A 55447-nucleotide genomic window follows, 5' to 3' on the forward strand; every position below is an offset into this window, starting at 1 on the left:
AGATGTGTATAAGAGACAGCCCCACAGCAGGAGCGGGAGCCCGGCCGCGAGCTGGACGGCGGCGACGGCACGGGCGCGGGGGCCGCGCACCCACGGGCCGATCCTGCTGCTCTCGACCGCGTCCAGTTCCACGCGTACGGCATCGCGCCAGCCGGCCCACTCGACGCGTTCCACCCCACGCTGTACCGCCGCGACGCTCCGCAGCCGGTCCGCGCTCTCGCCCGGTGAGAGCCCGGCGGGCAGGGTCAGTCCGGTGCGGGTGAGAACGGCGAGCAGTCCGCGCAGCCGGGTGTCCGCGTCCCCGTCCGGATCGGGGCGGGTCAGCTCCTCCAGCGCCTGTACGTCCAGCACCGGGTCGAGGCCGAGCCGGAGCGCGAAGGTGCGCAGAGCCTCGCCCTCGCCCACCGGGGTGCCGTCGGTCAGCCAGACGTAGCCCACGGGCCGGCGGAATCCGGCGGCGAGGGTGAACCCGGCCCGGTCGGCGTCCCACCACAGGGCGAGCACCGGCCAGGTGGAGCCGACGGCGAGCGCGGTGGCCCAGCCGCCGAGGACCCGGTCCACCGGCTCGGCCTCCTGCTCCGGGCCCCTCCCCTCACCCCCGCTCCGCCAGGGCTTCCCCTCCGGGACGAGCACGCTCCACTCCTCGCCCGCCCGGGCCAGCAGCATCTGCTCGCGCAGCAGGTGGGCGAGCGGCCGTACGGTCTCGGGGTCGGCCCGGCACAGCAGGAGGGCCCCGGTGGATGTCGCGTTCATGGCTCACACGCTAGGGCAATATGCCCCTTTTTGACGTTGCTGCGTGCAATTTACCCCCTGCCAGCACCACCTGACCTCGCCCGACCTCACCCACCACCCTCCTCCGACTCCCCTTGACTTCACCCATCCGCGATATATCGTGTTCTGGACGAGACGCGATATGTTGCGTTGCCACGCTTTCCGGGAGGTCACATCCATGCCTGTGTCGACATGGACCATCGCCGAGCCGCGGAAGCTCGCCTTCGGGGATCCGGTGGCGGCGCTCCACGTGCGCATCGTCGACGGCACGGTCAACGTGGTCGGGACCGACGAGCCGGACGCCCGGCTGGAGATCTCCGCGATCGAGGGCCCGCCGCTGATCGTGACCCAGGAGGACGGCCGGCTCACCGTGGCCTACGAGGACCTGCCCTGGCAGGACTTGCTGCGCTGGTTCGACCCCAAGGGCCGCCGCCGCAGCGCCGTGGTCACGCTCGTCGTGCCGGCCGCTTCCTCGGTCGAGGTCGGCGTGATCGGCGCCGGGGCCGTCGTCTCCGGTATCAGCGGCCGCACCGAGGTCCGCGGCATCACCGGGGACTCCACGCTCGTCGGGCTGACCGGCGCGGTGCGCGGGGAGTCCGTGTCGGGCAGCCTGGAGGCCCAGAGCGTCACGGGGGACCTGCGCTTCCACTCCGTGTCCGGCGATCTGACGGTGGTCGACGGCGCGGGGACCTCGGTCCGGGCCGAGTCGGTCAGCGGCGCCATGGTGGTGGACGTCGACCCGTCCGGGAAGCCCACGGACATCCGGCTGACCACCGTGTCCGGCGAGATCGCGATCCGGCTGCCGCACCCGGCCGACGCCAGGGTCGAGGCGAACACCGCGAGCGGGGCCGTCTCCAACGCCTTCGAGGACCTGCGGGTCGGCGGGCAGTGGGGGGCGAAGAAGATCACCGGCACGCTGGGCGCCGGGACGGGGACCCTGCGGGCGACGACCGTGTCCGGTTCGATCGCCCTGTTGCGCAGGCCGCCCGCCGAGGACGACGCGTACGCCACCGAGCCGACCGGAAAGGTTCTCTGACATGCCTCCCGTATTCGCCCACGGCCGTCTGCGGCTGTACCTCCTCAAGCTCCTGGACGAGGCTCCCCGCCACGGCTACGAGGTCATTCGCCTGTTGGAGGAGCGCTTCCAGGGCCTGTACGCCCCGTCCGCCGGCACGGTCTACCCGCGGCTGGCCAAACTGGAGGCCGAGGGCCTGGTCACCCACGCCACCGAGGGCGGCCGCAAGGTCTACTCGATCACCGACGCTGGGCGCGAGGAGCTGGCGGGCCGCGGCGGCGAACTGGCCGACCTGGAGCTGGAGATCCGCGACTCGGTCTCCGAGCTGGCCGCCGAGATACGCGACGACGTGAGGGGCGCGGCGGGCCGGCTCCGCAGCGACATGCGGGCGGCGGCGTCGGAGTCCCGGCACGGCACGAAGGCGGGGGCCGGAAGCGGCAAGGACAGGGGAAAGGGCGAACCTTCCTCCCCCTTCGGTGACTTCCGTGACTTCCGCGACTTCGGCGGCCTGGGCGACCTCGGCGACAGCGAGGCGTGGCGCACGGCCAAGGAGGAGCTGCGCCGGGCCGGTCAGGAGTGGAAGGAGCAGGCACGCCGGGCGAAGGACGAGTCCCGGCGCGCCCGCGAGGACGCCCAGCAGGCCCGCCGTCAGGCCAAGGAGGCCCAGGAGAAGGCGCGCGAGCAGATGCAGACCGCCGCCCGCCAGGTCCAGGAGCACTTCGCGCGGGGCGACTGGCCCTCCGGCGTACGGGAAGGCCTCGCGGAGATCACCGGCCAGCTCGGCGGCTTCGCGCGCTCCGGTGCCTGGCCCCCGTTCGGCAAGCCCGAGCCGGACGCCGCCCCGGCCGCCCCGGTTCCCGACGACGGCTTCGACTGGGGCGCGGACGCGCCGGCCACGGGCGACCCGGTACGTGACCTGGACCGCCTGCTGGACCATTTCCGCGACGGCATCCGGGACGCGGCCCGCGATCACGGAGTGACGGAGACCCAGCTCGCGGAGGCCCGCCGCCACCTGGGCGCGGCGACGGCGCGGATCGAGGCGCTGCTGACGACGGAGGCCGAGGGGAAGGCCTGAGCCGGGGCCCGACGGAGAGGCGGACGTCCGGAACCGGGCGCCCGCCTCTCCGTGCGTACGCTCACCCGGCCTTGGCCTGTCCCTGGCCCCCGTCGGCGCCGGGGCCGTACAGCGCGCGCTGCACGGTCGCGTAGGTCGCACCGTGCTCGGCGAGGACGTCGGCGACGACTCCGGGCATCGCGGTGAGGGCCAGGAGCAGGTGCTCCTCGCCGATGAACCGGTCGCCGCGCCCCAGGGCGACCCGTAGCGACTTCTCCAGGACGGTCTTCGCGCCCGGGGTGAAGGGGCGGTGCCCGGACCACCACCACCGGTGTCCGCCCCGGCCGGTCGCCAGGGCTCCTTCGCCGTGGGCCCCTTCGACCCGGGAGACGATCGCGCCGATATCGATCCCGATGCCGGCGAGGGCGTCGGTGTCGGCCTTGGTCAGGCCGCCACGGCGGCGGGCCCCGGCGAAGGAAGCCTCCAGGGAGGCCCGGCGGTCCCGGAGGCCGAGGGCGGTGACGGCGAACGAGGCCCGGCCGCCCTCCTGTTCCAGCAGGGCGAGCAGCAGGTGTTCCTCGGTGACCGAGTCGGCCCCGCCGCGCTCGGCCTGTCCCACCGCGCCCTTCACGGTGGCGCGGGCCCCTCGGGTGAATCGCTCGAACATCAACGCCTCCCGTACTTCTTGTGCACGGCCTGCCGGCTGACGCCCAGCTCGGCGGCGATCTCCTGCCACGACCAGCCCTGGACGCGGGCACTTCTGACTTGTACGGCTTCGAGCTGCTCCAGCAGCCGCCGCAGCGCGGCCACCGCCCGCAGCCCGACGCGCGGATCGCGGTCACCGGCGCGTGCGGCCAGGTCCGTTGCTTCGGTCATGGATGTCAACCTACATTGACATCACTCCACCGTCAATCAAAGTTGACATCGCCGTCGGCCGGGCGCGCATCCGGACCGGGTCGCGCCCCTTCAGGGGTGGTCAGTTCGTCCCTACGGGGCCGCCTTCCCGCACGGTCACCACCACCTCGGCCCCGGGCCACGCCCGTACGACTGGCCACCTCCCGCGCGACGGCTCGCCGGGACCGCCGACAACGCGCCCCTGGCCGGTGACGGAGACGCGCCAGCCCCGGGGCGAGGGCGGGAGGGACAGCTCCGTCGCTCCGGGGCGGGCGGCGGCACGGTAGGCGAGGCGGTAGGAGCGGGTGTCCGCGTCGTACGTCTCCGAGCGGACGGTCCCCGCGACGGCCGGGGCGTACGGGGTGGCGGTCCGCTCCTTGTTCGTACGGAAGCGGCCGTGCTCGTCGACCGCGCAGTAGCCGCCGCCGTAGCACCAGACGTACCCCGCCCAGCCGGAGCTGTAGCGGTTCAGGGAGTCGACGGCCTCGCGGTAGAAGCGGCCCATGTGGGGGAGGGCGTTGTTCAGGGGCCCCCATTCGCCGACGACCACGGGCATCCGGTGGCGGGCCGGGTACGTGGTGACGGCGGCCTCGTACGCCTCGATCCAGCCGGCCGAGGGATCGTAGTCCGCACCCGCCTCCATGGCGGTGTTGTAGAAGTGCGGGGCGTACACGGTCCGGCGGTCCTCGATCCGGCCGAGCCCGGTGGGGACGCCCTCGCCGACGATGGGGGTCGGCTCGACGAAGAGCCAGGTGTCGCGGTCCTTCGCCCGGACGGCGCGGGCGAGCCGGTTGTACATCGGGGTGAGGTACTGGGCCTCGATCCGGCGGGCGGCGGTGGGCAGGTCCTCGCCCTCACGCAGCTCCCCCATCGGCTCGTTGATCAGGTCGTAGCCGATGACGGCCGGATGGTCGCGGAACCGTGTCGCGAGGACCTGCCACACGGCGGCCTGGGCGCGCTGGAGGTCGGGGTCCTCGTAGAGGTGGGTGAAGGCCCGCTGGACGGCGGGCTGGAAATACTCGGAGAACCAGTCGTCGGGGTTCGGGGTGAACGGCAGCCCGTCGGTCCTGGTGGCCCAGGCGGGGATGCCCCGGTGCCCGAACGCGGGCCCGAAGACGTCCTGGTGGGCGTCGATGAGGACGTGGACGCGATGCTTGCGCGCCCAGTCCAGGACGCGTTCGATGCGCCGGAGGTAGCGCTCGCTGTACTGGCCGCGCCGGGGCTCCAGATCGTCCCAGAAGACCAGCAGCCGGGCGAAGTTGAAGCCGTTCGCGCGCAGGTCGCGGAAGTGCCGTTCGGTGATGGCGGTGAGGGCGGCCTCGCCGCGGTTCGCCTTGTCCTCGACGTTCCAGCCGCGCAGGGTGAGGGTGCGCCCCTGACCGTCGGTCAGCGGCGGGATGCCGTGCCCGGAGGCCTGTACGGGTGCGGGTGCGGGGCGCGCCGAGGCGGCGGGGGCGAGGGCCCCCGCCGCGAGCACGGACGCGACGACAACTGCCATGAGTGCTCTGCCCATTCGCATGGGCCGATCCCATCAGCAGAACTGACGAACCATCAAGAGCGCGGCGTCGAACGCTTTCAGCTGGTGGGGTTCAGCACGATCTTCCCGAAGAGGTCGCCCGACTCCAGCCGCCGGAACCCCTCCCGGGCCCGGTCCAGCGGCAGCACCTCGTCGATGACCGGGCGGACCCCGGTGGTCGCGCAGAACGCGAGCAGGTCCTCCAGCTCGTCCTTGGACCCCATGGTGGAGCCGACGACCTTCAGCTCCAGGAAGAAGATCCGGGTCAGCTCGGCGTGGGCGGGCCGGTCGCCGCTGGTGGCCCCGGAGATGACGAGGGTGCCGCCGGGGCGCAGCGACTTCACGGAGTGGGACCAGGTGGCGGCCCCCACGGTCTCGATGACGGCGTCCACCCGCTGGGGCAGCCGGGCGCCGGGCTCGTACGCCTCCAGCGCGCCGAGTTCGACCGCCCGCTCACGCTTGGCCTTGTCCCGGCTGGTGGCGAAGACCCGCAGCCCGGCGGCCTTCCCGAGCGCGATCGCGGCGGTGGCGACCCCGCCGCCGGCGCCCTGGACGAGCACGGAGTCGCCGGGCCGGACCCCGGCGTTGGTGAACAGCATCCGGTACGCGGTGAGCCAGGCGGTCGGCAGGCAGGCCGCCTCCTCGAAGCTGAGCTCCTTCGGCTTGGGCAGGACGTTCCAGGTGGGGACGGTGACCTGCTCGGCGAAGGTGCCCTGATAACGCTCGGTGAGGATGGAGCGCGGCTCCTTCGGCCCGACGCCGTGCCCCGACTGCCCGATGACGGAGTGCAGGACGACCTCGTTGCCGTCCTGGTCGACGCCGGCCGCGTCGCAGCCCAGGATCATCGGCAGCCGGTCCTGCGGGAGGCCCACGCCCCGCAGGGACCAGAGGTCGTGGTGGTTGAGGGAGGCTGCCCGGACGGTGACGGTGGTCCACCCGGGACGCGCCTCGGGGGCCGGGCGGTCACCCAGCTCCAGGCCGTCGAGGGGATGGTCGGGATCGATGCGGGCTGCGTAGGCGGCGAACATGGCTCGACGATAGGCGGGGCGGGGCGACCGCGTAACCGCCTGCGTGTGTGACGCGCACCAAGCGGGGTGGGCCCGCACCACCAGCCTCTCCGGCGATTGAGGAGCGGGGTCCGGGGCAGCGCCCCGGGGGGCTCCGCCCCCGGACCCCCGCTGCTCAATCGCCGCAGGGGCTTGATATGCGGGCCTCCGCTGCTCAGCCGCCGCAAGGCCTTGAGGTGCGGGCACCCGCTGCCCGGCCACCACATCGGCCGGCGGTGCGAGCCCCGCAGGCAGAGAGCGGGCGGGGCCCGTACCGGTACAGGCCCCGCCCACCCCCAACCGCTCGACGCGGCATCAGCGCCGGGCCACACCCTCCGCACGGGCCGCCGCCGCCACCGCCGCGGTGACCGCCGGGGCGACCCGCTCGTCGAACGGCGACGGGATCACGTAGTCCGCCGCCAGCTCGTCGCCGACCACGTCGGCCAACGCGTTCGCCGCGGCGATCTTCATGCCCTCGGTGATCCGGGAGGCCCGGACCTGGAGCGCGCCCGCGAAGATGCCCGGGAACGCCAGCACGTTGTTGATCTGGTTCGGGAAGTCGGACCGCCCGGTCGCCACGACCGCCGCGTACTTGTGCGCGACCTCCGGGTGGACCTCCGGGTTCGGGTTGGCCATCGCGAAGACGTACGCGCCGGGGGCCATCGAGGCCACCGCCGCCTCCGGGACCGTACCGCCGGAGACGCCGATGAAGACGTCCGCGCCGGCGAGCGCCTGCTCCAGCGAACCGGAGAGGCCGGCCCGGTTGGTCAGCTCGGCCAGCTCGCGCTTGACCTCGGTGAGGTCGTCGCGGTCGCGGCTGACGACGCCCTTGCGGTCGGCCACGGCGACGTCGCCGATCCCGGCCTCCAGCAGGAACTTGGCGATGGCCACGCCCGCCGCGCCGGCGCCGGAGATGACGCCGCGCAGATCGCCCAGCGTCCGCCCGGAGAGCTTCGCGGCGTTGCGCAGGGCGGCGAGGGTGACGACCGCGGTGCCGTGCTGGTCGTCGTGGAAGACCGGGATGTCCAGGCGCTCCTGGAGCTTGCGCTCGATCTCGAAGCACCGGGGCGCCGAGATGTCCTCCAGGTTCACCCCGCCGAACGAGGGGGCGAGCCGGACGACGGTGTCGACGATCTCGTCGGCGTCGGTGGTCGCGAGAGCGATCGGCACCGCGTCGACGCCGCCGAACTGCTTGAAGAGGATGGCCTTGCCCTCCATGACGGGGAGGGACGCCTCGGGCCCGATGTCGCCGAGACCGAGCACGGCGGTGCCGTCCGTCACGACGGCCACGACCTGCGACTTCCAGGTGTAGTCGTGGACGAGCTCGGGGTTGTCGGCGATGGCGCTGCACACTTTCGCCACGCCGGGCGTGTACGCCAGGGAAAGGTCGTCCTTGTCCCGGATCGGGACGGTGGACTGCACGGCCATCTTCCCGCCCCGGTGGAGGGCGAAGGCCGCGTCGAAGGGCTCGTCGGCCCCGGTGTCCGCTGCGCTCGTGCGCTGGATGCCGCTGTCGGTGGTGCTGTCGCTGCGAGGATTGACGATCTCCGCTGCCATGGTGTTGACCCCTTAAGTCTTCATCGTTTGAGGGTGGCCACTCCTGGTTGAGGAGAGGTGGGCGGGCACCGCGTACGCGCCCCGCACCGGGCGGTCGGCCCGTCCCGGCAGGGATTGGTGGTACATACGCGCGGGCGCGCCGCACACGCGCCCTGAGCCCCGGATGAGGGGTGTAAACGTCTTTCTTACCGGACGAACGGTGTTACGGACGAGTCCATAACAACGCGGTGACGTGACTCATAGTCGAATATCTGGACAAGTCGGCAAACCGGCATAAATGCCGTCCACTGGTCGAGGCATGCCGAAGATTCTCCGGCAGAGGGAATGAATGCCCACAGATGGTCCGGTCCTCGCGGACCGGCCGTTGATGTTCGGGGGTCGCCCGTTATCCGATTTTGACATGGCGGGACCCCTGAATGGGCCAGTCCAAATGGCAGGATGCCGTCATCACACAAGGTGGCGACACTCGAAGGTGCGTGCCAAGCCGCCCACCAGCACCTCACCCTCACCTGCCGGAGGATCCCGACATGACCGCAAGCACCACGCGTCGTACGACCGCGAAGTCCCGGATTGCGGCGATCGGCGCCATCGCGGTCGCCGGCTCCCTGCTGCTCACCGCCTGTGGCGACCAGACCGACAGCTCCTCCCAGGAGGGAGGCAGCGGCAAGGAGACCAAGAGCGGCGCGCCGCTCTTCTCGAAGCTGCCGGAGAAGTACCAGAAGTCCGGTGTGATCAAGGTCGGCACGAATGCCGAATACGCCCCGATGGAGTCCGTCGAGAACGGAAAGATCGTGGGCGTCGACCCCGATCTGGCCGCAGCCCTCGGCAAGCAGCTCGGGGTGGAGTTCAGGTTCACCTCCGGTTCCTTCGACGGTCTGATCACCGCCCTGAACAGCGGACGCCACGACATCGCGATGTCGTCGATCACGGACAACAAGCAGCGCCAGGAGGGCCTGGACGAGTCGGGCAAGAAGCTGGGCGAGGGCGTCGACTTCGTCGACTACTTCCTCGCCGGTACCGCCGTGTACACGAAGAAGGGCAACCCGCAGAACATCAAGTCCATCGAGGACCTCTGCGGGAAGGCCGCGGCCGTGCAGCGCGGCACCACGTACGAGAAGGCCCTCAAGACGCAGTCGAAGGCCTGTACGGAGAGTGGCGAGAAGGCCATCAAGATCGAGTCGTTCGAGAACGACACCGAGGCGCAGACCCGGGTCAAGTCCGGCGGTGCGGTCGCCGGCGTCAACGACTACCCGGTCGCGGTCGACCTGGCCCGCAAGGCCGACGGCGGCAAGGCGTTCGAGGTCGTGGGCGAGCAGATCGACGCCGGCCCGTTCGGCATCGCCGTCAAGAAGGACAACACCGGGCTGCGCGACGCCCTGAAGGAGGCCGTCGACGCGATCATCGCCGACGGTTCCTACCAGAAGGTGCTCGACAAGTGGGGCGCCGGCACCGGAGCGATCGACAAGGCCGCCATCAACGGCGGCAAGTGACCGGACGCTCCACTGAAGGGCAGTCACCATGACTGACAAGTTCGACAAGACACCCGCCGGTTCACCGGCCGGCCCGGTGTCCGTCTCCAAGGGCGCCACCCCGGCCCCGGAGAACATCAAGGCCATCCCGGTCCGCCACGTCGGCCGCTGGATCAGCGGCGTCGTGGTCATCGGCCTCCTCGTCGCCCTCGGGTACGCCTTCTCGCAGGGCAACATCCAGTGGCACGCCGTGGGCGACAAGCTGTTCGACAGCACGGTCGTCGCCGGTGCGGGCCGCACCCTGCTGATCAGCGTCCTCGCGATGGTGCTCGGCGTGATCCTCGGCGTCGTGCTGGCCGTGATGCGGCTGTCGAAGAACCCGGTCACCAGCTGGGTGGCCTGGCTGTACATCTGGTTCTTCCGGGGCACCCCGGTCTACGTACAGCTGCTGCTCTGGTTCAACCTGGCGCTGATCTTCCCGGTCCTGAACATCCCGTTCATCTACAAGGACGAGATGACGGACGTCATGACCCCGTTCATGTGCGCCCTGCTGGGGCTCGCGCTGAACGAGGCCGCCTACATGGCGGAGATCTGCCGGGCCGGCATCCAGTCGGTCGACGAGGGCCAGACCGAGGCCTCGCACGCGCTGGGCATGACCCAGGCGAAGACCATGCGCCGCGTGGTCCTCCCGCAGGCGCTGCGAGTGATCATCCCGCCGACCGGCAACGAGTTCATCAACATGCTGAAGACCTCGTCGCTGGTGTACGCGGTCACGTACAACGAACTGCTCCGCTCCACCTCGCAGATCGGCTCCACGTCGTACGCGGTGATGGAGATGCTGTTCGTCGCGTCCATCTGGTACATCGTGATGACCAGCGTGTTCAGCGTCGGCCAGTACTACCTGGAGCGCCGCTTCGCCCGCGGCTCGCTGCGCTCGCTGCCGCTGACGCCGCTGCAGCGCGTCAAGACCAACCTCGCCGCGTTCAGCAACCGGCCCTCCGGAGGTGTCTCCGCATGACCACCCCCATGGTGAAGGCCGAGGGCGTCCACAAGTCCTTCGGCGCGGCCCACATCCTCAAGGGCATCGACCTGGAGGTCGCCCCGCGTGAGGTGTTCTGCCTGATCGGCCCGTCCGGCTCCGGCAAGTCGACCTTCCTGCGGTGCATCAACCACCTGGAGAAGGTCAACGCCGGCCGGCTCTCGGTCGACGGCGAGCTGGTCGGCTACCGGCAGAAGGGCGACAAGCTCTACGAGCTGAAGGACAGCGAGGTCGCCCTCCAGCGGCGCGACATCGGCATGGTCTTCCAGCGCTTCAACCTGTTCCCGCACATGACGGCCATCGAGAACGTCATGGAGGCCCCGGTCCAGGTCAAGGGCGAGTCCAAGGCCGTGGCCCGGGCCCGCGCCGAGAAGCTGCTGGACCGGGTGGGCCTCTCCGACAAGGCGGGGAACTACCCCACCCAGCTGTCCGGCGGGCAGCAGCAGCGCGTGGCCATCGCCCGCGCGCTGGCGATGGAGCCGAAGCTGATGCTCTTCGACGAGCCGACGTCCGCACTCGACCCGGAGCTGGTCGGCGACGTCCTGGACGTCATGCGCGGCCTGGCCGAGGACGGCATGACGATGATCGTCGTCACCCACGAGATGGGCTTCGCCCGCGAGGTGGGAGACGCGCTGGTCTTCATGGACGACGGCGTGGTGGTCGAGTCGGGCCACCCGCGTGACGTGCTGACCGACCCGCAGCACGACCGGACGAAGTCGTTCCTGTCCAAGGTGCTGTAGGCCCGCGTACGGGAGGGCGGTGCGGACCGTGGTCCGTACCGCCCTCCCGCGCGTCCGGGCGCCCGCCGGGCTCCCCCGCGTGCGCGCCGCGCCCTCAGCCCTTCGGCAGCACCTCGGTGCCGGTGAGCAGCTCCTTCATCTGCTGCCGGGAGAGCGGAGGCTCCGACAGCAGCGGCCCCTGGGTGCCGGAACCCTCGAAGCCGGTGCTGGAGCGTACGAGGAACTGCGAGCCGTCCCGCTGGATGAGCCGGCCGACCAGCTCGGGCCCCCAGTCCACGCTGTCCTCGCCCTCGACGTCCATCGTGTCGTGCCACGTCGTCAGGGCCCGGCCGTCGGGGAGCACCTCCCGCTCACAGTCCGAACGGGACGGCTGCTGGCCCACCAGGACGCAGAGGTCCTCGTCCGGATCGGCCGGGCGGCCCGTCTTCTTCTCCACCGCCGCCCGGTCCTCCAGGGCGAGCACCAGGTAGCCCACACCGCCGTCCCGGCGGAACGCGTAGTGCCCGTCCAGCGGGCCGAGGTAGGTGGTCCGCGCCTGTTCGGGCGTCGCCTTCTTGATGAGCACGGCGAGCGAGACCTCTTCGATCTCCCCCACATCCGCGGGCAGGAGCGCGGCCAGCCGTTCGGCCCTGGCCGACGCGGGAGCCGAAGCCGAAGCCGATGCCGACGACGTCGGGGAGGCGGACGGCCCGGCCGACGCCACCGAGGTGCGCGCGGGGTCCTCGTCGCCGCCCGTCCGGGGCAGGGCGAACGCCCCGGCGGCGACCACCGCGAGGACGGCGGCGGAAGCGGCGGCGCGGCGGCGCCTGCGGATCCGGGCGGCCTTCGCGTACACGGCCCCCGCGGAGAACGCGGGCTTCCCCGCTCCCTCGGCGGCGCGGACGAGCAGTTCACGCACGTCGTTCATACCAATTCCTCCGCCATCCCGGCGCGCAGCGCCGCCAGGCCCCGAGCCGTGAGGCTCTTGACCGTGTTCGTCCGCATCCCGAGTGCCTCGGCCGTGGCCTCCACGCTCAGGTCCTCCCAGTAGCGGAGCACCAGCACCGCCCGCTGTCTGGCCGTGAGCCGGGCGAGCGCCTCTCTGACGACCAGGCCGGTGTCCGTGTCGGCCGCGTTCCCCGGGCGGTCGGGCAGTTCGCCGTACGCCCGCTCCCGCCGCCAGAACCGCCGGCGGCTCGCGATGAACGTGTTGACCAGCGTCTTACGGGCGTACGCCTCGATGTTGTCGAGCCGTCCGTGCCGCCGGCCGCCGAGGACGACCTTGACCAGGGTGCTCTGGACGAGGTCCTCGGCCTCGTGCCGGTCGCCGCAGAGCAGATAGGCGCTGCGGAACAGCGCGGTGCGTCTGCCCTCCACGAAGTCGTGCAGTGCCGCGTCGTCATAGGCCCGCATCTGGGCCCCTCTCCGGAATCCGCATTCCCGCCCCCTTCTCTCCCCGCTCCCGGCCCGCGGAGGCGGACCGTCTCACCCTTCCAGTGCGCCGGGGGCAGGCGGAGGTTGCGGGTGGCGACAGGAAAAGGGGGCGGTACGGGCCCGACGCCCGTACCGCCCCTCCTCTCGCCTCTGTACGCTGCCGCCGTTCGCGGGCGCCTACTTCACGGCGAGGACCAGGGTGTCCGAGGGGGACGCCCAGACCGCGCGGGCCTCACCGAAGCCGGAGGCCAGCAGGGTGCGGGCGTGCCAGTCGGCGGAGGGCATGTCGCCGTCCGCGTGCTCGCCGTAGATCGCGAACCGCTCGGCGGTGGGCGCGGCCAGGACGGGGTCCTTCGCGGCGACGGCCCACCAGTCGGCCCAGTCCAGCGCCCCGGCGGCCTTGGCCCGGTCCATCGCGGCGTGCCGGTGGGCGCGTTCGGCGGCGTTGATGCGGGGCGTGGCCGGGTCGATCATGTGGTCGGCGTTCATGAACACCCCGCCGTCCCGGACGAGGCCACCGATCTGCCCGTACAGCGTGGCGAGCGGATCGGTGTGCAGCCAGTGCAGGGCGGTGGCGGTGAGGACGGCGTCGTACGAGGTGTGGGGCAGGCGGGCCGTCCAGTCGGGGTCCTTGAGGTCGGCGGTGACGAAAGCGACCCGGTCGTCGCCGTCGAAGGTGCCGCGGGCGATGGCCAGGAGCGCGGGGTCGAGATCGACTCCGGTGCTCGTGGCGTTCGGGAACCGCTTGAGGAGCCGGTCCGTAATACTTCCCGTACCGCACGCGAGGTCGAGCACCCGCGGTTCCGGTCCGACGACCGCCTCGACCATGTCCAGCATCACCCGGAACCGCTCCTCGCGGTCGGGCATGTACCACTCCTGTTGCCGGTCCCAGCTCTCCTGCCAGGACTGCCAGTCGGTGCCCGTAGCCGTCTCCGTCACGTCAACCTCCACGTAATACCTGTTCACGTCGATCGACCATTACACTGGCCGATGTCCCGACTTTAGACCGACACCGTAAGGACTACAAGTGGAACTGGCCTATTACTCGGACTATGCCGTGCGCCTGGTCAACACCGAGGAGCCGGCCCGTAACAAGGACGCCCTCACCTCCGTCGAGGCGGTCCGGGAGCTGTTCGGAGCGAATCAACAGGCGGCACGGCGGACGACGGACGCCGACGTGACCCGGTTCCGTTCCGTACGGGCGCGGCTGCGCGCGGTCTTCGACGCGGCGGACGGCGGCGACGAGACGCTCGCGGTCGACCTGCTGAACTCGCTGCTGCTGGAGTTCCCGGTGAGCCCGCAGATCTCCGGGCACGACGTACGCGACCAGGACGGCAGGCCGGACTGGCACATGCACCTGGCCGACCACCCGTCGAACGCGACCGCCGGCTACGCGGCCATCGCGGCGATGGGCCTGGCCTTCCACCTCACCGAGCACGGTGTGGACCGCCTCGGCCTGTGCGAGGCGGCGCCGTGCCGCAACGCCTACCTGGACACCTCCACCAACCGCTCCAGGCGCTACTGCTCGGACCGGTGCGCGACCCGCGCGAACGTGGCCGCCTACCGGGCCCGCAAGCGCGAGGAGGCCGAGCGCACCGGCCGCAGCGCGGAGACCGCCCAGCCCAGCACCGCCGTCACCGACCGCTGACCCTTCGCCAGGGGCCGGTAGCGGGCCCGCACCCGGGCCAGCACCAGCTCCTCCGGCACGGTCCCGTAGTCGGTGCTGTCCCCGCCCGCGAAGGTGTTGTCGCCCCGCACCCACCAGCCGCCGGGCCGCCGCTCGGTGGCCCGTTTGACCACCAGCAGGTCCTGCTGGAAGGGGTGCCGCAGGATCACCACGTCACCGGGGCTCACGGGCGCCCCGTACTGCACGAGCAGCAGGTCGCCGTGGTAGAGCGTGGGCACCATCGAGGGGCCCGTCACCTCCACCACCCGCAGCGGACGCCGCGTCACCCGCCCACCTCCGGACACCTGTCGCCTCTCCGGCATCTCCGGCACCTCCCGGTTCCTCCTCCAGCACATCGTCAGCACATCGCCCCGCACACGGCTCCGTACATTCGGCCGACGGCCCGATTCTCACACCGGACTTTTGACCTAAGCCCCTGGGGCAGCCGCGGAAACCGGCGCTCCACGGAGTAATGTCCCACCTGAGAAGACGATCACGAGGAGGACAGCTCCATGCTTTCCCGCCTGTTTGCCCCCAAGGTGAAGGTCAGCGCCCACTGCGACCTGCCCTGCGGCGTGTACGACCCGGCCCAGGCCCGCATCGAGGCCGAGTCGGTCAAGGCCGTCCAGGAGAAGTACCAGGCCAACGAGGACGCGGACTTCCGCACCCGCGCCGTCCTGATCAAGGAGCAGCGCGCCGAGCTCGCGAAGCACCACATCTCGGTGCTCTGGAGCGACTACTTCAAGCCCCCGCACTTCGAGAAGTACCCGGAGCTGCACCAGCTGGTCAACGACACCCTGAAGGCGCTCTCCGCGGCCAAGGGCTCGAACGACCCGAAGACGGGCCAGAAGGCCCTGGACCTCATCGCCGAGGTCGACCGGATCTTCTGGGAGACCAAGAAGGCCTGATCTCCGGATCAACGCTTCGGCGGCCCCGGCCCGCGCGTCATCGCGTGCGGACCGGGGCCGTTCTCGTACCCACTGGCCCAGCGCCCGGCGATGCGTTACATTCCAAGCGAGACGGACCGTATCGTCTCAGCCTGCCGACTCACCAGGACAGCGAGGTCCACCATGGAACGCTTCGTCGAAGTCGCCCCCGGCGTACGCCTCTGGGCGGAGGAACACGGCGCTCCCGACGCCCCCGCCCTGCTGCTGGTCATGGGCGCGCAGGCGTCCGGGCTCGGCTGGCCCGACGAGCTGGTGGTGCTGCTCGCCGCCCGGCATCGTGTGATCCGTTACGACCACCGGGACACCGGCCGGTCCACCTGGGCCTTCGACGAGCGGCCCTACCCGCTCACCGCGCTGGCCGAGGACGCCGTGGCCGTGCTCGACGCGTTCGGCGTGGAGCGCGCGCACGTCGTGGGGATGTCGCTGGGCGGCATGCTCACCCAGCTGCTGATCGCCGACCACCCCGAGCGGCTCCTGAGCGCGACGGTGTTCGGGACCAGAGCGCTCAGCTCCGTCCCGTACACCGCCCCGGACGGCGCCCGCGTCCCGCCCGAGCAGCTCCCCGGCGTCGCGCCCGCACTGCTGGAGCTGTGGTCCCGGCCGGTCGAGGAGCTGGGCCCCGAGGCCGAGTTGGAGCGGCGCGTAGAGCACTGGCGGGCGCTCGGGGGCGGCATGATCCCCTTCGACGCCGACCGCGCCCGGGCCCTGGAGCGCCGGATCATCGAGCACACCGGGCACCACCGTGCCGGCTCCGCGCACGCCCGCGCCGACTACTCCGGAATGGACCGCACCGAGCAGCTCGCCCGGACCCGCGTGCCCGCCCTGGTCGTCTCGGCCCTTGCCGAACCCGTCTTCCCGCCCCCGCACTCCGAACACCTCGCCCAGGCGATCCGCGGCGCGCGGCTCGTCGAGATCCCGGGCATGGGCCACGCGCTCCCCCGCGAGGTTCTCGCCCCGCTCGCCGCCGCCGTCCTGGAGCACACCGGCCGCGCCTGACGCCGCGCCGGCCGAGACCCACCTCACGGGGCGAGGCCGACACCGCACCTCGCCTCGCCTCACCGGCCGGAGCCGTGCGCCGTGCGCCGTGCGCCGACCGGAGCCGGCCACCTGCCACGTCCCCCACGTCATACCTGAGAGCCACCCCGCAGGTGCCCTCTCCGGCGGGACGCCGACTACCGCCCCCCGTCCATAACTTCTGTACCGGAAGCACACGATGCCCCTGGTACGGAAGGACCCCACCCCATGCCCGACCGCCCGCGCGGAACCCGCCCGCTCCGCGCCCTGCTCGCCGCCCTCGTCACCTTCGGGGTGGCCGTGCCGGTGTCCGGAGCGGCCCGGCCCGCCGCCGTGCCCGCCCCCCGCGCCGACCGCTCACGGGCCGCTGCGGGACGCGGGGCAGGCGGCGCTCGCCCGGCGGTACGCGGTGAGCCGGCAGGACATCCGGGCGGCCGAGCGGGCGGCGCGGGGGCACGGGGATCTCAGGCGGGCGGCCTCGCTGCGGGAGATGGCCGCGCCGGGGAGGCAGTTCCTCGCCTTCGACGGGCGGGACGGCGGCCGGACCACGGAGGTCGTCGGGGAGTTGTCCGCGGCCCGGCGGATCGCGGTGCTGGTGCCCGGTGCGGGCGTCGGGCTGGACGCGTACTGGCGGCTGCGGCGTGATGCCAGGGCTCTGCACCGGGAGTTGGGCGGGGGCGCGGCCGTCGTCGTCTGGCTCGGCTACCGCACGCCCGCCACCGTGAGTCCGGCCGCGCTGACCACGGGGCGGGCCGACGGGGCCGCGCCGGGGCTGCGCACGCTGGTGGACGGGCTGCGCGCGGTGCGGCCCGCCGCCCGGATCAGCCTGCTCTGCCACTCCTACGGTTCGGTGATCTGCGCCCGGTCCGCGCCGGGGACGGCGGCCGACGCCCTCGTCCTCTACGGCAGCCCCGGGGTCGGAGCCCGGGACGCCTCCTCGCTGCGCACCGGGGCGCAGGTGTGGGCGGGCCGGAGCGGCGGGGACTGGATCGCCCGGGTGCCCCATGTCCGGGTGCGGGTGCCGTTCGTCGCGACGCTCGGCTTCGGGACCGATCCGGTGGCGGACCGCTTCGGGGCCGAGGTGTTCGACGCGGGCGACGGCGGCCACAGCGACTACCTGCTGCCCGGTTCGCGCTCCTTGACCAACCTGGCCCGGATCGCGGCGGGCGTCGAACCGCTGGGAGCCTCCCGATGACCGGTCTCGTCGCACGGATCGAGGCCGCCACCCCGCCCGGCCGCGACCGGGCCGTCGACACCCTGCGGGCCCTGGCGATCCTCGGTGTGGTGGGCGGGCACTGGCTGGTGACCGCGCTGGTCACCGACAGCGGCACGGTGCGCGGGGCCAGCCCGCTGACGTATCTGCCTGAACTCCACCCGGTCTCCTGGGTGTTCCAGACCCTCGCGGTGTTCTTCCTGGTGGGCGGGCAGGTGGCGGCGGGGAGTTGGGCCTCGGCCCGGCAGCGCGGCGTGCCGTACGGGCAGTGGGTGGGCGGCCGGCTGGGGCGCCTGTTCCGGCCGGTGTCGGCGGTGCTCGTGGTGTGGGCGCTCGCGGCGGCCGCGATGCTGGTGGCCGGGGTGGGTGATGCGACGGTCCGCGCGCTGGTCAAGCTGGTCTGGTCCCCGCTGTGGTTCCTGCTGGTCTTCGCCGCGCTGACCGCGCTGACTCCCCTGGTGGCGCGGCTGCACCCGCTGTGGCCGCTCGTGGTGGTGCTGCACGTCGACCTCGTACGCCTGGGTCTCGGCGGTCCTCGTGAACTGGAGTGGATCAACGTGGTCGCGGGCTGGCTGGTGCCGTACTGCCTGGGGGCGCTGGTGGCCCGGGGCGGGATGCGCGGCCGGGCGGGCCGCTGGGCGCTGCTGCTCGGCGGCGCGGCGGCGGCCGTCGCGCTCGTTGGGTGGGCCGGGTATCCGGCCGCCATGGTCGGCGTTCCGGGCGGCCGGATGTCCAATCTGGATCCGCCGAGCCTGGCCGCCGTGGCGTTCGGCCTGGCGCAGTGCGGGGCGGCGCTGCTGCTGCTCGGTCCCCTGCGCCGGGCGCTGCGGAGGCCCGCGGTCTGGGCGGTGGTGGCGGTGGTGAACCTGTCGGCGATGACCGTCTTCCTGTGGCACCAGACCGCGATGATCATCGTCACGACGGGTGCGTCGCTGATCGCGGACGGCCCGCTGGCGGGGCTGCACACCGTGCCCGACGGCGCCGGCTGGGTGCTCGCCCGCGTGCTGTGGCTGCCGGTGTTCGCGCTGGCCCTGCTGGTGTGCTGGGCCGCGTTCCGGGGTTACGAGCACGGCGGGCGGCGCCCTGGCGGGGGCTCCCTCGTCGTACGGGAGTCCTCCCCCGAGCGGAAGGGACACGCACGTCGTGCCTAGTCTGAGCAAGAGCGGAGCCAAGGGGGCGGTGGGGGCGGTGACGTCATCGAGGGCGCTACGTCTACGGGCGGCGGTGCGCCGTGTGCCGCGTGCCCTGCACGAGGAGTTGTGGGCCGCGCCGGTCGACCGGGTGCCCCGCATGGGAGAGCCGAACGCGCCGGTGTGGCGTCCGGTGTTCCTGGTGCTGCTGGTGATCACCGCGGTAGCCGTCGTGGTGATCCGTACCGTCGAACTCACCCCGTACGGCGCCTCGGTCAGCGGCTTGGCGGTGCTGATGGCCGTTGCCCAGTCCACGGCGCTGGTGGCCGGAATGATCCGTCCGGTGGGCGCCTGGTGGGCGGCGACCGCACTGTCGGTCGTGGCGGTGCTGGTCACCGTGGCCGCCGCTCCCGCGGACCCGCCCTACCCGTGGGTCAACGGTCTCCCTCGAACCGACGAGTTCCTGTATCCCACCCCCTTCGCGGGAGCGGCGTTGCAGGGCGGCGCCCTGTTCCTGCTGGCGTTGCGGGTCCGGCCCCGCCGCGCGGTGGCCGCGCTGGTTCTCTCCCTGGCGCCGGCGCTGTACGTCGCCCTGCACACGCCGCCGCTGCCGCATGTGAGCTATGCCGTGACCTCGCTCGTGCTCGTCACCGCGCTGGCCCTCGGTACCGCACTGCGCAGCCTTCGCCTGGCCCGTAAGGACCTCGTCGTCCAGGCCGAACTGACCGCCGAGGAGCGGGCCCGGCGCACCCTGCTGGAGGAGCGCGGCCGGATCGCCCGAGAGCTGCACGACGTGGTCGCCCACCACATGTCGGTGATCTCCATCCAGGCGCAGGTCGCCCCGCACCTGGTGGAGCACCCCACCGAGGAGCTGCGGGAGAATCTGACCGGCATCCGTGAGAACGCCCTGGAAGCCCTCACCGAGCTGCGCAGGGTGCTGGGCGTCCTGCGCTCGGAGGACGCCCCGTCGCAGAGTGCGCGGCACGCCCCGCAGCCGGGCCTCGGCGGCCTCGACGGCCTGCTCGCCACGGTGCGCTCGGCCGGTCTCGCCGTCACCCGGTCCACGACCGGCGATCCCCGCCCCCTTCCGCCGGGCGTCGAGCTGTCCGCGTACCGCATCGTGCAGGAGGCCCTGAGCAACGTGATGCGCCACGCACCCAGCGCGAGCGCCGAGGTGGTGATCGGCCACCGGCCCGCCGGACTGACCGTCCGGGTCGTCAACTCGCCGCCGGACCGCCCGGCGGCCCCCTCCCCGGGCGTACGCCACGGCCTGCTCGGGATGCGCGAACGCGCGGCGATGCTCGGCGGCGAGCTGGCCACCGGCCCCACGCCCGAAGGCGGCTGGGAAGTCACCGCGATCCTTCCCACCAGCACCGAGACGACCGAGGACGCCCCATGACACCGCCCATCCGCGCCGTGATCGCCGACGACCAGATGATGGTCCGCCAGGGCTTCACGGTCCTGCTGAACGCCGAGCCGGACATCGAGGTCGTCGGTCAGGCCGTCAACGGGCTCGACGCGGTCGACATGGTCGCCGAACTCGCCCCGGACGTCGTCCTGATGGACATCCGGATGCCGGAGCTGGGCGGTATCGAGGCCACCCGGCGGATCACCTCCCCGGAGGACTCGGCGGTGAAGGTGCTCGTGCTGACCACCTTCGATCTCGACGAGTACGTCTACGAGGCGCTGCGCGCGGGCGCTTCGGGCTTCCTGCTGAAGGACGCGTCGGCCGACGAACTCGCGCACGCGGTACGGGTGGTGGCGGCGGGCGACGCACTGCTCTCGCCGAACATCACCAAGCGGCTCATCGTGGAGTTCTCCCGGACGGCCGGGGCCCCGCGTTCGCCGCTCAAGGCACGGGTCGGGGATCTGACGGAGCGCGAGACGGAGGTGCTGACGCTGATCGCGGGCGGCCTGTCGAACGCGGAGATCGCCCGGCAGCTCATCGTGGCGGAGCAGACGGTGAAGACCCATGTGGGCCGGATCCTGGTCAAGTTGGGCGTCCGCGACCGGACCCAGGCGGCGGTTTTCGCGTACGAGTCGGGGCTGGTGCGCCCGGCCGGGCTCTGACCGCCGACGAAACCCCGTCCGCGGGGCCCGTCTCCGGACCCCCGGGGCCTCCCCCGGCACACCTGCGGGCCCCGTTCCGTAGGATCTCACCGTGACAACGGGGAACGGGGCAGAAACAGAGAGCGGCCGAGCGGTGGCCGCCGCGCACGGAGGGTACGGGCCGGATCCGTCGCCGTACGCGCGACCAGCGCCACACCCACCGGCCCACCCGCCGCCCACGCCGCCCACGGAGATCGAGCGCGCGCTGTCCGCGGCCGTCGCGGGCGGCGGCGCCGACGCGGTCGTGGAGCTGCTCGCGCGGACCCGGCTGTACGTGCTGGTCGCCCGGCTGCACGCGGACATCCCCGGCTGGACGGCCCCCCTGCGCGCGATCCGCGACGAGGCCTCCGGGCGGACCTGCGTCCCGGTCCTGACCCAGGGGATGCTGCCGCCCTGGCACCCGGAGTGGGTCTTCCGCGAGGTGAGCATCGGCGAGCTGGCCCGGATCTGGCCGTACGACGTGCGCCGCCTCGCGGTGAACCACGGCACCCCGTACGCGGCGATGGTCGACGCCCGGCCCAAGCGCCTGAAGGCCTGGGTGAAGGCCGACGAGCACTCCGGCGGGGCCCAGCGGGGCGTCCTGCTCACCGACGGCGGTGGGCCGCTGCACGGGCCGCTCGCCCACGGGCTGGCGCTCGGCGCCCATCTGTCCGTCACCAACGGCCTGATCTGGAACCGGCTCGGCGCCGCTTACGAGAACTACGCGACCGACCGGGCCCGGCTGCGCAGCCCGTGGGGCATCCCGCACCGCGCCGAGTACCGTGACCGCCTAGCGTCGCTGATGAAGAACCAGCTGGTCGGGCGCGTCCAGGAAGCCGTCCTGCGCACCCGGCACACCCTGGCGCACCGGCTGGGACGCACGCCGACGCGCGAGGAGTGGTCCGACGCGGTGGCCCGTGCCTTCGCCGCGCGCGACGCCGACGACCGGGCGGTGGCGGACCGGGCGCTGCGTCACGTCGCCCTGTACGAGGAGAAGTTCCGGGCCGACGGCGTACTCGCCCCGGACGGCCGTGTCGACACCCTGGCCGCCTTCGACCTCGGCCGGGCGGTCAACGTCGTACGGCTCGCGCTCGGCGCCCGGTACGGCGATCCGCACGAGGCCGAGCAGGACGTCCTGCGGATCGGCGAACTCGCCCGGGCGGCCTACTCCTCGTGGGCGGACTTCTCCCTCGGCTACCTCATGGCCCGGGTGGTCCACGGGGCCGAGGACGACGGCCCGGAGGCCGCCGAGCCCACGTACCTGCAGTCGCTCGCCGAGCACCGCATGCTGACCGAGGACCCCACCAGCCCCTACCGGAACATCCCCTGGTCATGAACCCGAACCCTCCCACCGCGCCCCCGGCCCCCTGGCCGCCCGCCCCCTGGACCCCGCCGTCCGAGACCGAGCAGCTCCTCCACGAGGCGGCACTGCGCGGCGACGCCCGGGCCCAACTGGCGGCACTCGCCGGGGCCCAGCTGTATATCCCGGCCCCGCGCGCCGAGGCGGACGCGAAGCCGGACACCATCACCTGGCGCGCGCACCACGACCCGGCCGGCTTCGTCTGCCGCCCGGTGCTCACCCGGGGCATGCTGCCCGCCTGGCATCCGGACTGGGTCTTCCACGGGGTCTCGCTGCGGTGGGCCGCCGAGTTCGGCTGGTCCGACCCGCGCGTGTTCCTCGGGGTGAACGTGGGGACGCCCGGCCAGCTGCTGTTGCCGACGGGCCCGACGGACCTGGCGCTGTGGCAGCGCGCGTACGCGGAGAACGACCGTCTCCCGGAGAACCGGCTGCTCGCGCTGCGCCACGGTGCGCTGCACGGGCCGCTGGCGTACGGGCTGGCCTGCGGAGCGCATCTGGCGATCGGGAACGCGGTGCCGTGGAACGAGGTCGGCACGGTCTACCGCGAATACACCACCGAGCGCGATCTGCTCCGTACGTCCTGGGGCATCACCGGGCACGCGGAGTGGCGCAAGCAGCTGGACACCCTGCTGGAGGCCCGTAACAGCCCGCCGGAACCGGACTTCGTGCTGCGTACCCGCGACCAGCTGGCGTCCGCGCTGGGCGAGTTGCCCTCGGCCGACCTGTGGCGGGAGACCGCGGCCGGCCACGCCCAGGACCTGGGGGCGGACTCCGGCACGGTCAAGGGCATCGAGGAGCTGGTGCGGCGGATCATGCGCTACGAGGCCCGGTTCCGCGCGGACGGGCTGCTGCCGCCGGACGGCCGGGTCCGCACGACGGTCGCCTACGACTACGGGCGGGCGGTGAACCTGGCGCGCTGGGGGCTGTCGGCACGCTACTGCGCCCCCGCCGACGCGGAGCAGGCGATCGTCTACGCCGGGGCGCTGAGCAAGTCGGCCCACCGCTCCTGGGAGGAGTTCTCGGCGGGCTACTCGCTGGGGCGGGTGCTGCGGTTCGACGAGGAGCAGTACGGGCCTTTCTACGAGAAGAACGTCCTCGCCCACCGCCTGCTGGCGGAGAGCGAGGGCAGCCCGTGGCGGCACATCCCGTGGCGCTGAACCGGGGCCTCCCGGTCAGCCGCCGGGCAGCAGGTGACGGTAGCTGTCCGGATTCTCCACCAGGAACCGGGCGAAGCTTCGCGCCGGGTGGCCGGTGAGCCTGGGCACCTCGTCGGAGACGGCGGCCAGCTCCCCCTCGGCGATGGCCTCGTACGAGGTGACCCAGCCGGCCACCTCCCAGTCCTCCGCCCCGTAGCCGGCCCGGGAGGCGTAGGCCTCCTCGCGCGTCTCGGGGACGTAGACGACGGGGCGCCCGGTGACCCGGCTCAGCTCCTCGGCCGCCTCGGCGAGGGTGAGCGCCTCGGGCCCGGTGAGGTCGTAGACCCGGTCGTCGTGGTCCGTGCCCTCGTCGAGGAGCACGGCCGCCGCCGCGTCGGCGATGTCCTCGTGGGCGACGGCCGCCACCCGCCCGTCGCCCGCCGGCCCGCGCAGCACGCCGTCGGTGCCGGCCATCGCGGGCAGCCCCGCCAGATACCAGTTGTCGCGCAGGAAGGTGTGGCGGATCTCGGCCGTACGGATGTGGGCCTCGGTGTCCCAGTGGTCGCGGGCGAAGGTGAACGTGGCGTCGGGCGCGGCCCCCTGGAAGGACACGTACACGATCCGCTCCACGCCCACCGCCACGGCGGCGTCGATCGCCGTGGTGTGCTCGCGGACCCGGTAGGGGCTTTCGTGGGCGGAGACCAGGAACAGAGTGTGAGCCCCGTCGAGGGCCCGGCGCATGGCCTCCGCGTCGCCGTAGCGGGCGGCGGGCGCGTGGTCGGCGCCGGGCAGGTCGGGCAGCCGGGCGGGGTCGCGGCCGAGGAGCCGTACGGGTACGCCGGTCCGGGCCAGCCGTCGGGCGACCCGGCCGCCGACCGCTCCGGTCGCTCCGGTCACCGCGATAAGGGGGCCGATCACTGGGTTCGTCTTCCTCTCGTCTCGTCGTTCACCGTGCCAGATGTTCTCCGTGCCCGGCCCTGCCGCCGGGCTTCATCGCCTCGTACCGGACGGGGGCGACGAGGCGGGCGGGGGCGACGACCGGGACCTCGTGGTCCCGGTCGTCGCCCCGGACACGCCTCGGGCGCAACGGTGGTTCGGTCATCGAACCACGCCGGCGGGCGGTGCTTCGTGCCTGCTAGAAGGTGCGGCGACGAGCCCTGCGCGTGGCCACGAGAACCGTGCCGCCCGCGGCGACCAGCGCGGCCGCGATGGACCCGATGATCCACTCGCCGCCCCGCGAGCCGGTGTCGGGCAGCTCACCCGGATGGCTCGGCGAGTGCGTGGGATGCGGCGTGTGGCCGGTGGGGGTGGAGGTGGGAGTGGGGTGTGTCGGGGTCGGCGTGGGGTCGGTGGGGGTCGGCGTGGGATCCGTGGGGGTCGGCGTCGGATCCGTCGGCGTGGGAGTCGGTGTGGGATCCGTGGGAGTCGGTGTGGGATCCGTGGGAGTCGGCGTCGGATCCGTCGGCGTCGGTGTGGGATCCGTCGGCGTCGGCGTCGGATCCGTCGGCGTCGGCGTCGGATCCGTCGGCGTCGGTGTGGGATCCGTCGGCGTCGGCGTCGGGTCGGGCGAGCAGGTCGGCAGGTCGCCGTCGAAGGGGTACGCGTGGATCTCCTGGCCGCCCGACGCGCCCGCCGAGGTGTGGGTGAGCGAACCCGCCGTGTAGAAGCGGCCGTTGGTGCCGCTCATGCTGAGCACGGTGGTGCTCGTCGGCTGGCCCACCAGCACACTGCCCTCGAACTGGGCCGGGCCGGTCAAGGAGAGGTCGGTGGCGTCCGGGAAGTTCCACAGCAGGTTCTCGCGGAGGCCCTCGTTGGGGAACGAGCCCATGAACGTGGCGACGCTGCGGGTGCCGCCGTAGACGTTGACGAGGACGGTCGCGCCCTCGGGGATGCCGTTGAACACGAACCCCGTGTTGCCGCCGGCCTCCGACTCCAGGTCCGCGTCCACGTCGAAGATCTGGATCGCGGACGAGCCGTCACCGGTGAACGTCATGATGTCACCGGTCTTCACCCAGGTGCCCGTCGCCTCCCGGTGCTCGTCGCCGTCGTACGCGTAGCAGCGGCTGGCCTCGGTGAGCTGCGGGCGCAGCTCCGTGTACGGGGCGGCCGCGTCCGCGTCGAAGCGTGGGGCGGTGGTGGGGTTCACCGTGCCCGTGAGCTCACCCGCGTACGCGACGCGGCCCGAGTGCGTACCCTCCTCGGCGAGCAGGCGCTCGCCGGCGGCGATGGTCACGTCGCCGCCCGCCGTGAGGTAGTCGGAGCCGTCCGGCGGCGGCACCCGCGAACCGACGCCCGCGATGCCGACGTTGTAGATCTGCGAGACCCCGTCCCGCTTGTCCATGTCGAACTGTCCGAGGGTGACGACCTTCCCCTCCGCCTCGGCCGCCGCCTCCCGGACCAGGAAGTTCCCGCCGACGTAGACGTTGATGTTGCTGTCGAAGTTGGTGACCGGGCCGTTGTTCGGGTCGTTCCAACTGGGCGGGCAGGCGCTGCCGAGGCAGGGTCCCAGTCCGCCCGGCAGCGGATCGGCACCCGCGGCCGGGGCCAGCACGCCCACCATCGCCGCGGCCGTGGCCACTGTCACTGCTGCCCGGATTGCGTTGCCGCGCCTGCGCGCCTTCTGTTCCATGCCGCGCAATATGCATGGTTAACACTTAGTCATTTTGTATGACACGCCGCTGTTGCCCCTTTACGTAGGCCTATAGGAGGCTTCTTCGGCGCGACACGCACACGAAGCGGTACGTCACAGAGCCAGCAGCTTCGCCTCCAGCCGGGGGTCGAGGCCGACGGCCGGACGGTCGGGGCGCCGGGGCGCCGTCCCGCCGAGGGCGCGCAGCCAGGCCCAGGTGTCCGCGACGGTCTCCCCGGCCGGGCGGCAGCGCAGCCCCGCGGCGTACGCCCTGGTGGGGTCGCCCCGGTGCAGCGTGTCGTACAGCTCGCCCGGCGGGAGCCAGATCGGCAGGTCGCTCCAGGGCTCGGCCCCGGCGGCCAGCAGGACCTCCGGAGCGGTCCAGCGCAGCTCGGCGTCGGAACCGGTGACGCGTACGCAGGCCTCCAGCAGCTCCCCCATGGTCGTGTGGCCGGGGCGGCTGACGGTGTTGTACGCACCGTGCAGCCCGCCCGCCGCCGCGTCCAGGATCCACTCCGCCAGGTCCCGGGCGTCGATGTACTGGAGCTCCACCTCGGGCCCGCCGGGGGCGATCACCGGTCCGCCCCGGGCGATCCGCGACAGCCACCAGGGCAGCCGGCCGATGTTCTCCCCGGGGCCGATGATCAGCCCGGCCCTCGCCAGCAGGGCCCGGTCCCCGAAGGCGTCGACGGCGGCCAGCTCACCGCCGCGCTTGGCCCGGTCGTACGGGACGTCCCCGCCGTCGTCGGGCGAGGCGTCGGCCACCAGCGGGCCGTCCTCGTCGAGCCCCGGGGCGGCCGGGTATGCGTACACGGAGCGGCTGGAGACGTAACTGAAGTGCCCCGCCCGGCCGGACAGCAGACGGGCGGCGTCCCGGACGGCGGCGGGCGCACCGCTCCAGGTGTCGACGACCAGGTCCCCTTCCCACCCGCTGTCCGCCAGCGCCGCGAGTCCGCGCTCACCCGCGGTCCGGTCCCCGGTCAGCGCGCTCACGCCGGGTGGGGGCGCGTGGCGGCCCCGGTGGAACACCGTGACGTCCCAGCCGCGCTCCAGCGCGGCGTCGGTGACGGCCCGTCCGACGAACTCCGTACCGCCCAGCATCAGAAGCCTCATGGGACGACTCTGCCCACCGGAAGACGGCGAGGGAACACGAGCACGCTGTCAGCAGAACGGGGAACTCACCGTCGCGGGGCCGGGGCGCGGGCCGGGCGGGCTCACCGGCGCGAGGGGACCGGCCGGGGATCAGGGTGTGCGGGCCAGCGGGGAGCGGTGGCGCAGCAGCCACTCGTGGTAGCCGCTCGCCCGTCGCGCCGCGTCCCGGTAGGCGGCCTCCAACTGCGCGTACACCACCGCGATGTCCGTCCCGGGCCGGGAGACCAGGAACAGCCGCACCGCGAGCGGGTCGCCCAGCAGCGGGCGGATCACCATGTCGTCGCGCGGGCCCGACGTCGGCTGGCAGGGCGCGACGGCCTCGCCGAGCACGACGAGGGAGGCGGCGGTGAGGTAGTCGCCGTGCAGGACCGGCGGGTTCAGGCCGGCGGCGCCGAGCACCCGGCGCACCCCGTCCCACTCGCCGTCCACCGTCGGATCGACCATCCACGGGTCGCCCGCCAGGTCCCCGAGCTCCACCACGCGGCGGCGGGCGGCGGGGTGGTCCCGGGAGAGCGAGATGAACTGCGGCTCCCGGTCCACGAGTACGCGCCGCTCCAGGCCCTCCGGCACGGCGAGCGGGGAGCCCTCCACCTCGTGCACGAAGGCGACGTCCAGGCGGCCCGCCTCGACCGAGCGCAGCAGCGCGTGGGCGGAGACGTCGACCCGCAGCGAGATGTCGGTGCCGGGCAGGGCGCCCCGCAGCCCGCGCAGCCAGCCGCCGATCACCCGGCTCGCGGTGGAGCCGATGCGCAGGCGGGATCCGCGCGGCCGGGCGGCCTCGGCCTCCGCCAGCGCCTCGGCGACCAGGTCGCTCATGCCGTCCACGAGGGGTTGGGCCCGGCGCAGGACGGCCCGCCCCAGGGAGGTCGGCCGGCAGCCGGTCCGTTCGCGGCGGAACAGTTCGGCGCCGAGCACGTTCTCGATCCGCCGGAGCTGGGTGGTCAGGGAGGGCTGGCTCACGCCGAGGCGCCGGGCCGCCTGGTGCAGGCTGCCCGCGTCGGCGATGGCGCACAGCGCCCTGAGGTGTCTCACCTCCAGCTCCATGCAGCGGAGACTACGACCGCCGCACGCCACGGCACCAGATGGCGCTACCCCACCAAACGCTCTCATTTTGGCGAGAGTTGGCCAGCCGGACGTGCGTCGTGCACTCCGGAGGACAGGGATAGGGCAGCCCTATCCCCGTTTGGCATCATCCCCGGCGGGTGTCGGCTCCCTCACACTCTCCCCGTACCGCCCCCGCGCCGGCCCCTGCATCGGGCACCCCCACGGCGTGGGTTCATCGGACAGGTAGGAGACCCCCCATGAGACACCTCAGGACCACCTTCGCCTCCGCCCTCGCCGGGCTCGGCCTCGTCGCCGCGCTGGGCGCCGCACCCTCAGCCGCCGCCGCGCCGGCCCCCGCCGCTCCCTCCGCTTCCACCTCCGCCACCATCGCCGCGTACACCGGGTCGGGCGAGAACGCCGCGGCCACCCGGGCCTTCCACGCCGCGGTCATGAAGTCGGTCGCCGAGAAGCGGGCCGCCAACCCGGGCACGCTGGCGGTCACGGTCACCTACAACGCGTCCAGCGCTCCGAGCTTCCGCAGCCAGATAGCCCGCAGTACCCAGATCTGGAACAGCTCGGTCTCCAACGTCCGCCTCCAGGAGGGCTCCAACGCCGACTTCCGGTACTACGAGGGCAACGACTCCCGGGGCTCCTACGCGAGCACCGACGGGCACGGTCGCGGCTACATCTTCCTGGACTACCGGCAGAACCAGCAGTACAACTCGACCCGCGTCACCACGCACGAGACCGGGCACGTGCTCGGCCTGCCGGACAACTACCGTGGCCCGTGCAGCGAGTTGATGTCCGGTGGCGGCCCCGGCCCCTCCTGCACCAACGCCAACCCGGACGCCAACGAGCGGGCCCGGGTGAACCAGCTGTGGCAGAACGGCCTGGCCGCGCTCGCCCGCTCCGCCTCCTGACGCCGGGACGCACCGGGACGCACCGACGGTCCGGCAGTTCGGCAGTCCTGCGGAGGACGGCCGGTCCCGTGCCCCGGGGCCGGCCGGCACCCCCCACACACGGAGGAGGACCGTTTTCCGCACGCGGAACGGTCCTCCTCGCGGTGCGCGCCCGTACGCCGGTCAGGCGTCGAGCTCACTGCGGACGAGGGCCAGCAGCTCGTCCTCGGTCATGCCGAGGTCCCGGGCGTCCGCGACGGCTTCGCGGACGCGCTCCAGCAGCCGGGCACGTTGTGGCGAGGCGCCGGCGGTGATCGCCGCACCCCGGCCGCGGCGCAGCTCGATGAGCCCTTCCTCGCGCAGCCGCTGGTAGCCGCGCAGCACCGTGTGGACGTTCACGCCGAGGGATTCGGCGAGCACCCGAGCGGCGGGCAGCCGCTCGCCCGGGGCCACCGTGCCCTCGGCGACCGCGCGCCGGACCGAGGCGGCGACCTGGTCGCCGAGGGGGACGGTGGAGGTCGGATCGACCCGGAAGAGCATGGTCAGCGCCCCGTCCGCCGCCGGTCGAGCAGCGTGTTGAGCAGGGCCGCGCCGGTCGCCGAGTCGTCGACGGTGACGGCGAACTCGCGGCCGCTCGTCAGACTGACGACGATGGCCTCGCCGGAGCGGGTGATGACACCGCTGCGCTCGGGGCGGATGCGGTAGCCCCACCCGCCGTACTCCGCGAGCGCGTTGACGCGGCGGCTGTCCGCCCCCTCCATCCGCTCCAGCGGCACCCGCACCCGGGGCCGGGGCAGCAGGCCGGAGACGGTGAGACCCCGGCGGTCCACGGTGACGTGAGGGCGGCAGAAGGTGGCCGTCACCAGGGCGAGGAGAAGCAGCGGCGCCCCGATGAACCAGCTCTGCTCCAGGCCGACGGTGACACCTGCCGCCAGGAACACCAGCACGGCGATCGGCGCCCACCACGCGCCGATCCCGCGCGCCCAGCCGGCCACCTCGCCGTCGGCGAGCGCGATCCGTTCCCGGCTCGCCGGATCCCCGTCCCGGGGGCCGTCCGGTACGGGGACGAGCCGGGACGCCAGCAGGCCGAGCGCCCCGGCGAGGACGGCCACCCCCAGGGCCACGGCGATGTGCCGGAGCGGGAAGCCGCCCGCCGGGCCGTTCTCGGGAGCGTCCACGTTGACGAACAGGACGGCGATCAGCAGGTATCCGAGGAACGCGGCGACGGCGAAGCCTCCGCCGATGAACCACCGGTGGGCACGTCCGTGGAGCTTGCCGTTGACCGCGATGAAGGCCCACGCCGCGCCGAGCACGGACAGCGAGGTGACCGTGTAGAGGAGATGGGCGGTGATGCCCATGTATCCGTCGGCGGAGCCGCCGGCGTCGAAGTGGACGGCCAGCCGGGCGGGCAGACGGTCCTTGACGGTGACGTGGAGGACGAGGTCCACGAGGAGAGCGAGCACAAAGGGCAGGGCCGCGAGCGTTGCGCGGCCAAGGTTCTTACTTGTCATGGAAAACCTCCGTTGTTCGCATGCTAGTAGAACAATGAGGCGGGAGCAACGGGACGACGCGCGTCCGCCCCGTACCGGAATGGGTACGGGGCGGACGCGTTAGGGGTGGATGCGGTACGGGGGTGGAGGTGGGCGGATCGGCGGTGACGGGCGGTCCCGGTGGGGACGAGCGGCACCGGCGGTGGCGGGCGGTCCGCGTGCGGCGGGCGGTCCCGGTCGGGTCAGGCGAGTTCCAGCGGGAAGGCTCCCCGATGGCCGGTGCCCGCGCCGTCGGCCGGGCGCACCTCGAACTCGCGGCAGCTCCAGACCTCCTGGACGAACCCGGACCGCTGGTCCCACAGATCCAGCACGTCGTCCTCGCCCGCCGAGCCCCGATAGGCGTCCTTGGCCCCCCGGAAGCAGGCGAGACCGCCGGAGAGACCCCGGCCGGGGGCCGGGAAGTAGTCGGAGAAGGCGCAGGCGATACAGGTCTGGATCCGGACGCCGTCCGGCAGGGTCCGCTGGACGGCGGTCAGGGCGGCGTTGAAGTCGCGCTCGGCGCGCGCCGATTCGTACACCGCGCCGTCCAGATGGAGCGCGAGGTGGAGGTCGGGGTCGGCGCGGCGCAGGGAGAGCAGGCAACTGAGCGTGGCGTGGCGGAGCGCGCCCGCGACGAGGACGGGCAGCGGCAGGTCCCACTCCAGCACGCAGTCGGTGAGCGCGCCGTCCGCGAGAGCGAACATCCCGCTCTCCGGCGGCATACCGGCGACCGGCCCCAGGTCGTCGAAGCTCTCGCCCTCGAAGTCGACCCCTCTGATCCGGATCCGGAGCTGCCGCCCGTCCGTGGTGAGAACGACGGCGTCGGAACCCTTGGTGTCCCGGTACCAGCCGGCCCACGACTCATCTGTCATGAGCAGGGACTGTAGCCCCTGCCCCGGACGGCTTCCGTACCACCCTCCACCGGAGGTCAACCCGCTTGGGGTTCCCGCCACATGGGGTACATCGGTGGGCCGCCCGGCAGGTCGACTGCGCGGCCGAGGAAGCGGAATCCGAGCCGCTCGTACAGCGCCCGGCTCCGGTCGCTGCTCGCCTCCAGATAGGCCGGCAGTCCCTCCCGGTCGCAGCGCTCCAGCTCCACTCCGATCAGCTCCGCGCCGATGCCCTCCCCCTGGCGGTCGGGGGAGACGCCGATCATCAGCAGATAGGCGTGCGCGCGGTCGTGCGGGTGAACGGCCCCGGTGAGCCTGCCCACCAGCTCGCAGCGCTCGTTGTCGGGGTCGGCGGTCCGTCGCATCAGGGCAGGCGTGGGGTCCTCCTCCTCGGGTGCCCCGGCGGGCACCGGGAGCCAGAGCGCCACCGCGGCGCCGTCCTCGGCGATGTCGATACGGCCCTCGGCGAGGGCGACGTCGACGAAGACGCCGAGGAATCTGCCGTGGACGGCACGCCGGTGCCTCTCGTCGGGGAACACCCAGCTGCTGACCGGGTCGTGGTGGAACGCCTCTTCCATGACCGAGACGACCAGCTCCCGGTCGTGCTGCTCCGCCCGCTGAATCCGTATGCCCATGACCGGCCGCCGCCCTTCCGTGCCGCTCTCGCTCAACCAACCACCGGAATCCTAGGGTTGATGAGGCGGCGCCGGTCACGCGCGAGGGATCAGCTGGTCCTGCGGGTGACGAATTCGGCCAGGGCCAGCAGGTCGCCGGCCGCGCTCGGGTCGGGGACCGCCCGGGAGAGGTGGTGGACCGCTCGGGCCATCCGGTCGGCCGCGCAGACCTGGGCCCAGTCGCGGCCACCGGCCCGGTCCACCGCGTCGGCCGCCCGGTTCACCTCGCCGGAGGTGGTCATGGGCCCCCGGTAGAGCGCGGCGAGCTCGGTGGCGGCCGGGGTGCCCGAGGTGAGGGCGGCGACCACGGGCAGGGACTTCTTGTGGGCCGAGAGGTCGGCCCCGACGGGCTTGCCGGTCCGGTCCGGGTCGCCCCAGATGCCGATCAGGTCGTCGATGAGCTGGAACGAGAGGCCTGCCTCCCGCCCGAAACCGTCCATCGCGCGGACCGCCCGGTCCTCCGCCCCGGCGTAGAGGGCTCCGAGCGCACAGGCGCAGCCGAGCAGCGCGCCGGTCTTGGCGGTGGCCATGGCGAGGCATTCGTCGAGCGTGACCTCGTCGGGGCCGCGCTCCTCGAAGGCGCAGTCCGCCTGCTGGCCCGCGCACAGTTCGATGACGCAGGAGGAGAGACGGGCGGCGGCGCGGGCGGCGGCCGGGTGCGCGTCCTCGGCCAGCAGCCGCTGGGCGAGGGCGAGCATGGCGTCACCGGTGATGATGGCGTCCGGGACGCCGAAGACCGCCCAGGCGGTGGGCCGGTGCCTCCGGGTGGTGTCCTCGTCGATGACGTCGTCGTGGAGCAGGGTGAAGTTGTGGGCGAGTTCGACGGCGACGGCGGCCCGGACTGCGCGTTCCGGATCGCCGCCCAGCGCGCGGGCGGCGGCCAGCACGAGGGCCGGTCTGATGGCCTTGCCGGCCTGGCCCGCGGCAGGGGTTCCGTCGGCGTTCGCCCAGCCGAAGTGGTACATCGCGATGCGGCGTATGCCGCCGGGCAGCGACTCCACGGCCGATCGCAGATGCGGGTCGACGACGGCACGGGTGCGCTCCAGGAGCGCCGCGGCCTCGTGCCCTTCCGTCGCTGCGTCCGTACTGGTCATGGTCACGGTCACTCCCTGGGGCGAGGCGATGGGGTGCGGGGCCGGGGGTCCGGGTGGCGGCCGCCACCCGGACCCCCGGGGTGAACCGGGTCAGTGCCAGCGGCTGACCTCGACGTTCTCCAGCACTCCGAGGGCGTCCGGTACCAGGATCGCGGCGGAGTAGTACGCCGTCACGAGGTAGGAGATGATCGCCTGCTCGTCGATTCCCATGAAGCGGACCGAGAGACTCGGCTCGATCTCGTCGGGGATACCGGTCTGCTGGAGGCCGATGACGCCCTGCTCGGCCTCGCCGGTCCTCATGCAGATGATGGACGTGGTGCGGGCGTCGGAGACGGGGATCTTGTTGGACGGGAAGATCGGCACCCCGCGCCAGGCGGGTACGTGGTGGCCGCCGATGTCGACGCTCTCCGGGACGAGTCCACGCCGGTTGCACTCGCGGCCGAAGGCGGCGATGGCCTTCGGGTGGGCGAGGAAGAGCTTGGATCCGCGGCGGCGCGAGAGCAGTTCGTCCATGTCGTCCGGGCTGGGCGCCCCGTCGTGCGGCTGGAGCCGCTGCCCGTAGTCGCAGTTGTTGAGCAGTCCGAACTCCCTGTTGTTGATCAGCTCGTGCTCCTGGCGCTCACGCAGCGCCTCGACCGTGAGCCGCAACTGCTGCTCGGTCTGGTTCATCGGCTGGTTGTAGAGGTCGGCGACCCTGCTGTGCACCTTCAGCACCGTCTGGGCGACGCTCAGTTCGTACTCGCGCGGCGCCGCGTCGTAGTCGACGAAGGTGTGCGGGACGACCGCCTCCCCCACATGGCCGGCGGAGAGGTCGATCGCCGCCTCGCCGTAGTGGTTGGTCCGCTGCTGCGGGATGGAGAGCAGGCCGGCGAGATGGCCCTGCAGCGACGCGGCGCGCTCCGCGAGGTTGTACACGTCGGCACGGCTCAGGGTGAGGAGCGTGCACGGGGTGAGCGCGCGGGCGGTGTACTCCCAGACGGCGTCACCGTCGATCAGGCTCTGGTCGCCGAAGTACGAGCCGTCCGCGAGGACCCCGAGCTCCGTCTCGTCCCCGTAGGGGCCCGATCCGACCTTCGCCACCTTGCCGTGTGCCAGCAGGAAGACCCGGTCCGCCGCGTCCCCCGAGGCGGCGAGCACCTCCCCCGCGGCCACGTCCCGCTGCTCGCACCTGCGGGCGAGCTCGGCGAGCACCTCCTCGTCGCCGAACTCCCGCAGGGCGGGCAGCTCCCCCAGCTCCGCGGGGATCACGGCCACCCGGTCCCCGGTCTGGACGAAGGTCACCCGGCCGTCGCCGACCGAATAGCTGAGCCGACGGTTCACCCGGTACGTACCGCCCTGTACCTGCACCCACGGCAGCATCTTCAGCAGCCACCGTGAGGTGATCTCCTGCATCTGCGGCGCGGATTTGGTGGTCGTCGCGAGGTTCCGCGCAGCCGCCGTCCCCAGACTCTGCTGTGGCGGCGCCTGCGTGTCGCGAACCTCTTCACCAACGGACATCTGACGTCCTTTCGATCATGGGCTGACCTGCGTGCAAAAGCCTTTCAGCAGGAGGGCCGGGTCGCCATTACACAAAAGAGTGCGACTAATCCGCCTTCGGTCGGGGCACGTTGCTCCTCGTCGCCCGGCATCCCGTTTAATTTGCATCTCTCATGCAACTTATCTACGGTGGCCCCATGCGGTTGACGAGATTCACCGACGTGGCACTCCGCGTCCTCATGCGACTGGCGGTCGCCGAGGGCCGCGAGCCGCCGACCACCCGCGAGGTGGCGGCCACCATGCGGGTCCCGTACACCCACACCGCGAAGGTCGTCGCCCGGCTTCAGCACCTCGGCCTCCTCGACGCCCGTCGAGGCCGGGGCGGCGGACTCACCCTGACCTCGGCCGGCCACTCCGCGTCGATCGGGTCACTGGTGCGCGAGCTGGAGGGGCCGGAGGAGGTCGTCGAGTGCGAGGGCGACACCCCCTGCCCGCTCCGCTCCGCCTGCCGGCTGCGCGGGGCCCTGCGCGCGGCCCAGGAGGCCTTCTACGCCGCGCTGGACCCGATCACCGTCACCGACCTCGTCGCCTCCCCCACCGGCCCACTGCTCCTGGGCATCGGCAGCGGCCCGCCGTCCGACTGAGCCCCGACCCACCCTGCCCCAACCCCGAGCCCGGCCCGAGCCCGGCCCGGGCCCGACCCACGCCGCCCGCCACCCACCGCACCGATGGAACGCCGTCCGCCCGAAAATACGCATCATCCATACCAATTACCTGACCGCCGCCCGCCCGGCAGTACGTCTCACCCCAGAGGAGCCACCCTTCATGCTCTCCGACCGGTCCACCGCCACCGTCCGCGCCACCCTTCCCGCCGTCGGCGCGGCCATCGGGGACATCGCCGACCTCTTCTACGAGAAGCTCTTCGCCGCCCACCCCGAGCTGCTGCGGGACCTGTTCAACCGGGGCAACCAGGCCTCCGGCGACCAGCGCAGGGCCCTGGCCGGGTCCATCGCCGCGTTCGCCACCGCGCTGGTCGAGCACCCCGGCACCCGGCCCGACGTGATGCTGGACCGCATCGCCCACAAGCACGCCTCGCTCGGGGTGACCCCGGAGCAGTACGAGGTGGTGCACACCCATCTGTTCGCGGCCATCGCCGACGTCCTGGGCGACGCCGTCACCCCGGAGGTCGCCGCCGCCTGGGACGAGGTCTACTGGCTGATGGCGGGCTCCCTGATCGCCGTCGAGGAGCGCCTCTACGCGCAGCAGGGCGTCCTGGCGGGCGAGGTGTGGCACACCTGGGAGGTGGCCGCCCGGGTCGAGGAGACCGAGGACGTCGCCACCTTCCTGCTGCGCCCCGCCGAGGACACGCCCCCGCCCGCCTTCCGGCCCGGCCAGTACGTCTCCGTACAGGTCGGGCTCCCGGACGGAGCCCGCCAGATACGCCAGTACAGCCTCTCCTGCGCCCCCGGTTCCCGGCTGCGGTCGATCACCGTGAAGCGCGTGCGCGGCGAGGGTTCGCCCGACGGCGAGGTCTCCCGGCACCTGCACGAGCAGACCCGCGCGGGCGACCTGCTGCGCGTCTCCGTCCCCTACGGGGACCTGGTGCTCGACCAGCTGGACGCGCCCCTGCTGCTGGCCTCGGCGGGCATCGGCTGCACCCCCATGCTGTCGATGCTGGAGTACCTCGCCCAGGAGGGCCACCGCGGCCCGGTCACCGTCGTGCACGGGGACCGCTCACCGGCCGACCACGCCCTGCGGAACGATCACGTCCGGCTGACGGAGAAGCTCGCCGACGCCGAGGCGCACTTCTGGTACGAGGTCCCGGAGGCCGGGCAGCCGGCGAACCGCACCGGCCTCGTCGACCTGGACGACATCACCGTACGGCCGGGGACGCACGCCTATCTGTGCGGCCCGCTCCCCTTCATGCGGGCCGTCAGGGCCCAGCTGCTGGAGGCGGGGGTCCGGCCGGCCGACGTCCACTACGAGGTGTTCGGCCCGGACCTCTGGCTGGCCTCCTCCTGAAGCGACGGGGAAACGGCGGAGCAGCGACAATGGCCGGGTGAACAGCCCGCCCCGCCTCGACGCCCTCCTGCGGCCCCGGGTGCCCTCCCCGCTGCGGGAGGTCCGCGACGAACGCTTCGCGCGCCGCGGGGTGGGGCTGCTCCTCAAGCGGGACGACCTGATCCACCCCGACCTGCCGGGCAACAAGTGGCGCAAACTCGCCCTCAACCTGGAGGCCGCCGCCGGGCGCGCCGTGCTCACGTTCGGCGGCGCGTACTCCAACCACCTCCGGGCCACCGCGGCGGCCGGGCGGCTGCTGGGCTTTCCCACCGTCGGCGTCGTCCGCGGCGACGAGCTGGCGCACCGGCCGCTCAACCCGTCGCTCGCCCGGTGCGCGGCCGACGGCATGCGCCTGCACTTCGTGGACCGCACGACGTACCGGGCGAAGGCCTCCTCCGAGGTCCTGGAGGGGCTGCTGAGCCTGTTCGGGGACGTGGAGGTCATCCCGGAGGGCGGCAGCAACGCGCTGGCCGCACAGGGCTGTACGGCGCTGGGGCGCGAGCTGGCCGGGGAGTGCGATGTGGCGGCCGTGGCCTGCGGCACCGGCGGCACCCTCGCCGGACTCGCCGCCGGCCTGGACCCCGGGCAGCGGGCCCTGGGCGTCCCGGTGCTGCGCGGCGGCTTCCTCGGACCGGCCGTGGAGCGGCTCCAGCGCGAGGCGTTCGGCGGCCCGTCCGGGAACTGGTCGCTGGACGAGCGCTTCGCCTTCGGCGGCTACGCCCGCTCCACCCCGGAGCTGGAGGCCTTCGCCGCGGACTTCGAGGACCGGCACGGGCTGCCCGTGGAACGCGTCTACGTCGCCAAACTGTTGTTCGCGCTGACCACGCTGACCGAGGAGGGGGCGTTCCCGCCGGGCACGCGGGTGAGCGCCGTGATCACCGGCACCCCCGACGCGCGGCCTCTTCAGGAGTCGCCCGTCCCCCGGTAGGCGGCCGCCTACGGCCGGTGCGGAGCCTCAAGTGGGCGAGCGGCGGTGCCGGTGCTTCGAGGACGGTTCGATCGTCTGACGCCTGGGTACGTCAATGCGGCGCCGGTTCTTCGCAATTGGACGCCGCAGACCCCTAGCCACTGTGTGTACGCATAGGCTTACCATGAGTGACGGTTGGGGTATGGGGTCCGTACGACACGGCATCATGGATCCGATAACGTCGCCGAGCCGAAGAACCGTCGACGGACCGCATGGCTCCGGGCCACCCTTCCCGGAACCTCGAAAGAGTTTGTGCCACCTTGGAGGTGAGGGTGTCCCAGATCGCAGGCGAGCCCGGGAATCAGGACTTCGTAGAAGTCCGACTGCCCGCTGCGGGTGCCTACCTGTCGGTGCTGCGAACGGCCACGGCCGGTCTCGCAGCGCGTTTGGACTTCACTCTCGACGAGATCGAGGATCTTCGTATCGCGGTCGACGAGGCCTGCGCGATCCTGCTTCAGCAGGCCGTGCCGGGCTCCGTCCTCAGCTGCGTCTTCCGTCTCGTCGACGACTCCCTCGAAGTGACGGTGTCGGCGCCCACCACGGACGGCCGGGCGCCCGAGCGCGACACGTTCGCCTGGACGGTGCTCTCCGCACTGGCCGGAAAGGTCGACTCCACGGTCGCCGACGACCGTACGGTCAGCATCAGCCTCTACAAACAGCGCGGCGCGGGCCCCGGGCCGGCGTGAGCGACGGGAACGGGGACGGTCCTGTGCGGGACGAGACGATCCGATCCGGGGTGGTGCGCCCAGCAGGCATCCCGGAGCAGCCGGCCCGGCCGCATCCGGTGGACGGAGCGGACGGGGCCGAGAGCCTCGACGTCGCGGTGGAGCAGCAGTCGCAGGCAGAGCGGGCGGGCCAGATGAGCGAGCACGGGCACCACGATCCACACGACCGCAGCGGGGCCCGGGCCCTGTTCTTCGAGCTGCGGGAGCTGCCCGACGGTTCGGCGGAGAAGGCCGAGCTGCGCAACAGACTGGTGCGGATGCACCTGCCACTGGTGGAGCACCTGGCCCGCCGCTTCCGTAACCGCGGGGAGCCGCTGGACGATCTGACCCAGGTCGCCACGATCGGGCTGATCAAGTCCGTGGACCGGTTCGACCCGGACCGGGGCGTGGAGTTCTCGACGTACGCCACCCCCACCGTGGTCGGCGAGATCAAGCGCCACTTCCGGGACAAGGGCTGGGCGGTGCGGGTGCCGCGCCGCCTCCAGGAGCTGCGGCTGTCGCTGACCACGGCCACCGCGGAGCTCTCCCAGCAGCACGGCCGCTCGCCGACGGTGCACGAGCTGGCCGAGCGGCTGGGCATCTCCGAGGAGGAGGTGCTGGAGGGCCTGGAGTCGGCCAACGCGTACAGCACGCTCTCGCTGGACGTGCCGGACACGGACGACGAGTCGCCGGCGGTCGCGGACACGCTGGGCTCGGAGGACGAGGCGCTGGAGGGCGTGGAGTACCGGGAGTCGCTCAAGCCGCTCCTGGAGGACCTGCCGCCGCGCGAGAAGCGCATCCTGCTGCTGCGCTTCTTCGGGAACATGACCCAGTCGCAGATCGCCCAGGAGGTCGGCATCTCGCAGATGCACGTCTCACGGCTGCTGGCCCGCACCCTCGCGCAGCTGCGCGAGCGCCTGCTCGTCGAGGAGTAGGCGAAAAGGACGGGGCCGCCGGCCCGGAGGCTGTCGGGTGACCTCGGGCCGAGGTCACCCGACGGTCTCAGGCCTCCGGGGTCGCCCTCGGTCCCCGGCGGATGCCCAGGTCCTGGGTGGTCGCCGGCTTGAGGACGAGCACGAGGCCGGTGACGGCGACCACCGCCAGGACGATCCCGGTGGGGATCAGCGCGCCCTGCGAGCGCAGCAGCGTCCAGGCCACCGGCAGCGCCATGATCTGTGTGATCAGCGCGGGCCCCCGGCTCCAGCCGCGCAGCAGCAGCAGCCCGCGGGCGGCGATCAGCGGGATCGCGCCGAGCGCGACCAGCGTGATCCCGACCGTCTCCGCCTGCTGCGTGCTCTCCAGCTTCCCGAGCAGCCCCGTCACCAGCATGTAGACCCCGCCGAGGGCGAGCGCCAGGCCTTCGAGGGCGTTGAGCCCGGCGAGGACGGTGATCCTGGTCGGGCGCTCCGCTGCGGAGGGCGACGGCGTGGAGGGTGTCGCTTGAGTGCTCACGCCTTTCAGGTTGGCATCCCCGGGGCCCTGAAGTGAAGCCGGGGTACGGAGGAGCCTCCCCCGTTCGGGCGCACGGCCGGGGTGGCCGGTCACGTTCCGTCACCGGCCCGGAGCGCAGCGAACCGGGACTACAGCCCCGAACCGCCCGGTAGGTAGGCTGGCCGTCATGCGCGCACTCCTCGTGGTCAACCCAGCTGCTACCACCACCAGTGCCCGCACCCGTGACGTGCTCATCCACGCGCTGGCCAGCGAGATGAAGCTGGAGGCGGTGACCACCGAGTACCGGGGGCACGCTCGGGACCTGGGACGGCGGGCCGCGGACAGCGACGACATCGATCTGGTGGTCGCCCTCGGCGGCGACGGCACGGTCAACGAGGTGGTGAACGGGCTGCTGCACCGGGGCCCGGACGTGGACAGCCTCCCGAAGCTCGCCGTGGTCCCCGGCGGGTCCACCAATGTCTTCGCGCGCGCCCTGGGGCTGCCGAACGACGCGGTGGAGGCGACCGGCGCGATCCTGGACGCCCTGGAGAACCGGACCGAACGCACGGTCGGGCTCGGCCTGGCGGCCGGCACCCCCGGGACCGAGGACGAGTCCGTCCCCGAACGCTGGTTCACTTTCTGCGCCGGTCTCGGATTCGACGCCGGAGTCGTCGGCAGGGTCGAACAGAAGCGCGAGCGCGGGAAGCGTTCGACCCATGCCCTGTATGTGCGCCAGGTGGTGCGGCAGTTCCTGAACGAGGCCCACCGCAGACACGGGACGATCACGCTCGACGTGCCTGGCCAGGCCCCGGTGACCGACCTCGCGCTCTCCATAATCTGCAACACCGCACCCTGGACCTACCTGGGCAATCGCCCGGTCTACGCCTCACCGAAGGCCTCTTTCGACACCGCGCTGGACGTCCTCGGACTGAAGCGTCTGTCCACCCCGGCGGTGGCCCGTTACGGCACCCAGCTGCTCACTTCGAGCCCCGAGAAGGGGCCTCGCGGCAAGCACGCCGTTTCACAGCATGACCTCACGGACTTCACCTTGCATTCAAAGGTCCCACTGCCCTTCCAGATGGACGGCGACCACCTGGGACTGCGTACGAGCGTGACGTTCACAGGCGTACGTCGTGCACTGCGTGTGATTGTGTGAGTGGAAGGGCCTAAAGTCCTTTAACTCGAACGTTTGGACTGGGTCCCACCCCTAAGAAGTGCGCCTGTGACCTAGTCGACACCGAGGAATCAAAAAAAACTTTCCAGAAGGGGTTGTATCCGCCGCCGAGGTTTGCGAATCTCTACATGGCGATCGAGACGGCCCGCAACACCGGCCTCCACTGAGAGCCAGAACCCCTCCTCACCATCACAGACCACACCCAGTCCTTCTGGGGGTCGGCCCGTCATCTACGGGGGGATTCGTGAAAGCGTTCACATTCACAAGCAACAGCGTGTAATACCAAGGAGAGGTAGCAGCCATGGACTGGCGTCACAACGCCGTTTGTCGTGAGGAAGACCCTGAGCTTTTCTTCCCCATCGGCAACACCGGTCCTGCGCTGCTGCAGATCGAGGAAGCCAAGGCTGTCTGCCGCCGCTGCCCCGTCATGGAGCAGTGCCTGCAGTGGGCGCTCGAGTCCGGCCAGGACTCCGGCGTCTGGGGTGGCCTCAGCGAGGACGAGCGCCGCGCGATGAAGCGCCGTGCCGCTCGCAACCGGGCGCGCAACGCAAGCGCCTGAGCGAGAACCGCACCAAGCCTCAGCCCGGCGGCGCGTACAGAGCGTACGCACAGCCCCGCCTTCGAGTCGCAGCGCGCAGTACCCCGAAGCGCATCGCATCGTGAGCATCACGGAGCGGGCCCGGACCGTCACCACGGTCCGGGCCCGCTCTGCTGTGTGCTCGCGCTGTTTTACTTGTCGCCGCTGACCGGGAGGTCCAGCACCACCTGGGTGCCGCGTTCGGGCGCCGGGACCATACCGAACGTCCCGCCCAACTCGCCCTCGACCAGCGTCCGTACGATCTGGAGCCCGAGGTTTCCGGCCCGCTTCGGGTCGAACCCCTCGGGCAGTCCGCGCCCGTCGTCGGTGACGGTGATCAGCAGCCGCCCCTCGGTGGGCGATCCGCCACGCACGGCGGAGACCTCCACCGTCCCGTGGTCGGCCACGGCGAAGGCGTGCTCCAGGGCGTTCTGCAGAACCTCGGTCAGCACCATGGAGAGCGGGGTGGCGACCTCGGCGTCGAGGATGCCGAAGCGTCCGGTGCGCCGGCAGGTCACCTTGCCCGGGGAGATCTCCGAGACCATCGCGATGACCCGGTCGGCGATCTCGTCGAACTCGACCCGCTCGTCCAGATTCTGGGACAGCGTCTCATGGACGATGGCGATCGAACCGACGCGCCGGACCGCCTCGTTGAGCGCCTCGCGACCCTGCTCGGAATCCATCCGGCGGGCCTGGAGACGCAACAGGGCCGCCACCGTCTGGAGGTTGTTCTTCACCCGGTGGTGGATCTCCCGGATGGTCGCGTCCTTGGTGATCAACTCGCGTTCGCGGCGACGCAGTTCGGTGACGTCCCGGAGCAGGACCAGGGAGCCGATGCGGACGCCCTTGGGCTTGAGCGGGATGGCCCGCAGCTGGATCACCCCGCCCGCGCACTCGACCTCGAACTCACGGGGCGCGTAACCGCTGGCCACCTTGACCAGGGCCTCGTCCACCGGCCCCCGGGACGGGGCCAGTTCGGCGGTGGTGGTGCCGAGGTGGTGGCCGACCAGGTCGGAGGCGAGGCCGAGGCGGTGGTAGGCGGAGAGGCCGTTGGGGCTGGCGTACTGGACGATTCCGTCGGCGTCGAGCCGGATCAGGCCGTCGCCCACGCGCGGGGAGGCGTCCATGTCGACCTGCTGGCCGGGGAAGGGGAACGACCCGGCGGCGATCATCTGCGCCAGGTCGGAGGCGGACTGGAGGTAGGTGAGCTCCAGCCGGGAGGGGGTGCGCACGGTGAGCAGGTTGGTGTTGCGGGCGATGACGCCGAGCACCCGGCCCTCACGGCGTACGGGGATGGACTCGACCCGTACGGGCACCTCCTCGCGCCACTCCGGGTCGCCCTCGCGCACGATCCGGCCCTCGTCCAGGGCCGCGTCCAGCAGCGGGCGGCGGCCACGCGGCACCAGGTGGCCGACCATGTCGTCCTGGTAGGAGGTGGGCCCGGTGTTGGGGCGCATCTGGGCGACGGAGACGTACCGCGTGCCGTCGCGGGTGGGGACCCACAGCACGAGGTCGGCGAAGGACAGGTCGGAGAGCAGTTGCCACTCCGAGACCAGCAGATGGAGCCACTCGAGGTCGGTGTCGCTCAGAGCGGTGTGCTGGCGGACGAGGTCGTTCATGGAGGGCACGGGTGGAGCGTACCTGGGGTTACCGGAGGCGTTCGAACCGATCGGCGTGGTGGGCCGTGCCATGGGTACGACGATGGGCGGGCGCGGACCCCCGCCCGAGAATCTCGTGCACATGGATGGACACGGGCAATTGGTCTAGTCCACAATGTTCATCACGACCTCCGCTCTCCCCGCACAGGAGAGCGGACCGAGGCTCCGGCACTCTCTGCCCTGACTGCGCCGGTGCCTCCAGTGGCCGGAGGCACCGCACACCGCCGGCCAGGCAGGGCCTGCCTTTTGGAACAGGCCGGATCAGCGAGCGGGTTCCGGTGCGTGCAGCTGCAAGGCGGAGGAGGGAGTCGACGCGGAGCGTCGGCGACCGACGACAACGCCGCAGATGCGCGTGCCGGACCCCGCGAGCCCGGCCGGTTCCGAAAGGCAGGCCCGCAGCTCCGGGCTGCGGTGCCGGATGGGCTGAGGGTCCCATCCCGGCGCCGCGGCCCGCGGGTGTTCCCGGGGCCGTTCCTCGGGCCCTCAGCGGGTCTCGGTGACCTTGGCCAGGGCGCGGGGCGCGTCCGGATCCTGTCCCCGCGCGATCGTCACCTCGTACGCCAGCAGCTGCAGCGGCAGGATCTCCAGGATCGGCTGCAACTCCTCCGGGACGCCCGCCGTGGGCAGCGAGAAGCCGGCCGAGGCCGCCTCCACCTGGGCCTTGGGGCCGACCACGAAGAGGTCCGCGCCGCGTCCGCGCAGCCGGTCCAGCACCGGCTGGAGGGCCTCGCCGCCCCGGCCGTCGGTGACCACGGCGATCACCGGGGAGATGTTGTCGACCATCGCCAGCGGCCCGTGCAGCAGATCCGCGCCGGAGTAGGAGAGAGCGGGGATGTAGCTGGTCTCCATCAGCTTCAGGGCCGCTTCCTTGGCCGTCGGGTAACCGTAGCCGCGGGACGTGATCACCATGCGCTCGGCGAAGCGGTAGCGCGAGGCCAGCGCCTTGACCTCGGCCCGGCGGCCGAGGATCGCGCCCGCGAGGTCGGGCAGGCCCGCGGCGGCCGTCGTGCCGTCGTTGCCGCCCAGCCCCTCCACGAAGAGGTAGAGGGAGAGCAGGGAGGCGGTGTACGTCTTGGTGGCCGGGAGTGCCTTCTCCGGGCCGGCCAGGATGTCGATGTGGTACTCGGAGACCGCCGCCAGCGCGGAGTCCGGGTTGTTGGTGACGGCGAGGGTGACGGCCCCGGCCTCCCGGGCGGCCCTCGTGGAGGCCACCAGGTCCGGCGAGCCGCCCGACTGGCTGACGGTGACCACCAGGACGTCCCGCAGGTCCGGGCGGGCGCCGTAGGCCGTCGTGGTGGACATCGAGGCCAGTCCGCAGGGCAGTCCGAGCCGGATCTCCAGCAGGTACTTGGCGTACAGCGCCGCGTTGTCCGACGTACCCCGGGCGGTGAGCAGCACGAACCGGGGCTTCCGGGCGGCGATCTCGGCGGCGACCTCACGGATGCGGGGCGCGCCCTGTTCGAGGATGCGGCGCAGCATCGCGGGCTGCTCGGCCATCTCGCCGGACATGATGCGGCCGGGCTCGTCGCCCTGGCCGCCCGGGTCGGCCGGAGGGGTGGCGGACATGTGGGGGCCTCCTGCGCTGTCGGCGTACGGGACGGCGCGTGCGGGGGTACGACGATCCGCGCCGTTCCGGACCAGTCGACCAGGCAATGCCGTGCGCCGCCAGCGGGCCGGGGCGTGCGCGCCGATGGGCGGACTGTTCACCGTACGGCTGCTCGATTCTGCTAAATTGGGAACTTGATTGGTCTATACCACATCCTCCCCTAGTCAGATCGGCAGGCACAGCGTGGAAGTTGTCATCGTCCCGGACGCCACGGCAGGCGGCGAACTGATCGCGGAGGCCATCGCCGCGCTGATCGGCCGCAAGCCCGACGCCCTGCTCGGCGTTGCCACCGGCTCGACCCCGCTGCCCATCTACCGCGCGCTCGCGGCGAAGGTCGCCTCCGGTGCGGTCGACGCGTCGCGCGCCCGGATCTGCCAGCTCGACGAGTACGTCGGGCTGCCCGCGGGCCACCCGGAGTCGTACCGCTCCGTGGTGCTGCGCGAGGTCATCGAGCCGCTCGGACTCTCCGAGGCCTCCTTCATGGGCCCCGACGGGTCGGCCGAGGACGTCCAGGCGGCCTGCGAGGCCTACGACCGGGCGCTGGCCGAGGCCGGCGGCGTCGACCTCCAGCTCCTGGGCATCGGCACGGACGGGCACATCGGCTTCAACGAGCCGTGCTCCTCGCTCGCCTCCCGTACCCGGATCAAGACGCTGACGCAGCAGACCCGGATCGACAACGCGCGCTTCTTCGACGACGACATCGAGCAGGTGCCGCACCACGTGATCACGCAGGGCATCGGGACGATCCTGGACTCCCGCCACCCGATCCTGCTGGCCACCGGTGAGGGCAAGGCGGAGGCCGTCGCCCAGACGGTGGAGGGGCCCATCGCCTCGATCGTGCCGGCCTCGGCGCTCCAGCTGCATCCGCACGCGACGGTGGTCGTGGACGAGGCGGCGGCGTCGAAGCTGAAGCTGGCGGACTACTTCCGCGCCACGTATGCGGCGAAGCCGGGGTGGCAGGGGCTGTAGGCCTCGCCCCGTGCACGGCTGAGGGCCGGGACGCCTGTCGGTGTCCCGGCCCTTTGCCGTACGGTGCCGCTCATCCGGCGTGAGGCGTCCTCGATCGCCGGACGGGGAGATGTGGCGGCCTGAGGCCTGGCCCGCGGGCCCGTCCGACGTGAGGTCCTCTCCTCGAACGCCGGACGGGCTTGAAAGTGGGTCAGGCCTTCGTGCCCGTGATCGCTTCCGCTGCCGCCAGGCCGCAGACGCGGGCCGCGCCGTGGGTGGCGATGTGCAGCGAGCCCCGCGGGGCCGACTGGGGCAGGCCCATCTCGACCACGATCGTGTCCGGGCGGGCCGCCAGCAGCGCGTCGAGCGCGGCGCCCATCCAGGCGTGCCGGTGCTCGTCGCGGACGACGGCGACGATGCGCCGCTCCCCCGCCGCCGCCAGGATCGCGTCCGCCGGAGCGGTTGCCTGGTCGGTGTAGGTGTCCGTGCCGGTGCCGGGCAGGATCCTGTCCAGCTCGGCGGCGATGCCCCACGGGGTCTCGTCGCCGACCGCGATGTTCGCCACCGCGCTGAACGAGGCGACGTACGCCGCCCCGGTCAGCCGGTCGCCGGAGCCGGTCACGCGGACCGCGCGGCGGGCGGCGGTCAGACCGATGTCGGAGCTGACTCCGGTGCCGGGCGCGGTCCCCTCCTGCACTGCCGCGCCCGACTCCCGGATGTCCCCCCGGACCCTCTGCGTCCAGGACGCCAGGGCTCGTACACGGGCGGCCGCGTCGGCGAGCCGCTCCTCGGTCAGTTCCCCGTCGCGCACGGCCGCGACGAGGGCGTCGCGCAGCCGCAGCACCGTCTCCTCGTCGGCCAGGCCGCCGCCCACACAGATGGCGTCGGCGCCCGCCGCGAGGGCGAGGACGGACCCGCGCTCGATGCCGTACGTACCGGCGATGGCGTCCATCTCCACCGCGTCGGTGACGATCAGGCCGTCGTAGCCCATTTCCTGGCGCAGCAGACCGGTGAGGATCTGCGGGCTCAGGGTCGCCGGACGGTCCGGGTCGAGCGCGGGAAGCAGGATATGCGCGCTCATCACCGATTTGGAACCCGCGGCGATGGCCGCCCGGAAGGGCACCAGCTCACGGGCGTGCAGGGTGTCGAGGTCCACATCGATGCGGGGCATCGCCAGGTGCGAGTCGACCGCGGTGTCGCCGTGCCCGGGGAAGTGCTTGGTGCAGGCGGCGACGCCGGCGGCCTGGAGCCCCTCGATGTACGCGGCGGTGTGCCGGGCGGCCAGGCGGGTGTCGGCGCCGAAGGAGCGCACACCGATGACCGGGTTGCCCGGGTTGGAGTTGACGTCGGCGGACGGCGCCCAGTTGAGGTTGACGCCGCACTCGGCGAGCCGGCGGCCGAGCTCCTGGGCGACGGCCCGGGTGAGGTGGACGTCGTCCACCGAGCCGAGGGCGAAGTTGCCGGGGAAGGAGGACCCGTGCGTGACCTCCAGGCGGGTCACGTCGCCGCCCTCCTCGTCGATGGCGACGAGGACGTCGTCCCGCTCGGAGCGCAGTCGCTCGGTGAGCGCGGTGAGCTGGTCGGGCGAGGTGATGTTGCGGCCGAACAGCCCGACGGAGGCCAGGCCCTCACCGACTCGGCGCAGCAGCCAGTCCGGTGCGGTGGTGCCGGTGAACCCGGGCTGGAGCACGGCGAGCGCGTCGCGCGTCACGGTGTCCGTGGTGGAAACGAGGGTGGTCATGGGCCCGCACTATCCCTTCACAGCGCCGGAAGTGAGGCCTGCGGCCATCTTCTTCTGAATGATCATGAAGAACACGACGACGGGGATGGCGATCATGGTCGACGCCGCCATGAGGGCGCCGTAGTCCGTTCCGCGCTCGGTCGTGAAGGTCATCAGCCATACGTTCAGCGTGTACTTGGAGTTGTCGTTGATCAGGATGTACGCGAAGAGGTACTCGTTCCACGCGTTCACCAGGGCGAAGATCGACGCGGCGGCGAGCCCGGGGGCGAGCAGCGGGAAGATCACCCGGCGGAAGGCCTGGAAGCGGGTGCACCCGTCCACCATCGCGGACTCCTCCAGCTCCACCGGGATGTTCACGACGAAGCCGCGGATCATGATGGTGGCGAAGGGCAGCGTGGAGACCAGGTAGACGACGATCAGGCCCCAGTACTCGTCGATCCCGCCCATCGCGTTGAGCTGGGCGTAGATCGGGATGAGCATCGCCGTCGGCGGCAGCATCTGGACCAGGATCATGATCAGGACCAGGGCCTTGCGGCCGAAGAACCGGAACCGGCCGATCGCCAGGGCCGCCAGGGTCGCGATGATCATGCCGCCGACCACCGCGGTGACCGCGACGATCAGGCTGGACTGGATGGCGGTGCCGAAGTTCGGCTGCTCGGTGGCCCGGACGAAGTTGTCGAAGGTGATCGACGTGGGCCACAGCGTCTGGTCGTAGCTGCGGATCTCCCGGTTGGGCCGCAGGGCGCTGATGACCAGCCAGTAGACCGGGAAGACCATGACCAGGGCGATGCCGAGGCCGAGGAGGTCGAAGTGCAGTCGGCTCTTCTTGCGGTCGGGCCGCAGCACCTGTGTCTGGGTCGAGCTGCTCATTCGACCTCTCCCGTCTTCATGAGCTGGCGCAGGTAGTACACGGCCACGCCGGACAGCAGCAGCACCGTGATCAGGGCGATCGCGGTGCCCTGGCTGAAGGAGGTGGACTCGAACGCCTTGGAGTAGGAGTAGAGGCCGAGGGTCTCGTACTCCGGCTCGGGCTTGTTGCCGCGCAGCAGCCAGATCTGGCCGAAGACGTTGAAGTCCCAGATCACCGAGAGAGTGGCGACCATGGTGAAGACCGGCTTGATGACCGGCCAGGTGACGAACTTGTAGATGCCGTAGGCGCTGGCGCCGTCGAGGGCGGCGGCCTCCTCCAGCTCCTGGGGGACCTGGGTGAGGGCGGCGTACAGGGTGACGACGACGAACGGGATGGCGCCCCAGACGACCAGGAGGGTGATGATGCCGAAGCCCTGGACCGGGTTGAGGTACCAGTTGTGTCCGAGCCAGTCCTCGCCGACGACCTTGGCGATCAGGGTGTTGATCAGGCCGTAGTCGGAGTCGGCCATGAACCGGAAGATCGAGGCGGCCACCATCAGCGGCATCGACCAGGCGGCGATGAGGCAGGCGGTGAGCACCAGCCGGACCCAGGTGGAGAGCTTGCGCATCAGCAGGGCGACCAGCAGCCCGATCCCCATGGTCAGCGTGACGCAGATGACCATGAAGACGACGGTACGGAAGGTGACCCACCAGAACTCGGAGTCTCCGAGGATGTTGGTGAACTGCTCGAAGCCGACCCAGGGGGCCGGCTCTCCGGACCACAGCTCACGGCGGCCCATGTCCTGGAAGGACATGATGACCGTCTTGCCGAGCGGGTAGAGGTAGACGGCGGCGATCGCCACGATCGCCGGGAGGATCAGGAGGTAGGGGAGGAGTTCCCCCTTCTTCCGCTTCCTCTTCTGTACCCGGGGCGCGTCGTCGTGGGAGGACGACTTCCCGGTCGCCTGCGGGTCGGGTGGTACGGGGACCGGCGGCCCGGCGGCCTTGGTATCAGCGGCAGACACGTGGCTGACCTTCCATCGCGGGTCCGGGGCGGGCCCCGGAATTCACGGCGTTCACTTGCGGGAAAGGAACGGGGGCCCGGCGCTGGCGCCGGGCCCCCGCCTGGCGATCGGAAGGTCAGGATTCCTTGTTGATCAGCGCGTTGATCTTCTCGTCGGCCTTCTTGGTGGCGTCGGCGACGGAGGTGCCCTTGACGATCTCCAGGAGCATGTTCTGGAGGATCTCCTCCTTCTCCACGGAGGCCCAGCCCGGCGCGATCGGCGTGAACCAGGCGTCCGGCACCGCGTTGGCGATGGCGGCGGTCTCCGGCTTCGCCTTCAGCGGCTCAAGCTGCTTCTCGTTGTTGGGGAGGATGTTCTTCGACGCGAGGACCTCCATGGACTTCGCGTTGGTGAAGAGGGAGATCCACTCCTCGCCGAGGTCCTGGACCTTGGACTTGGAGATCGTGGCGAGGTCCGAGCCGCCGATGAAGGACGGGAGGGCCTTGCCCTCGGGGCCGGGCATACCGGCCGTGGCGATCTTGCCCTCGAGCTTCGGGTTGCCGTTCTCACCCGTGGTGACGCTGCCGGCCTCCCAGGCCTGGCCGTAGATGACCGCGGCCTTCTCGTTGGCCATGACGTTGGCGTGGTCCTGCTCGTCCTTCGTCACGTCGGCCTTGTTGTACTTCTTGACCAGGTCGACGAAGTGCTGGATGCCCTTCTGGGCCTCCGGGCTGGACAGGGCGGCCTTCCACTCCTTGCTGCCCTCGTCGTACGACGCTATCTCGCCCCCGTAGGCGGCGACGTAGGACATCGCGGCGTACCAGTAGCGGCCCGGGAAGTAGAGGGAGGAGGCGCGCTTGTCCTTCTTGCCCAGCTCGGCGGAGACCTTGTCCATCGCGGCGAGGAACTCGTCCTCGGTCTGCGGGAGGACGTCGCTGCCGGTGCCGGCCTTCAGCATGTCCTTGTTGTACACGGCCAGACGGGCGCTGGCGTAGTAAGGAACGCAGTACGTCTTGCCCTCGAAGGAACACGTGTCCTTCAGACCCTTGATCCAGGTGTCCGAGTTCTCGTACTTCTTGGGGTCGATTTCTCCGAGCGCACCATTGAGGATGTACTGCATGGTCTCGGTATTGCCGAGTTCCACGACGTCCGGGAATTTGTCGCCACCGAGGGAGGTGTCCAGCTTCTTGACCTTGTCGGCCCACTGCTGGTACTGAACCTTGACCTTGACGCCCGGGTACTTCTTGTTGAACTCGGCGTTGACGTCCTTGACCAGCTCCGGCCAGGTGGACTGGGCCTCGCCCATGAGCCAGACGGTCAGGGTTTCCTTGCGGTCCTTCGGGGCCGCGGACGACTTCGAGTCGTCCGATCCACACGCCGCGACCGAAACCAACATGCCCGCGACACCGATAGCCGCGATGAGCTTGCGCTTCACGTCAAACCCTCCTCAGGGATGCTGCAACCCCACCCACCGCGAAGACATTCGACGAGTTCTGCTGGGGCTGGACCTGGTCTTTAATGGTTTAGACCAGTACCGGGAGCTTGGCCTAGACCTTTAGGGGTGTCAAGGGTGTATAAGAAGTGCACTCGCGTCCGTTATAGGACCGACACCTAAGGGAGGGCGACGACCCGTGACCGGACCGTGCCACCATGTGAGCCGCGACAGACGGAGGAGCCGGTGACGGCAGCAACACAGCAGTCGGGAAGGCGGGCCATGGGCGCCGACGGGGGCAGTACGGGGAGCGAGACCGGTGCCGGTACGCGCACAGCGCGCGTACCGAAGTACTACCGGCTCAAGCGGCATCTCCTCGACATGACGGACACCCTGCCGCCCGGCACCCCGGTGCCGCCCGAACGCACCCTGGCGGCCGAATTCGACACCTCGCGCACCACCGTGCGCCAGGCGCTCCAGGAACTGGTCGTCGAGGGCCGGCTGGAACGCATCCAGGGCAAGGGCACCTTCGTGGCCAAGCCGAAGGTCTCCCAGGCCCTCCAGCTCACCTCGTACACCGAGGACATGCGTGCCCAGGGACTGGAGCCGACGTCCCAACTGCTGGACATCGGCTATGTGACGGCGGACGACACGCTCGCCGGTCTGCTGGAGATCTCGACGGGCGGCCGGGTGCTGCGCATCGAGCGGCTGCGGCTCGCCAGCGGAGAGCCGATGGCCATCGAGACCACGCACCTTTCGGCCAAACGCTTCCCGGCGCTGCGCCGTTCGCTGGTGAAGTACACCTCGCTCTACACCGCGCTCGCCGAGGTGTACGACGTGCGCCTCGCCGAGGCGGAGGAGACCATCGAGACCTCACTCGCCACCCCGCGCGAGGCGGGGCTGCTGGGCACCGACGTGGGACTGCCGATGCTCATGCTGTCGCGCCATTCGGTGGACGGCCAGGGCGAACCGGTGGAGTGGGTGCGCTCGGTGTACCGGGGCGACCGCTACAAGTTCGTGGCCCGCCTGAAGCGGCCGACGGACTGAGCACCACCACGAACGGCGCGGTACGCACAGGGCGGTGGCCCGGGGACGAGCTCCCCGGGCCACCGCACGTTTTCGGTCACGCGGGGCGCGTCAGCGCAGTTCGGGGTCGGTCTCGATGACGCTGTACGGGTACGGGAGTCTCTGGTCGCTCGCCTCGGTCAGCAGGGCGGCGCCGGCCGGGTCGAGGTCCAGGTCCGCCGCGCCCAGGTTGGTCTCCAGCTGCTCAAGAGTGCGGGCGCCCACGATGGGGGCGGTGACGCCGGGCCGGCCGAGCAGCCAGGCGAGGGCCGGCACCGGCACCGCGAGGCCGGTGCGTCCGGCGACCTCGTGCAGGGCGTCCAGGCCGCCTTCGGCCCATGCCGGGGGCGGCACAACCGTGCCCCGGTCCGTCCCGTTCCGGATGAACCGAACCGGCCCCACACCCGTGTCCCGTTGCGGAACACCACCGTTGCCGGACCGCAATGCGGACAGGGGGTGACGCTGGGCGGACGCGTCCCTTAGATTTCCTGCCCACTGCACCGGTGATCAGCGAGGGGACGGAGTCACCACATGGCGGAAACACCCACACCAGCACCATCGGCACCGCAGGCGGCGGGGAAACGGAGCCTCTCCCCCCGGTCCATCGTGGTCTGGAGCCTGGTCGCCCTGGTCGGCGCCATCGGCTGGGCCACCCTCGCGCTCTCGCGGGGTGAGGAGGTGTCCGCCGCCTGGATGCTGGCAGCGGCCCTCGGCTCGTACGCCATCGCGTACCGCTTCTACTCCCGGTTCATCGCGAGCCGGGTCCTGAAGGCCGACAAGAACCGTGCGACCCCCGCCGAACGGCTGGACAACGGTGTCGACTTCCACCCCACCGACCGCCGGGTCCTGTTCGGCCACCACTTCGCCGCCATCGCCGGGGCGGGGCCCCTGGTCGGCCCGGTGCTCGCCGCGCAGATGGGTTATCTGCCCGGCACCATCTGGCTCGTCGTCGGCGTCATCTTCGCCGGCGCCGTCCAGGACATGGTGACGCTCTTCTTCTCCACCCGTCGCAACGGCCGTTCGCTCGGCCAGATGGCGCGCGACGAGATCGGACCGGTCGGCGGGATCGCCGCCCTGGTCGCGGTCTTCATCATCATGATCATCCTGCTCGCGGTCCTCGCGCTGGTCATCGTGAACGCGCTCGCGCACTCGCCGTGGGGCGTCTTCTCCATCGGCATGACGATCCCGATCGCCCTCTTCATGGGCGTCTATCTGCGCACTCTGCGGCCCGGCAAGGTCAGCGAGGTCTCCTTCATCGGCGTCGCGCTGCTGCTCCTCGCGATCGTCTCGGGCGGCTGGGTCGCCGAGTCGTCATGGGCGGACTTCTTCACGCTGGAGCCGGGCACGCTGGTCATCTGGATGATCGTGTACGGGTTCTTCGCCTCCGTACTCCCCGTGTGGCTGCTGCTGGCTCCGCGCGACTACCTCTCCACCTTCATGAAGGTCGGCACGATCGGACTGCTGGCCCTGGGCGTGGTCGTCGCCATGCCGACCCTGAAGATGCCCGCGGTCACCGACTTCGCCTCCAGTGGCTCGGGCCCGGTCTTCGCCGGCTCGATGTTCCCGTTCGTCTTCATCACCATCGCCTGCGGCGCGCTCTCCGGCTTCCACTCCCTGGTCTCCTCCGGCACCACGCCGAAGATGGTCCAGAAGGAGACGCAGATCCGGATGATCGGCTACGGCGCCATGCTGGTCGAGTCGTTCGTCGCGATCATGGCGATGATCGCCGCCTCCATCATCGACCCCGGCCTCTACTTCGCCATCAACGCACCCGCCGGCGTGATCGGCGACAGCGTCCAGTCGGCCTCCCAGGCCGTGGCCAACTTCGGCTTCACCATCACCCCGGACGCCCTGGCCCAGGCCGCCAAGGACGTCGAGGAGGCGAGCCTGCTCTCCCGGACCGGGGGCGCGCCCACATTCGCGCTCGGCATGGCGGAGATCTTCTCCGCGGTGGTCGGCGGGACCGCGATGAAGGCGTTCTGGTACCACTTCGCCATCATGTTCGAGGCGCTCTTCATCCTCACCACCGTGGACGCCGGAACCCGCGTCGGACGCTTCATGCTCCAGGACATGCTGGGCAACGTCTACAAGCCGTTCCGTGAGGTGAGCTGGAAGCCGGGCGTCTGGTTCGCCAGCGCTGTCGTGGTCGGCGGCTGGGGCTACTTCCTCTGGGTCGGCGTGCACGACCCGCTGGGCGGCATCAACCAGCTGTTCCCGCTCTTCGGCATCGCCAACCAGTTGCTGGCGGCCGTCGCGCTGGCCGTCTGCACCACCCTGCTCGTCAAGTCCGGCCGCCTGAAGTGGGCATGGGTCACCGCGGTCCCGCTCGCCTGGGACGTGGCGGTCACCCTCACCGCGAGCTGGCAGAAGATCTTCTCCGACGACGTCAAGATCGGCTTCTTCGCCCAGCGCGACAAGTACCAGGCGGGCATCGACGCGGGCGAGCTGCTGGCCCCCGCGAAGAGCATGGACGACATGCGGACCGTCGTCACCAACTCCACCGTCGACGGGGTGCTGAGCGCGCTCTTCGCGCTCCTCATCATCGTGGTGCTCGTGGACGCCGGGCGGGTCTGTTACCGGGCCATCCGCGACCCGGAGAGCGTCAAGCTCCACGAGACGCCGTACGTCGAGTCCAAGCTCGTCGCCCCGGCCTCGCTCTTCGCGACCAAGGAGGAGAAGGCCGAACTGGCCGCCGCCGGCGTCGGCCCCGAGGGCGGCATCCGCAAGGAGGCGGCGGAGACGGGGAGCCGGACATGACGGTCGCGGACGTACGACGGGTGGCCGCACGGATCCGCTGGTACGTCCGTGAGCTGACCGGCGAGTCCACGTACGACCGCTATGTGGCGCACGCGAGGGCCCACGATCCGGACGCCCCGGTGATGAACCGTCGCGCCTTCGAACGCAGCCGCACGGACGCCCGCGAGGCGGACCCCCGCGAGGGCTTCCGCTGCTGCTGAGCACCACCGGCGGACCGGGCCGTCGCACCCCTTCCAAGAGTGCGGCGGCCTCTCTTTCCGCGCCCTCGCACGGGCCCGGGATCCGCTCGATCTCCCGGTGCGCGGAGACCTCACCGTACGAAAGGATGCGCCCATGACATCGCATCCCCGGCCTCCCCGGCTCCGGCCCGTGCTCACGGCCCTGGCACTGACACTCACCCTGGCGGCGGCGACGGGCTGCGGCACCGAGGTGGCGCCCGACGCAGAGGCGGCGGGGAGCGCCTCGGCGGCCCCGGCGCCCGACCGGGCGGAGCTGGAGGCGCGGGCACGGGCCGTACAGACGGTCGCTGAGCATGTGTGGGTGACCGAAGTCCCGGGGTACACCCTGGCCCGCCAGTCGGTGCGGGTGATCGGCGACGACGGGTTCGGCAGCGTCTACACCACGCCCGACGGCGGGCAGCTCCAGCTGCGGGTGGAGCGCCGGGCGCACGCCGGGGCCGACTGTACGAAGGACCCCGCGCCCGCCGGCGCCGAGGGACCCCTGGTGACGTGCGAGCGGGACGGCGAACAGTGGTACCGGGCCACGGAGTCGGGCCACACCTACGCCCGGGAGAAGGGCGGGCTCGTGGTCACCGTGAGCGGGGCGCGCGAAAAGGTGGACCGGGCGACCCTGCGGTCGGCGGCGCGGGCCGCCCACCGCGCCGACGACCACGAGCTGGACCAGGTGCTGCCGCCGGCCGGGGAGGCTCCCGGGCAGCGGCCGGCCGAGGAGGCTCCCGGGGAGCAGCCGGTCGAGCGCGGCGACCTGCCGCCGGTGGGCGACGGCGCCCCCAACAACG

Annotated in this window: 54 protein-coding genes and 2 pseudogenes (1 of these 56 cut by a window edge); 27 read left to right on the forward strand and 29 right to left on the reverse strand. The window is 71.8% G+C overall.

Annotated elements, in window-relative coordinates:
• Nucleotides 1–753: hypothetical protein (locus tag CR470_RS03100; protein WP_107489439.1), on the reverse strand; the 753-nt coding region annotated here is incomplete at its 3' end.
• A gap of 196 nt (nucleotides 754–949) precedes the next feature.
• Between CR470_RS03100 and CR470_RS03105 the strand changes: the two genes are divergently transcribed.
• The gene (locus CR470_RS03105; protein WP_097866040.1) at nucleotides 950–1807 is read left to right on the forward strand and encodes a DUF4097 family beta strand repeat-containing protein; all 858 of its coding nucleotides are present in this window, start codon (nucleotides 950–952) and stop codon (nucleotides 1805–1807) included.
• Nucleotide 1808: 1 nt separating this feature from the next.
• Nucleotides 1809–2861, forward strand: a complete 1053-nt coding sequence (locus CR470_RS03110; RefSeq protein ID WP_097866041.1) for a PadR family transcriptional regulator — start codon at nucleotides 1809–1811, stop codon at nucleotides 2859–2861.
• A 61-nt stretch (nucleotides 2862–2922) separates the two neighbouring features.
• Here the strand turns inward: CR470_RS03110 and CR470_RS03115 are convergent, their stop codons facing one another.
• The 5 genes and pseudogenes from CR470_RS03115 to CR470_RS03135 all read right to left on the reverse strand — a co-directional run bounded on the left by CR470_RS03115 (nucleotide 2923) and on the right by CR470_RS03135 (nucleotide 7853).
• The gene (locus CR470_RS03115; protein WP_097866042.1) at nucleotides 2923–3507 is read right to left on the reverse strand and encodes a Clp protease N-terminal domain-containing protein; all 585 of its coding nucleotides are present in this window, start codon (nucleotides 3505–3507) and stop codon (nucleotides 2923–2925) included.
• The gene (locus tag CR470_RS03120) at nucleotides 3507–3716 is read right to left on the reverse strand and encodes a sigma factor-like helix-turn-helix DNA-binding protein (RefSeq protein ID WP_006127526.1); all 210 of its coding nucleotides are present in this window, start codon (nucleotides 3714–3716) and stop codon (nucleotides 3507–3509) included. The genes CR470_RS03115 and CR470_RS03120 overlap by 1 nt, the downstream gene beginning before the upstream one ends.
• A gap of 90 nt (nucleotides 3717–3806) precedes the next feature.
• Nucleotides 3807–5232: pseudogene (locus CR470_RS03125) on the reverse strand (cellulase family glycosylhydrolase).
• 77 nt (nucleotides 5233–5309) lie between these two features.
• Nucleotides 5310–6278, reverse strand: coding sequence for a zinc-binding dehydrogenase (locus CR470_RS03130; RefSeq protein ID WP_097866043.1), 969 nt, complete (start codon nucleotides 6276–6278; stop codon nucleotides 5310–5312).
• Between the two features lie 333 nt (nucleotides 6279–6611).
• Entirely contained in the window at nucleotides 6612–7853 is a 1242-nt protein-coding gene (locus tag CR470_RS03135; protein ID WP_097866044.1) for an NAD(P)-dependent malic enzyme, read from the reverse strand.
• 527 nt (nucleotides 7854–8380) lie between these two features.
• Here CR470_RS03135 and CR470_RS03145 point away from each other — a divergent pair.
• The 3 genes from CR470_RS03145 to CR470_RS03155 are packed head-to-tail and all read left to right on the forward strand — an operon-like array spanning nucleotide 8381 to nucleotide 11101.
• Nucleotides 8381–9343 (forward strand): ABC transporter substrate-binding protein, encoded by a 963-nt coding sequence (locus CR470_RS03145; RefSeq protein WP_097866046.1) that lies wholly within the window; start codon nucleotides 8381–8383, stop codon nucleotides 9341–9343.
• A gap of 28 nt (nucleotides 9344–9371) precedes the next feature.
• Nucleotides 9372–10340, forward strand: coding sequence for an amino acid ABC transporter permease (locus tag CR470_RS03150; protein ID WP_097866047.1), 969 nt, complete (start codon nucleotides 9372–9374; stop codon nucleotides 10338–10340).
• Nucleotides 10337–11101 carry an amino acid ABC transporter ATP-binding protein gene (locus tag CR470_RS03155; protein ID WP_097866048.1) on the forward strand — a complete coding sequence of 255 codons (765 nt, stop codon included), beginning with the start codon at nucleotides 10337–10339 and terminating at the stop codon, nucleotides 11099–11101. Before CR470_RS03150 ends, CR470_RS03155 begins: the two co-directional genes overlap by 4 nt.
• Before the next feature lie 94 nt (nucleotides 11102–11195).
• On the opposite strand, the gene CR470_RS03160 is transcribed toward CR470_RS03155, so the two are convergent.
• The 3 genes from CR470_RS03160 to CR470_RS03170 form a co-directional block, all read right to left on the reverse strand.
• On the reverse strand, nucleotides 11196–12008 hold the full coding sequence (locus CR470_RS03160) for a hypothetical protein (RefSeq protein ID WP_097866049.1): 813 nt from the start codon (nucleotides 12006–12008) through the stop codon (nucleotides 11196–11198).
• Nucleotides 12005–12493, reverse strand: a complete 489-nt coding sequence (locus tag CR470_RS03165; RefSeq protein WP_097866050.1) for a SigE family RNA polymerase sigma factor — start codon at nucleotides 12491–12493, stop codon at nucleotides 12005–12007. The genes CR470_RS03160 and CR470_RS03165 overlap by 4 nt, the downstream gene beginning before the upstream one ends.
• 198 nt (nucleotides 12494–12691) lie before the next feature.
• On the reverse strand, nucleotides 12692–13453 hold the full coding sequence (locus CR470_RS03170; RefSeq protein WP_097866051.1) for a class I SAM-dependent methyltransferase: 762 nt from the start codon (nucleotides 13451–13453) through the stop codon (nucleotides 12692–12694).
• Nucleotides 13454–13541: 88 nt separating this feature from the next.
• Here CR470_RS03170 and CR470_RS03175 point away from each other — a divergent pair, with 88 nt between their 5' ends.
• Nucleotides 13542–14162, forward strand: coding sequence for a CGNR zinc finger domain-containing protein (locus CR470_RS03175; RefSeq protein WP_003966340.1), 621 nt, complete (start codon nucleotides 13542–13544; stop codon nucleotides 14160–14162).
• Here CR470_RS03175 and sodX read toward each other — a convergent pair.
• Nucleotides 14075–14503, reverse strand: a complete 429-nt coding sequence (gene sodX, locus CR470_RS03180; protein ID WP_003966341.1) for a nickel-type superoxide dismutase maturation protease — start codon at nucleotides 14501–14503, stop codon at nucleotides 14075–14077. The genes CR470_RS03175 and sodX overlap by 88 nt on opposite strands.
• A 189-nt stretch (nucleotides 14504–14692) precedes the next feature.
• On the opposite strand from sodX, the gene sodN reads away from it, so the two are divergent.
• The 8 genes and pseudogenes from sodN (at nucleotide 14693) to CR470_RS03220 (ending at nucleotide 23089) form a co-directional block, all read left to right on the forward strand.
• Nucleotides 14693–15088 (forward strand): superoxide dismutase, Ni, encoded by a 396-nt coding sequence (gene sodN, locus CR470_RS03185; protein WP_032794992.1) that lies wholly within the window; start codon nucleotides 14693–14695, stop codon nucleotides 15086–15088.
• A gap of 162 nt (nucleotides 15089–15250) precedes the next feature.
• A complete protein-coding gene (locus CR470_RS03190; RefSeq protein ID WP_097866052.1) occupies nucleotides 15251–16123 on the forward strand; it encodes an alpha/beta fold hydrolase in 873 nt (290 codons plus the stop codon).
• Nucleotides 16124–16369: 246 nt separating this feature from the next.
• Nucleotides 16370–17336: pseudogene (locus tag CR470_RS03195) on the forward strand (alpha/beta hydrolase).
• Nucleotides 17333–18505: an acyltransferase family protein gene (locus tag CR470_RS03200; RefSeq protein WP_097866053.1), complete on the forward strand. Its 1173-nt coding sequence runs from the start codon at nucleotides 17333–17335 to the stop codon at nucleotides 18503–18505. The pseudogene CR470_RS03195 and the gene CR470_RS03200 overlap by 4 nt, the downstream one beginning before the upstream one ends.
• A gap of 73 nt (nucleotides 18506–18578) precedes the next feature.
• Nucleotides 18579–19883 (forward strand): sensor histidine kinase, encoded by a 1305-nt coding sequence (locus CR470_RS03205; protein WP_257138393.1) that lies wholly within the window; start codon nucleotides 18579–18581, stop codon nucleotides 19881–19883.
• Nucleotides 19880–20554 carry a response regulator gene (locus tag CR470_RS03210; RefSeq protein ID WP_097866055.1) on the forward strand — a complete coding sequence of 225 codons (675 nt, stop codon included), beginning with the start codon at nucleotides 19880–19882 and terminating at the stop codon, nucleotides 20552–20554. The genes CR470_RS03205 and CR470_RS03210 overlap by 4 nt, the downstream gene beginning before the upstream one ends.
• 91 nt (nucleotides 20555–20645) lie before the next feature.
• On the forward strand, nucleotides 20646–21908 hold the full coding sequence (locus tag CR470_RS03215; protein WP_373561384.1) for a DUF1266 domain-containing protein: 1263 nt from the start codon (nucleotides 20646–20648) through the stop codon (nucleotides 21906–21908).
• A complete protein-coding gene (locus CR470_RS03220) occupies nucleotides 21905–23089 on the forward strand; it encodes a DUF1266 domain-containing protein (RefSeq protein WP_097866056.1) in 1185 nt (394 codons plus the stop codon). Before CR470_RS03215 ends, CR470_RS03220 begins: the two co-directional genes overlap by 4 nt.
• Before the next feature lie 15 nt (nucleotides 23090–23104).
• On the opposite strand, the gene CR470_RS03225 is transcribed toward CR470_RS03220, so the two are convergent.
• From CR470_RS03225 to CR470_RS03240, 5 genes are all read right to left on the reverse strand, one after another.
• Nucleotides 23105–23986, reverse strand: coding sequence for an SDR family oxidoreductase (locus CR470_RS03225; protein ID WP_097866057.1), 882 nt, complete (start codon nucleotides 23984–23986; stop codon nucleotides 23105–23107).
• Nucleotides 23987–24014: 28 nt separating this feature from the next.
• Nucleotides 24015–24170: a hypothetical protein gene (locus CR470_RS39340; RefSeq protein ID WP_179892116.1), complete on the reverse strand. Its 156-nt coding sequence runs from the start codon at nucleotides 24168–24170 to the stop codon at nucleotides 24015–24017.
• A gap of 33 nt (nucleotides 24171–24203) precedes the next feature.
• Nucleotides 24204–25697 carry a choice-of-anchor A family protein gene (locus CR470_RS03230; RefSeq protein ID WP_257138388.1) on the reverse strand — a complete coding sequence of 498 codons (1494 nt, stop codon included), beginning with the start codon at nucleotides 25695–25697 and terminating at the stop codon, nucleotides 24204–24206.
• A gap of 114 nt (nucleotides 25698–25811) precedes the next feature.
• Nucleotides 25812–26810, reverse strand: a complete 999-nt coding sequence (locus CR470_RS03235; RefSeq protein ID WP_257138389.1) for an NAD-dependent epimerase/dehydratase family protein — start codon at nucleotides 26808–26810, stop codon at nucleotides 25812–25814.
• Between the two features lie 129 nt (nucleotides 26811–26939).
• The gene (locus CR470_RS03240) at nucleotides 26940–27893 is read right to left on the reverse strand and encodes a LysR family transcriptional regulator (RefSeq protein ID WP_097866060.1); all 954 of its coding nucleotides are present in this window, start codon (nucleotides 27891–27893) and stop codon (nucleotides 26940–26942) included.
• Nucleotides 27894–28150: 257 nt separating this feature from the next.
• Between CR470_RS03240 and snpA the strand changes: the two genes are divergently transcribed.
• Entirely contained in the window at nucleotides 28151–28813 is a 663-nt protein-coding gene (gene snpA / locus CR470_RS03245) for a snapalysin (RefSeq protein WP_097866061.1), read from the forward strand.
• A 162-nt stretch (nucleotides 28814–28975) separates the two neighbouring features.
• Here the strand turns inward: snpA and CR470_RS03250 are convergent, their stop codons facing one another.
• The 6 genes from CR470_RS03250 to CR470_RS03275 form a co-directional block, all read right to left on the reverse strand.
• Nucleotides 28976–29332 (reverse strand): GntR family transcriptional regulator, encoded by a 357-nt coding sequence (locus tag CR470_RS03250; RefSeq protein WP_097866062.1) that lies wholly within the window; start codon nucleotides 29330–29332, stop codon nucleotides 28976–28978.
• A 2-nt stretch (nucleotides 29333–29334) separates the two neighbouring features.
• Nucleotides 29335–30303, reverse strand: a complete 969-nt coding sequence (locus CR470_RS03255) for a DUF1648 domain-containing protein (protein ID WP_097866063.1) — start codon at nucleotides 30301–30303, stop codon at nucleotides 29335–29337.
• 221 nt (nucleotides 30304–30524) lie between these two features.
• Complete coding sequence (locus CR470_RS03260) at nucleotides 30525–31193, reverse strand: DUF6304 family protein (protein ID WP_097866064.1); 669 nt, start codon at nucleotides 31191–31193, stop codon at nucleotides 30525–30527.
• Nucleotides 31194–31249: 56 nt separating this feature from the next.
• Nucleotides 31250–31846, reverse strand: coding sequence for a GNAT family N-acetyltransferase (locus tag CR470_RS03265; RefSeq protein WP_097866065.1), 597 nt, complete (start codon nucleotides 31844–31846; stop codon nucleotides 31250–31252).
• Nucleotides 31847–31935: 89 nt separating this feature from the next.
• The gene (locus tag CR470_RS03270; RefSeq protein ID WP_097866103.1) at nucleotides 31936–32979 is read right to left on the reverse strand and encodes a family 2 encapsulin nanocompartment cargo protein polyprenyl transferase; all 1044 of its coding nucleotides are present in this window, start codon (nucleotides 32977–32979) and stop codon (nucleotides 31936–31938) included.
• A 90-nt stretch (nucleotides 32980–33069) separates the two neighbouring features.
• A complete protein-coding gene (locus CR470_RS03275; protein ID WP_097866066.1) occupies nucleotides 33070–34476 on the reverse strand; it encodes a family 2B encapsulin nanocompartment shell protein in 1407 nt (468 codons plus the stop codon).
• Between the two features lie 176 nt (nucleotides 34477–34652).
• On the opposite strand from CR470_RS03275, the gene CR470_RS03280 reads away from it, so the two are divergent.
• The 5 genes from CR470_RS03280 (at nucleotide 34653) to CR470_RS03300 (ending at nucleotide 39122) form a co-directional block, all read left to right on the forward strand.
• Complete coding sequence (locus tag CR470_RS03280; RefSeq protein WP_097866067.1) at nucleotides 34653–35099, forward strand: RrF2 family transcriptional regulator; 447 nt, start codon at nucleotides 34653–34655, stop codon at nucleotides 35097–35099.
• A gap of 181 nt (nucleotides 35100–35280) precedes the next feature.
• Nucleotides 35281–36477 (forward strand): globin domain-containing protein, encoded by a 1197-nt coding sequence (locus CR470_RS03285; protein ID WP_097866068.1) that lies wholly within the window; start codon nucleotides 35281–35283, stop codon nucleotides 36475–36477.
• A gap of 37 nt (nucleotides 36478–36514) precedes the next feature.
• The gene (locus tag CR470_RS03290; protein ID WP_097866069.1) at nucleotides 36515–37444 is read left to right on the forward strand and encodes a 1-aminocyclopropane-1-carboxylate deaminase/D-cysteine desulfhydrase; all 930 of its coding nucleotides are present in this window, start codon (nucleotides 36515–36517) and stop codon (nucleotides 37442–37444) included.
• 311 nt (nucleotides 37445–37755) lie between these two features.
• Complete coding sequence (locus CR470_RS03295; RefSeq protein WP_003966375.1) at nucleotides 37756–38169, forward strand: anti-sigma regulatory factor; 414 nt, start codon at nucleotides 37756–37758, stop codon at nucleotides 38167–38169.
• On the forward strand, nucleotides 38166–39122 hold the full coding sequence (locus CR470_RS03300) for an RNA polymerase sigma factor SigF (protein WP_373561385.1): 957 nt from the start codon (nucleotides 38166–38168) through the stop codon (nucleotides 39120–39122). Before CR470_RS03295 ends, CR470_RS03300 begins: the two co-directional genes overlap by 4 nt.
• Before the next feature lie 67 nt (nucleotides 39123–39189).
• Here CR470_RS03300 and CR470_RS03305 read toward each other — a convergent pair whose 3' ends face one another.
• The gene (locus tag CR470_RS03305) at nucleotides 39190–39639 is read right to left on the reverse strand and encodes a hypothetical protein (RefSeq protein WP_097866071.1); all 450 of its coding nucleotides are present in this window, start codon (nucleotides 39637–39639) and stop codon (nucleotides 39190–39192) included.
• Between the two features lie 166 nt (nucleotides 39640–39805).
• On the opposite strand from CR470_RS03305, the gene CR470_RS03310 reads away from it, so the two are divergent.
• Complete coding sequence (locus CR470_RS03310) at nucleotides 39806–40774, forward strand: diacylglycerol/lipid kinase family protein (protein ID WP_097866072.1); 969 nt, start codon at nucleotides 39806–39808, stop codon at nucleotides 40772–40774.
• 319 nt (nucleotides 40775–41093) lie between these two features.
• Nucleotides 41094–41351, forward strand: coding sequence for a WhiB family transcriptional regulator (locus tag CR470_RS03315; protein ID WP_003953983.1), 258 nt, complete (start codon nucleotides 41094–41096; stop codon nucleotides 41349–41351).
• A gap of 170 nt (nucleotides 41352–41521) precedes the next feature.
• Here CR470_RS03315 and CR470_RS03320 read toward each other — a convergent pair whose 3' ends face one another.
• Both CR470_RS03320 and CR470_RS03330 read right to left on the reverse strand, forming a co-directional pair.
• Entirely contained in the window at nucleotides 41522–42988 is a 1467-nt protein-coding gene (locus CR470_RS03320; protein WP_097866104.1) for a sensor histidine kinase, read from the reverse strand.
• Nucleotides 42989–43510: 522 nt separating this feature from the next.
• On the reverse strand, nucleotides 43511–44593 hold the full coding sequence (locus CR470_RS03330) for an SIS domain-containing protein (protein ID WP_097866073.1): 1083 nt from the start codon (nucleotides 44591–44593) through the stop codon (nucleotides 43511–43513).
• A gap of 223 nt (nucleotides 44594–44816) precedes the next feature.
• On the opposite strand from CR470_RS03330, the gene nagB reads away from it, so the two are divergent.
• Entirely contained in the window at nucleotides 44817–45602 is a 786-nt protein-coding gene (gene nagB / locus CR470_RS03335) for a glucosamine-6-phosphate deaminase (RefSeq protein ID WP_097866074.1), read from the forward strand.
• A 190-nt stretch (nucleotides 45603–45792) separates the two neighbouring features.
• On the opposite strand, the gene CR470_RS03340 is transcribed toward nagB, so the two are convergent.
• From CR470_RS03340 to CR470_RS03355, 4 genes are all read right to left on the reverse strand, one after another.
• Nucleotides 45793–47322, reverse strand: a complete 1530-nt coding sequence (locus CR470_RS03340; RefSeq protein WP_097866075.1) for a glycoside hydrolase family 3 protein — start codon at nucleotides 47320–47322, stop codon at nucleotides 45793–45795.
• Nucleotides 47323–47331: 9 nt separating this feature from the next.
• Entirely contained in the window at nucleotides 47332–48192 is an 861-nt protein-coding gene (locus CR470_RS03345) for a carbohydrate ABC transporter permease (protein WP_097866076.1), read from the reverse strand.
• Nucleotides 48189–49196, reverse strand: coding sequence for a carbohydrate ABC transporter permease (locus tag CR470_RS03350; RefSeq protein WP_097866077.1), 1008 nt, complete (start codon nucleotides 49194–49196; stop codon nucleotides 48189–48191). The genes CR470_RS03345 and CR470_RS03350 overlap by 4 nt, the downstream gene beginning before the upstream one ends.
• Before the next feature lie 115 nt (nucleotides 49197–49311).
• Nucleotides 49312–50610: a sugar ABC transporter substrate-binding protein gene (locus CR470_RS03355; RefSeq protein WP_097866078.1), complete on the reverse strand. Its 1299-nt coding sequence runs from the start codon at nucleotides 50608–50610 to the stop codon at nucleotides 49312–49314.
• 279 nt (nucleotides 50611–50889) lie between these two features.
• On the opposite strand from CR470_RS03355, the gene CR470_RS03360 reads away from it, so the two are divergent.
• Nucleotides 50890–51654 carry a GntR family transcriptional regulator gene (locus CR470_RS03360; protein ID WP_097866079.1) on the forward strand — a complete coding sequence of 255 codons (765 nt, stop codon included), beginning with the start codon at nucleotides 50890–50892 and terminating at the stop codon, nucleotides 51652–51654.
• Between the two features lie 90 nt (nucleotides 51655–51744).
• Here the strand turns inward: CR470_RS03360 and CR470_RS41090 are convergent, their stop codons facing one another.
• A complete protein-coding gene (locus tag CR470_RS41090; protein WP_373561386.1) occupies nucleotides 51745–52026 on the reverse strand; it encodes an aldo/keto reductase in 282 nt (93 codons plus the stop codon).
• A gap of 177 nt (nucleotides 52027–52203) precedes the next feature.
• On the opposite strand from CR470_RS41090, the gene CR470_RS03370 reads away from it, so the two are divergent.
• The 3 genes from CR470_RS03370 to CR470_RS03380 form a co-directional block, all read left to right on the forward strand.
• Nucleotides 52204–54429: a carbon starvation CstA family protein gene (locus CR470_RS03370; RefSeq protein ID WP_097866080.1), complete on the forward strand. Its 2226-nt coding sequence runs from the start codon at nucleotides 52204–52206 to the stop codon at nucleotides 54427–54429.
• Nucleotides 54426–54629, forward strand: coding sequence for a YbdD/YjiX family protein (locus CR470_RS03375; RefSeq protein WP_097866081.1), 204 nt, complete (start codon nucleotides 54426–54428; stop codon nucleotides 54627–54629). The genes CR470_RS03370 and CR470_RS03375 overlap by 4 nt, the downstream gene beginning before the upstream one ends.
• 133 nt (nucleotides 54630–54762) lie before the next feature.
• Nucleotides 54763–55447, forward strand: partial view of a hypothetical protein gene (locus tag CR470_RS03380; RefSeq protein WP_097866082.1) — the 5' portion only. It continues 20 nt past the right edge of the window; only the first 685 of its 705 coding nucleotides appear in the window; it begins with the start codon at nucleotides 54763–54765; the stop codon falls past the right edge of the window.

Source organism: Streptomyces sp. rh34 (genome assembly GCF_002551245.1).
GTDB lineage: Bacteria > Actinomycetota > Actinomycetes > Streptomycetales > Streptomycetaceae > Streptomyces.

Coding starts and splice junctions, on each gene's coding strand:
- CR470_RS03160 (WP_097866049.1), bottom strand. CDS start 12,008: ATGAACGACGTGCGTGAACTGCTCGTCCGCGCCGCCGAGGGAGCGGGG.
- sodN (WP_032794992.1), top strand. CDS start 14,693: ATGCTTTCCCGCCTGTTTGCCCCCAAGGTGAAGGTCAGCGCCCACTGC.
- CR470_RS03230 (WP_257138388.1), bottom strand. CDS start 25,697: ATGGAACAGAAGGCGCGCAGGCGCGGCAACGCAATCCGGGCAGCAGTG.
- CR470_RS03310 (WP_097866072.1), top strand. CDS start 39,806: ATGCGCGCACTCCTCGTGGTCAACCCAGCTGCTACCACCACCAGTGCC.
- CR470_RS03375 (WP_097866081.1), top strand. CDS start 54,426: ATGACGGTCGCGGACGTACGACGGGTGGCCGCACGGATCCGCTGGTAC.
- CR470_RS03150 (WP_097866047.1), top strand. CDS start 9,372: ATGACTGACAAGTTCGACAAGACACCCGCCGGTTCACCGGCCGGCCCG.
- CR470_RS03265 (WP_097866065.1), bottom strand. CDS start 31,846: ATGGGCATACGGATTCAGCGGGCGGAGCAGCACGACCGGGAGCTGGTC.
- CR470_RS03120 (WP_006127526.1), bottom strand. CDS start 3,716: ATGACCGAAGCAACGGACCTGGCCGCACGCGCCGGTGACCGCGATCCG.
- CR470_RS03110 (WP_097866041.1), top strand. CDS start 1,809: ATGCCTCCCGTATTCGCCCACGGCCGTCTGCGGCTGTACCTCCTCAAG.
- CR470_RS03340 (WP_097866075.1), bottom strand. CDS start 47,322: ATGACCACCCTCGTTTCCACCACGGACACCGTGACGCGCGACGCGCTC.
- CR470_RS39340 (WP_179892116.1), bottom strand. CDS start 24,170: ATGACCGAACCACCGTTGCGCCCGAGGCGTGTCCGGGGCGACGACCGG.
- CR470_RS03315 (WP_003953983.1), top strand. CDS start 41,094: ATGGACTGGCGTCACAACGCCGTTTGTCGTGAGGAAGACCCTGAGCTT.
- CR470_RS03360 (WP_097866079.1), top strand. CDS start 50,890: ATGGGCGCCGACGGGGGCAGTACGGGGAGCGAGACCGGTGCCGGTACG.
- CR470_RS03145 (WP_097866046.1), top strand. CDS start 8,381: ATGACCGCAAGCACCACGCGTCGTACGACCGCGAAGTCCCGGATTGCG.
- sodX (WP_003966341.1), bottom strand. CDS start 14,503: ATGCCGGAGAGGCGACAGGTGTCCGGAGGTGGGCGGGTGACGCGGCGT.
- CR470_RS03370 (WP_097866080.1), top strand. CDS start 52,204: ATGGCGGAAACACCCACACCAGCACCATCGGCACCGCAGGCGGCGGGG.
- CR470_RS03155 (WP_097866048.1), top strand. CDS start 10,337: ATGACCACCCCCATGGTGAAGGCCGAGGGCGTCCACAAGTCCTTCGGC.
- CR470_RS03255 (WP_097866063.1), bottom strand. CDS start 30,303: ATGACAAGTAAGAACCTTGGCCGCGCAACGCTCGCGGCCCTGCCCTTT.
- CR470_RS03270 (WP_097866103.1), bottom strand. CDS start 32,979: ATGACCAGTACGGACGCAGCGACGGAAGGGCACGAGGCCGCGGCGCTC.
- CR470_RS03105 (WP_097866040.1), top strand. CDS start 950: ATGCCTGTGTCGACATGGACCATCGCCGAGCCGCGGAAGCTCGCCTTC.
- CR470_RS03135 (WP_097866044.1), bottom strand. CDS start 7,853: ATGGCAGCGGAGATCGTCAATCCTCGCAGCGACAGCACCACCGACAGC.
- CR470_RS03280 (WP_097866067.1), top strand. CDS start 34,653: ATGCGGTTGACGAGATTCACCGACGTGGCACTCCGCGTCCTCATGCGA.
- CR470_RS03220 (WP_097866056.1), top strand. CDS start 21,905: ATGAACCCGAACCCTCCCACCGCGCCCCCGGCCCCCTGGCCGCCCGCC.
- CR470_RS03285 (WP_097866068.1), top strand. CDS start 35,281: ATGCTCTCCGACCGGTCCACCGCCACCGTCCGCGCCACCCTTCCCGCC.
- snpA (WP_097866061.1), top strand. CDS start 28,151: ATGAGACACCTCAGGACCACCTTCGCCTCCGCCCTCGCCGGGCTCGGC.
- CR470_RS03260 (WP_097866064.1), bottom strand. CDS start 31,193: ATGACAGATGAGTCGTGGGCCGGCTGGTACCGGGACACCAAGGGTTCC.
- CR470_RS03330 (WP_097866073.1), bottom strand. CDS start 44,593: ATGTCCGCCACCCCTCCGGCCGACCCGGGCGGCCAGGGCGACGAGCCC.
- CR470_RS03320 (WP_097866104.1), bottom strand. CDS start 42,988: ATGAACGACCTCGTCCGCCAGCACACCGCTCTGAGCGACACCGACCTC.
- CR470_RS03275 (WP_097866066.1), bottom strand. CDS start 34,476: ATGTCCGTTGGTGAAGAGGTTCGCGACACGCAGGCGCCGCCACAGCAG.
- CR470_RS03130 (WP_097866043.1), bottom strand. CDS start 6,278: ATGTTCGCCGCCTACGCAGCCCGCATCGATCCCGACCATCCCCTCGAC.
- CR470_RS03115 (WP_097866042.1), bottom strand. CDS start 3,507: ATGTTCGAGCGATTCACCCGAGGGGCCCGCGCCACCGTGAAGGGCGCG.
- CR470_RS03165 (WP_097866050.1), bottom strand. CDS start 12,493: ATGCGGGCCTATGACGACGCGGCACTGCACGACTTCGTGGAGGGCAGA.
- CR470_RS03345 (WP_097866076.1), bottom strand. CDS start 48,192: ATGAGCAGCTCGACCCAGACACAGGTGCTGCGGCCCGACCGCAAGAAG.
- CR470_RS03235 (WP_257138389.1), bottom strand. CDS start 26,810: ATGAGGCTTCTGATGCTGGGCGGTACGGAGTTCGTCGGACGGGCCGTC.
- CR470_RS03200 (WP_097866053.1), top strand. CDS start 17,333: ATGACCGGTCTCGTCGCACGGATCGAGGCCGCCACCCCGCCCGGCCGC.
- CR470_RS03190 (WP_097866052.1), top strand. CDS start 15,251: ATGGAACGCTTCGTCGAAGTCGCCCCCGGCGTACGCCTCTGGGCGGAG.
- CR470_RS03210 (WP_097866055.1), top strand. CDS start 19,880: ATGACACCGCCCATCCGCGCCGTGATCGCCGACGACCAGATGATGGTC.
- CR470_RS03250 (WP_097866062.1), bottom strand. CDS start 29,332: ATGCTCTTCCGGGTCGATCCGACCTCCACCGTCCCCCTCGGCGACCAG.
- CR470_RS03240 (WP_097866060.1), bottom strand. CDS start 27,893: ATGGAGCTGGAGGTGAGACACCTCAGGGCGCTGTGCGCCATCGCCGAC.